Origin of the sequence: Exiguobacterium sp. SH4S7 (assembly GCF_004336795.1) — a bacterium.
Classification (GTDB): domain Bacteria; phylum Bacillota; class Bacilli; order Exiguobacteriales; family Exiguobacteriaceae; genus Exiguobacterium; species Exiguobacterium aurantiacum_A.
This window is the reverse complement of sequence record NZ_SJUT01000005.1, coordinates 1-57,237: the sequence shown is the minus strand read 5'-3', so window position 1 is coordinate 57,237 and position 57,237 is coordinate 1. Positions and strand designations below refer to the sequence as shown.

The following is a 57,237-nucleotide window of genomic DNA, read 5'->3' as shown; positions in this document are numbered from 1 at the left end:
CTATACGTGTATCTCCATCAATGAAGTGGCTGCCCACGGAATTCCAGGTAAAGAAGTCATTAAAGACGGGGACATCGTCAATGTCGATGTGTCTGCCGTGAAAGATGGCTATTATGCAGACACGGGACGGACGGTGATTGCCGGCACACCGAAATCGCCAGAGCATGTCCGCTTAGTCGAGGTCTCGCTCACGTCGCTCGAAGCAGGTCTCAGCAAAGTGAAGGCCGGTACGAAAGTGAACCAGATCGGAAAAGCGATTTACGCGGATGTCCGCAAAAACGGCTTCACCGTCATTCGAAACTTGGCAGGTCATGGACTCGGCCGCACGCTCCACGGCGAACCGGAGACAATCTCGAACTACTATAGCCGGGAAGAGAATGACATCTTGAAAGTCGGTCAAGTCATTGCGGTCGAGACGTTCGTCTCGACGAAAGACGAGATCGTCTACCAGTCAGAAGAGGATGGCTGGGCGTTGTTCACACCGAACGACAGCCCCGTCTCGCAGTTTGAGCACACGGTCATCGTGACCGAGGACGGCTATGAAGTGTTGACTGGCACGTTCCGAGAAGAATGACGCAATCAAACAAGGATACAGACCGCGGTCTGTATCCTTGTTTACGTTAACTGGATGATTTGTTCGCTTAACTGATGAATTTTTTTCCAATCCGGAGTGACGACGTCAGGGATCGAGAGCTGACCGTTTTCGACGTCGAGCGGCGTATCGAGCAAGTCAGTCTCAAAATAGGCGCTCGTTCCGGCCATGTCGGCCGGATAGGCGGCACCCGTCAACGAGGCGAATAAGAGCGTATGATAACGGCCGATCGATGATTCGTACATACCGCCGACCCAATAAGGGGTACCGCTGTCACGGATCGCGAGCGCCTCGGTCAATCCCCCGACGCGGGCGGGTTTGATATTGACGATGCGTCCGGCCCGAAGCCGATTCATCGTCTCGACGTCTTGCCGTGAGGTGATGGACTCGTCAAGACAAATGGGCGTCTTGAGTTTTGTTTGCAGGTCGGCCGAGTCGACCCAGCAGTCGCTCGGATAAGGCTGCTCGATCATCAAGAGGCGATGGGCATCGAGTTGTTCGAACCAGTCGAGCGGCTGCTCGTGCGCACTGCCGTTCAAGTCGATCATGAGCGGAGCGTCCGGGAAAAAAGTCCGCACTTCCGCGAGCGCCGTCAATAGCTCATGAGGCGAAGCTTTCAACTTGATCCGTTCGAACCCGGAATCGAGCGCCTGTTCGATCGCGTTCAACGTTTCGGTGAGCAAGCCGATCCCAATCGTCCGCCCGCAAGCGACGTGATGTCCGGCTTGCAAAAGTTGTTTTAGCGTCACGCCAGCACGGGCGGCCTCGATTTCCCAGAGTGCACTCTCCCACATCGCTTTTGCCATCGGGTGCCCGATAATCGAACGGACATGGTCTGGAAATGTGGTCGCGCTGACCGTCTGCCCGTTCAACAATCGATAGATCAGTTCAGACGTGTCGACGGTCGAGCGGACCGTCTCCGACGTGTACCACGGCGTCTCAAAGGCGACACCTTCCCCGTATCCGACTGCTCCGTCGGTCGTTTCGAGACGGAGGATGACCGTCCGTCGCGTCGTCAAGACGGAATGGGCTGTCACAAGCGGGTGTTTGAACGTGAGCGGGACGATGTAAAGGTCAGCTCGTTGAATCATAATCGGTCTCCTTTAAGTGGTATCGCATCAATTTTCCGTTGGCGTTTCGTGGGAGCTGAGTGACCGCGATCAATGCCTTCGGGTGCTTATACTTAGCGAGGTGATCGTTTAAAATTTGCGTAAGTTCGTGAGGGTCGTACGTCCCGACGATATAGGCGATCGGGACGGCGCCCCATGTCGGGTCAGGCTTCCCGGTGACACCTGCGTCCTCGATACCGGGGCATCGCAACAGGACGCTCTCGATCTCCGCGGGATAGATGTTTTCTCCGCCCGAGATGATCAAGTCGCTCCGGCGATCCAAAACATATAAATAGCCGTCTTGGATCGTTCCGAGGTCGCCGGTTCGCCAGTACCTGTCCTCGGTCCAAGCGTTCGCTTCCGATTCGTTATAATAGCCGGGCGTGACGGTCGGGCCATTGACTTCGATCTCACCATCGCGACTGATACGGATGTGGGTCGGTGCGATCGCTTGACCGCTTGAACCGATATGGTCCAGTGCTTCGGACGGCAACAACGTCGCGACTTGAGAGCAAGTTTCCGTCATCCCGTACGTCTGCGCGATCGGCAAGTGGCGGCGGTCTGCTTCTTCGAGCAACGGCCGTGGCACCGGTCCGCCTCCGACGAGAATGACGCGGAGATGGTGACTTGTCAATCCTGCGTCGAGCAGTCGCCCGAGCATGATGGCGACGAGGGAAAGATGGGTGATCCGTTCGGACGCGATCAATTGGATCGTACGCAAGACGTCGAACTTCGGTTCAACGTATAATGCTGAGCCGAACAGGGCGCAGCGGTACACTTGAGCGAGTCCGCTCATGTGGAACAGCGGTGTGACGACGAGCATGCGGTCGGTCGGCTCGTATCCGAGATGTTTTTTTGCGGCCTCGGTGCTCGCGCGATGATTTCCGTACGTCTGTTGCACCGCTTTGGCGTGTCCGGTCGTGCCGGACGTAAACATGAGCGACATCACCTCGTCACGCCCCCAGCGATGATGTCGGCGCAATGGCTCTTGATCGCGTACGCTCACGTCGATTTGAGGGACGTTGAGGTCGATTTCCTGATCGACGAGTAAGATGTCGATGTGGGCCTTGTCGAGTTGCATTGCGAGTTCGCTTGTGGTCAGTCGTGTATTCAACGGGACGAGTACTTTTCCGAGCAAATGGACGGCGTGGACTGCGACGACATAGTCTTTACTATTTGACGCATACAGTCCGATGTGACGAGCGTCCGGAACGGTCCGGCCTAAAAAGTGTGCCAAGCGCGAGCTCTCATCGATCAATTCGCCCCACGTCAGACGTTCCGTTGCGGTGACGAGGGCGATCGTGTCGACAGGATGTTGCTTCAAATCATAATCCATCACAATTACCTCCAAAAAAAGAGTAGCGAATTCGCTACTCTCTTACGATTTACGGGAAACGCGGGAATTGACCGAAGTCAGGGTCACGTTTTTCTTTGAAGGCGTCACGGCCTTCTTTTGCTTCATCTGTCGTGTAGTAAAGGAGCGTCGCATCACCGGCGAGCTGTTGGATCCCGGCCAAGCCGTCCGTATCAGCGTTCATCGCAGCTTTCAAGAAGCGGAGTGCTGTCGGCGAGTGTTGCAAGATCTCTTGGCACCATTGGACCGTCTCGGCTTCAAGCTGTTCGAGCGGGACGACCGTGTTGATGAGCCCCATGTCGAGCGCTTGTTGTGCGTCGTATTGACGGCACAAGTACCAAATCTCACGAGCCTTCTTATGTCCGACGATGCGGGCCAAGTAGCCTGAACCGTAACCGGCGTCGAACGATCCGACTTTCGGTCCAGTTTGACCGAAACGAGCGTTGTCGGCCGCAATCGTCAAGTCACAGACGAGGTGCAAGACGTGTCCGCCACCGATGGCGTATCCAGCGACCATGGCGATGACCGGTTTCGGGATGACTCGGATCAAGCGCTGAAGATCAAGGACGTTCAAGCGCGGGATATCATCGTCACCGACGTAGCCGCCGTGACCGCGAACTTTTTGGTCGCCACCTGAGCAGAAGGCTTGATCGCCTTCACCTGTCAAGATGATGACGCCGACTTCTTTATCGTCACGGGCGCGCGCGAACGCGTCAATCAATTCGTTGACCGTGAGCGGACGGAATGCGTTCCGAACTTCCGGGCGGTTGATCGTGATTTTTGCGATCCCGTTCCACTTCTCATATTTAATGTCTTCATACGTCCGGACCGATGTCCAGTTTGCTACTGATTCCATTTAAATTCCCCCTAAAATCAATTTCTCTATCATTGTACCAAATTGTTGGGCGTTCTCGATATGGGGAGCATGGCCCGCACCCGAAATTTCGTGTATCCGAATGTCTGGACGACGTTCACGCATAGCGCGAGCAATCGTTTGAAACTTCACATCGTGCGCACCGACGATCAAATCGGTTCGAGGCAGGCGGTCAAGATGCGTCCATAGCGACGGCATACTGCCGGTCCCGATGGCGCGCAAACTGTTCGCGAGCGCCGACGGATCTTGAGCGAGCCGCTCATGTCGAAGCGAGGCCCGCATCTCGTCCGTTTGACGCCAAAGCGGGAGCATCTCCCATGCGGCGACGAACGCTTCGATTCCGTCCGTCTCGATTCGTCGCGCGAGCCGTTCATCGGCGTCGCGTCGCGCTCGTCGTTCTGAAGCGGTGAGACCGGGCGTCGTACTAATCCCGATGAAGTGGTCTACGCGCTCGTCACAGGCTGCGAGTGTCATCCCGATGCGGCCGCCGAGCGAATAGCCGATGACCGTCCACGGCCTTTCGTCCGTGTCGAGCAGCGTCGACAAATCCTTCACTTGTTGGCTCATCTTCGCGCGGGCGACCGAGCAACTGCCGGTCTGTCCATGTTGAAGCAGGGACGGGGCGACGAGGCGCACCGGCAAGTCAGGGAAATACGAGAGCCATCCGGCGTTGCTCGTGAAGCCGTGCAACAAGAGGACCGGTCTTCCGGACCCGTGCTCGAGTACTTCATACGACACGTCACGGACAGTACGTCTCACGTCCCGTTCTCCAACGTGAGACGCGTGCAGATCGATTCCGTCCAGTTCCGGTGGGATAAGACGTTGTCGGCACGGTCGGACGGGAATTCGATCAACTGAATCCCGGCCTCGATCGCTGCTGTCACGTCTTCTGGACGTTCGAGCAATTGATAGCTAAGCCCGTATGTGTCGGCGAAGCCACGGATGTTCAAGTCGAGCGGTGTACCGAACAAGTCTTCGAACATCTGTGGCTCGATTGATGCTTGCGGTAAGAAGGAGAAGATGCCGCCGCCGTTGTTGTTGGCGACGATGATCGAGAACGAGCCAGGATGCGTTTTTAGTAACTGCAGGGCGTTGCTGTCGTGATAGAACGCCAAGTCACCGATCAGTAACGCGGCTCGTTCTGTGTCGTGGCAAGCACCGAGCGCGCTCGAGATGATTCCGTCGATCCCGTTCGCGCCTCGGTTGGCGAAGACGGATACGGCTTGTCCGGCGCCGAGCGTCGTGTCGACGTCACGGATCGGCATGCTGTTGCTGACGAACAACCGGTCGATCTGAGCGTTCAAGACGTGGCGGGTCAAGGCGCTCTCACCGCTCAGACTTGGTTTGGCCGATTCGGCGACTTGTTCGAATAAGGAAAAACGAGCGCGGTAGACGTCGTCAAACGGGACGTCGATGACCTCCAAATAATCATTCGCGTCGCCGTAGACGACAGTCGCACGACTCGATGGGTCGCGAAACGAGCCAGGCTGTTCAATCAAGATTTGGTGGGTCTGTTTGAGCCATTCATTCAACCGTTTCGATACAGGAGCCGCACCGAAGCGAACGACCGCATTCGGCGTCCATTCTGGGCTATGCTCACTTGCGAGCCACGTGTCATAATTCGTCAAAACGCCGTCAAAGCAACGCATGCCACTGAGCGGATCGGCGAACACCGGAATTCGGTGAGTGTTTGCTACGTTGGAGATGGTTTCGAGCCAAGACGTCGGCGTGCCAGGTCCGACGACGAAAGCGAGCCGTTCGACGGCCGTCTCTTGTTTGAAGCGAACCAAGTCGTCGGTGACGGGACGAATGTACGAGGTCTCGCTCCGTCTCGAAGTGGCGGTCAATTGTGACTTCAGACGTTCGATATCGGGCAGTAACGGTTCTCGGAACGGAATGTTAATATGGACCGGTCCGAGCGGGGCCTGCGCACTCAAGCGTACGAGACGTCCGACGGCTTGTTCCATATAGCGCAGACTCTCTGGCTCGGGCACCGGTAGATCGAGGCTCGTCTTCACATGTTCACCGTAGAGACGGACTTGATCGATTGCTTGCGGGGCCCCGACGTTACGCAACTCATGCGGCCGATCTGTCGTCAAGACGACGAGCGGGAGCTGGGAAATCGTTGCCTCGGCGATAGCTGAAAAATAGTTGGTAGCGGCTGTGCCGCTCGTACAAATTAATGCGACCGGCCGAACGTCTTCGCCAGCGCGGGTTAGTCCGAGCGCGAAGAAAGCGGCTGAACGCTCATCGACGACGACGTGATGGCGTATATTCGGGTGCAAATACGCGGCCATCGCCAGCGGTGTCGAACGCGAACCGGGACTGATGACGACGTCATAAATCCCAGTTTCGACGAGTCGATTCATCATATGGGATACCCAATTCGTTAACATATCGTTCATTCGTGATTGCCTCCTGAAATGACTTGGTCTAACCCGAGCGCTTGCTTGATCGGGCTCAATTTGACTTCTGTCTCGGCTAGCTCTGATTCGAGTTCAGACTCTTGGACGATTCCACAGCCTGCGTATAATGCCACGAACTGATGCTGGACGAGGGCCGAACGGATGGAGACGACAAATTCACCTTCTCCGTCGGTGTTCAACCAGCCGAACGGTGAGCCGTACCAGCCGCGATCGAACCGTTCGATGTCGCGCAGCAAGCGGACGGCCGTCCGCTTCGGAGAACCGCCGAGTGCGGGTGTCGGGTGCAACGACTCAATGATGGAGAGGAGAGACGCGTTCGTGTCCAAAGTCGCTTTGATCGGTGTGTGTAAATGAAATACCGAGCGGTTCTCTAAAATCGTCGGGGACGGTGCGACATGAATGGTCGCTGCATAAGGCGTGAGAGCGTTTTGAATGTCTTTGACGACGATTTGGTGCTCCTCTAAATTTTTACGGTCATGCAACAACTGCTGTTTCGCCGTCTCGGTTTCCGCGTCCGTATCCGGGCGTTTGATCGTGCCGGCGATGGCCGCGGTCTCGATATGCGGTCCTTGTTTACGGACGAGCCGCTCCGGTGTGGCCCCGAAAAATCCGATTTCCCGTTTCGGTTGATATAAGAACACGTAACTACCTTCTTGATGTTCAGACAAGTGCCGTAGCGTCTTCGCGAACGGGAACGCTTCATCTGACGTCTGGTAAATCTCTTCCCGGGCGATGACGAGTTTCTCGACTTTTTCTTCGGCGATATATCCTTTCGCCTGTTGAAAACTTGATTTAAAGTGATCGACGCCGTCTTTTACTTTCGAATACGTCGGTGTCGACTCATCGGGCGCGTGCAGGGCGTTGAACTGGGCCAATTGGTCGGCTAGTTGAATTAAATATTGTTCAACGGTCTGGTTTGAAGAAACAAGGGTCGACACCGTCAACGTGTGCTTGTCACCGGAACGACGGTATAAAAATTTAGGGACGACTAAAGCCGCCTCGCCGAATGAGTCCCACATGTTTTTTTGAGGTCGGACGAACGTATCGAACGAAAATCCTGAGAACGCATAGATGACGGCATCGACATCTCGGCGATGCAGGCTCCAGTCGTATTGCAGACGTTGGAACCGTTCGGGTCCGGACGCCGTCAAGACGAGCGCGTCGGCACAACCGAGCATTTCAAGTGAGCGATCGGGTGTCGAAAAATAATAGTGTGATGTTTCTGTATTTTGAATGATATGAAACGCGTCGAACGAAGGGATCTCCCACGTGTATGAGGCAAGGACAGGTCGTTGCCATGCGCGTGCGCGTTTATGCGCTTGTTCGATTCGTTGTTTAATGTGTGTTTGAGTATCTGGCATATAAGAAAAGCCTCCTCAATCCGATAGAATATTCATCTTTTAGTGTATCATGACTTAACGGCTGTACTGCCCGTCAAATGCTCGAGAAACATGACTTCAGACGATTGAGGGGCGGGCATTGACAGATTTTTTTGTGGAGACGTAAACTAACGAAGGGAGGGAAGTAGATGAAGAAGAGAGAGAAAGGTGCTTATTGGCGCATGATTCGTCCGCACACACTGACGGCGAGCTTTATTCCGGTGCTGTTAGGAACGTTTATCGTCGTCGGTCAAACCGATTTGAAATGGGGTCTGTTCTTGGCGATGCTCATCGCCTCGGTCTTGATTCAAATCGCGACGAATTTATTTAATGAATACTATGACTACAAACGCGGGCTCGACCACGAGGGCTCGATTGGAATTGGCGGCTCGATCGTGCGAGACGGGTTCACGCCGGGTCAAGTGCTCGGCATCGCGCTCGGGATGTATGGCGTCGCGGGAGTTCTCGGTCTATACATTGCCGCTTCGACGAGCTGGCATTTGCTTTGGATCGGAGCGTTGTCGATGGTCGTCGGCTATCTGTATACGGGTGGCCCGCTTCCGATCGCGTATACGCCGTTCGGTGAACTCGTCGCCGGATTGTTCATGGGCTACGTCATCATCGGGATTTCAGGGTATATCCAAATCGGCACGGTGACGACTGAGTTGTTGCTCGTGTCATTCCCGATGGCGCTCTTGATCGGAGCGATTTTACTAGCCAACAATATACGGGACTTGGATAACGACAAGGTGAACGGACGACGCACGATTGCGTGTCTCGTCGGACATCGCCGGGCCGTGCTCGTTTTGGCCGGATTCTTTATCGTTGCGCTGATTGGTATCCTCGTCGCCGTATTCGTTTACGGGGTCACGCCTTGGGTATTGCTTTCGTTAATGACCGTTCCGATCATGATTCGTGCGGTGAAGCGGTTCTGGGTGAAACGTGAGCCGGCCGACTTGATGCCGGCGATGGCGATGACGGCGAAGGTCAACACGTTATTCGGGGCCTGGATGGTCATCGGATTAATCGTCGCACGCGTTATCGCATAAACATAGAGGAGGGGAACGATATGTCAGTCGTCAAAGACATGCTTGCGTTCAATGAACGGTTCGTGACAGAGAAGCAGTATGAGCAGTACGTGTCAGATAAATTTCCTGATAAGAAAATTGTCATTTTAACTTGTATGGACACACGGTTGACGTCGTTATTGCCACATGCGCTCGGTTTGAAGAACGGCGACGCGAAAATCATCAAAAACGCGGGCGCGGTATTGTCGCATCCGTTCGGATCGGTCATGCGTTCGATTCTCGTCGCCTTATACGCTCTCGGTGCGGAAGAGGTGATCGTTGTTGGACATTACGATTGCGGCATGGCCGCTATCGACCCGAACGCGGTCATCGGCGAGATGGAGCGGCGCGGAATTGATCCGCAGACGTTACAGACGCTCAAAGCCTCAGGCATGAACTTGGAGAAGTGGTTGCATGGCTTTGACTCGGTCGAGGCGAACGTCGTCAACTCGGTCAGTCTGATCAAAAACCATCCGCTCCTGCCGCCGGGTACGGACGTCCACGGATTTGTCATCGATCCAGGAACGGGGCGACTCGATGTCGTAGAGGCATAATCATCCATGCAAAAAGGCGAGCTCCGTTTTGAGAGAGCTCGCCTTTTGTCATCCGTACGTGTTGACCGGAATATCTTTGTAGTCATCTTCGTCCGAGTCTTTCGACTTGGATTTTTTGTTTTTCTTATAGTTCTTCTCATACTCTTGCTCGCTCGGTGTTTTGAAGAAGCGTTGCCACGTGGCGTTGATCTCAGAGCCGATCAAGATGATCATGCCGGTCAACTGCAGCCAAAGCAACGTGACGATGATGCCTCCGAGTGATCCGTACGTCGAATCGTAGTTACCGAAGTTCGAGACGTATAGGCTAAAACCGAGTGAGACGAGCTGCCAAGCGATGACGCCGAAGATGGCGCCGGGGACGGTGCTTTTCCAAAACACGTGTTGTTGCGGTGCAATCTTATAAAAGATCGACAGCGTCAAGATCAAGATGACCGTCGTCAGCACGTAACGGAACACGTTGATCAAGACGACTTCGGCACCGGAAATCGGGAGGTAGTCTGAAATGAATTCGATGATTTGTGAACCGAACACGTTCGAGATGATGAGTAGCAAGACGCCGACGCCGAGGAGGAACGTCAAGCCGAGGGCGATGCCTTTACTGACGAAGAAGTTGCGTTCGTTGTCCTCACCGTACGCGTGGATTGCCATATTGATCAATCGTTCGACTCCTTTAGAGGCCGACCAAATCGCTAAAATCGCACCAATCGAGAGCAGTCCGCCTCGTGGCTCGCCGATTGCCTCAAAGATCCCTGATAAAAACTCGGTCGCCGCCGAACCTGGTGCCAGGTTATTTAACTGTTCTTGAAACGACGCTTGCGTGATGTCGAAGAACGAGAGCAACGCTAAAATAAAAATGATTCCCGGAAAAATGGATAAGAACCAAAAAAAAGCGAGCGTTGCCCCGTAATCTTGAACGTCATGCTCTTTAAAACGACGAAACAACTCTTTCCCGAAGGAAAGCCAATTCTTTTTTTCTTTCACTTCTGTAGTGTCCATGCGCATATCCTCCTGAACGTTATCGTTAGAAACTATCTTTCCCGATTTGTCAGCAGGTTACACATTGATTCAGTCTTCGGCTAACGTTTTGTCAAAGAATCGTTCTGGATTGGTGGTGAGCAGCTCGGCTAAAGAAGGGGGTCTGACCGGCAGGCGGCTCAATGCGCTCCGCTTCACCCAAATCGGTGTGTACGAGCCGTTCGTCTGTTCAGCTTGGAACTCTTCGCCCGTACCGGTGCCGAATTCGCCACTTGTGACGCGGGCCCAAAAATAAGGATTCAATTCACCGTTGAAGGCGACGTAGGCGGCGACTCCTTCAAGCTCGACGTGGACACCGAGTTCTTCATAAGCTTCACGGACAGCAGTTTCTTCAGCCGTATGGCCAAATTCGACACCGCCGCCAGGGAAGACGTAATAGAGTGCGTTTTCTTTTTCGCGTCGAATGAGCGCGACCTCGTCGTGTTCGTTCGTGAGGATGATGGCGCTGCGTAATTTTGTTCTGACCAATGGGATCGTTCCTTTCGGTAGCTTATAGTGAACAAAACGCATCGACTCACCGTCGATGCGCTTTGTTAATCTGTCGTCTTTTGTTCTAACGATTCGTACATATCAGAAGTCAAACCGTTCTCATGAGAACCGATAACTTTTGCGGCGACACGCATGCCGAGGCGAAGCGCGTCTTCGATCGAATGATGTTTCATCAATTCGGAGATGACGGCCGAGAAGAAAGAATCACCGGCGCCTGTTGAATCAGCGACTTTGACTTTCGTCGTCGGGACGTGTCCTTGCTCGTTCGTCCGGAGATCGACGTAGACGGCACCGAGCTCGCTCATCGTGACGATTGTGAGCGGCGCACCTTTCATCGCGAGCACTTCGGCGACGCGCAATGCGTCATCGACGGTGACGATTGACATATCAGACAGGATTTCGGCTTCTTCACGGCTACAGATGAAGCCGGTGAAGCCTTGAAGCAAGTGGCGATTTCGTTCGATGACGGACAAATGACCGCACACCCCGTAAAGCGGAAGCTTCATCTCGCGACAAAGTTCGATCGTCTCATTCAAGACGTTGACCGACAAATCGAGGTCGATGGCGACGGCTTCGCTTTCGGCGAACACCGTATCGATTCGGCGGAGGATACATTGTTCCATCATCGCTTCATCTGGTTGTTTCGAGATCGAGGTCTGGAGATCGCCGTTATTGTCCATGACGGCGAGCCACATGCCCATACCGTTATCTTCAAGCAGGTCGACATGGTCGACGTTGACGTTTAAGTCGCGAAGCTCTTGAAGGACACCCATCCCGATTTGGTCGTTTGTGACGGTTGACACGAACCGGACGTCGTTACCGAGGACACCTAGGTTTTGCGCGACGTTACGGCCGGTTCCGCCGTTCGAGAACGCGATGTCCCCGACGTTTTTCGCATCTTTATGAAGCGGGGCGAACGATGTTCCTTTAATATCGACAAACACTTTGCCGATCACTGCAATCGTATTCATATGCTGTACCACCTTTAGCCAATCATCTATCTGTTATCGGTCTGTTAGACACATTGTTTCCATTATAGCGAAATCGTCATTCGCTTTCAATGACGGTTTCAAACGCTGTCGAAATTTGTCAGTCCCATGAAGAACTGAGCAAACGCAGTCCGTTCAAAATGACGAGAATCGTTGACCCTTCATGACCGACGACGGCGAACGGCATGACGAGCAACTCGAAGATGTTCGTCGCGATCAAAACGAGGATGACGCCGAGGGCGAACACGACGTTCTGCAAGACGATCCGGTTCAATTTACGAGATTGCTCGATCGCTGAACTCAAGCGGACGAGGTCGTTTTTCATGAGGACGACGTCAGCCGTCTCGAGTGCGGCGTCGGTTCCTTCGCCCATGGCGATCCCGACATCTGCTGTCGCGAGGGCTGGGGCGTCGTTGATGCCGTCGCCAATCATCCCGATCGTGCCGTACTCTTGTTTTAACAGCTTGATTTGTTCGACTTTCTCTTCCGGGAGGCATTCGGCGATGTAGCGGGTCAAACCCGCCTCCGTCGCGATGGCGCGTGCGGTCGCTTCATTGTCGCCTGTGATCATGATCGTCGCGATTCCGAGATGGTTCAAGCGCTCGATTGCTTGTTTGGCTTCCGGGCGTAACGTGTCACGCAGTGCGAATGCACCGATCGTCTGCTTATCGTCACTGACGAAGACGAGTGTGTGTCCGGCGGCTTTTAACCGCTCGACATCTTCGCGGTAGAAGTCACCGCTCCGGTCGGCGAACTTTTGTTTACCGACCCGGTAGGAAGTGCCGTCAATCGTCGCCTCGATGCCTGAACCGGTGATGTCTTTAAAGTGGTCCATGTCTCCCGTATGTTTGCCCGTGAACTTGACGAGAGCCTCGGCGAGCGGGTGCATCGAATGTTCTTCGATCAAACTGACGACGCGATAAACGTCTTCTGCTGCCATGTCAGGATGAACCAACGCCGTTTGGACGACCGGCTTACCGATTGTGAGTGTTCCGGTCTTATCGAATGCGATCGCTTTGAGGTGTCCCATGTTTTCGATGTGGACACCGCCTTTGAACAAAATCCCGTGTTTAGCGGACGAGGCGATGGCGGCAAGCGCGGCCGGTGTGATCGCCGCGACGAGGGCGCACGGTGAGGCGACGACGAGCAGGATCATCCCGCGGTATATGCTCGTTTCGAGCGACCACGAAGTGAGAACGGGACCGAGCAAGATGATGGCCGTGACCGAGATGAGCACGATCTGGACGTATCGTCCCTCATAGCGGTCGATGAACTGGGCCGACGGTGATTTTTCTTCTTGGGCTTGCTGCACCATCTGAATGATTTTTTGGAACAACGTCTCGGTGGCGAGTTTCGTCACGGATAACGTGAGCACCCCGTTCAAGTTAACACTTGAACCGAACACTTCGTCGCCGACGGTCCGATCGACCGGAATCGATTCCCCGGTGATGGCTGCTTCTTCGACGGAGGCGGTCCCGCTCAAAATGCGCCCATCGACCGGGATGCGTTCACCCGGCCGGACGTAAATCCGGTCGCCGACTTTTAAGTCATCGATGTGGACGACTTCGAGACCGCCGGCTGCATCGAAACGGGTCGCTTGTTCCGGTTGGAGTTCCATTAACGATTCGAGCGCACGCTCGTTTTTGTTCAGCGTGTAAGTCTCGAGCGCGCCGGACAAGGCGAAGATGAAGATGAGGATCGCGCCCTCCATCCAATAGCCGATCGAGGCGGCGCCGATCGCCGCGATGATCATGAGTAGCTCGACGTTCAATGAACGGGTTTCCCACGTATCGGTCAGTCCTTCTTTGGCTTTGGCATAACCGCCGATCAAGAAGGCGCTCAAGTAGAGCGTGACGTATATCCAAGGGGTTCCGCCTTGTCTTTCTGTGAAATATGCGAGTACAATCAATACACCGCTGATGAGCGCCATGATGAGCTCGATATGTTCGAACCAGTTTGCCCGTTTGAAGACGTGGCTTTTTTCTTGTGCAGTAGTTGCGTGTACGTTCATAGTAGGCACCTCTTTCTAATTGAGAATATATATCAGTTAAATGATAATGACTGAGGATGATTATCATTATCTTTTGTTGTTTTAAAGGGTTTTACATCCGTTTTCTTCATGTCTCTTATTTATAATGATTATCATGTGAGTCTATTTTATCATCATTTATAACAACTCACAAACTAAAAGATTAAGGAGATTTCGTGTCATGCAAAATATATTTCAACGCTCTTGGAGCGTCACGCTGTTGGCGTTGTTCAACACGTTTTTATGGGGGAGTGCTTTCCCGTTCATTAAATTAAGTTATGAGGCGTTAGACATCGGAGCAGGCGAGTACGGCCAACAACTGTTCTTTGCCGGCGAACGGTTTTTACTGGCCGGTATTCTGTTGCTTGTGATCAGCCGGCTCGTCTTCAAGCGGCCGATTCGATTAAATCGGGAAAAGTTGAAGGCATACGCACATTTAGGGGCGTTCTTGACGTTTTTGCAATATCTGTTCTTCTATATCGGATTGTCCATCTCGACCGGGGTGCAAGGGTCGATCATCGCCGGCTCGACATCGTTCTTTCAAATGGCACTCGCACATTTCCGCTATGAAGATGATCGGTTGAACCGGTTGAAAGGCATCGCGCTCACTCTCGGCTTCTCAGGGATCGTCATCGCGAACTGGCCGACAGCAAGCTCGGAAATCGGTTTTGGAATCGGTGAAATCCTCCTCATCTTGGCGATGGTGTCTGGCGCGTTCGGGAACCTGGTCGCGAAAGATTACTCGCGACATCATGACGTCGCCCCGATGACCGCTTGGGCGATGGTGATCGGTTCGCTCGGCCTGTTGATCGTCGGATTTATCCTTGACCCAGGAGGCGTGTTCTTGCCTTACACGGTGAAGACGCTATTGTTCCTGTTATACCTCGCATTGTTATCAGCGATTGGTTTCACGTTGTGGAACACGCTCATGAAGCACAACCCGGTGAGCCGGGTGTCGCTCTATATGTTCTTTGTTCCCTTGTTCGGCGTCCTGTTATCGAGTTTACTGCTCGGTGAGACGATTCCTTGGAACGCGCTCGTCGGGTTACTATTCGTCATCGCCGGCATCTACTTGTCAACGTATTTTCAAGGTCGTCGTCGGCCGGGCGGCTCTGCCGCGAAATGAGTTCGAGGTACAGTTGACGGAAGTTTATTCTCATGGCAAAATATATTAAAAATTCTGATAATTTTTCAGTTATGAATCGGTCTTCGTTGTAAAGACTTGCGTACGACAAGTTAACAGAAGGGAGGGTTTGTGCCATGACGAGAAATTTGATTGTCCGAAACATCCTCGTGTCGCGCCAACCGCGAGACGAGTACGTCAAGTACGTGATGAAGTGCGTGAGTCGCGGATTGAAAGAACATCACGACCAAGTCGATGTGCGCGCCGTCAGGCAAGGCGACGACATCCAGACGAAGTGGCAAATCAATGACCGCGTCATCGAGGTGACGCTCAAGTCCGACGTATTGGCATCGCTCGATACGGAGCCGTTCGCTCTCGATGAGGTGTTCATCCGGGCGTTCGAACGAAATGATGTGAGAGTCGGGCCACCAAACGAATGACAAATGAAAAGGATGAATCTCCGAGGAGACTCATCCTTTACTTATGCTTCGATCGGTTTGGCTTTTGACGTGAACAGGCTGATCGACAGGATGCCGAGTATTAAGGCGTACATGAGGAAATATACTTCTTTAGGCAACGCGACCCAAAAGGCACCGATCATCGGACCGCTGATCGATCCGACACTGAACGAGATGCTGTACAGCATGTTGCCGGTCGGTAAGAGTGAGCGGGGCAACACTTCCGTCATATGGGCGAGGCCGAGCGAATAAGTAGAACCGAGTCCGGCACCGGCCAAGGCGAACAAAACGAGCAACCACAAATAGTTGTCGACGGCGAGGTTCGCGAGGGCGAACAAGAGCGTACCGAGCGTCAAGACGATTTGCAGGACGCGTTTCTTCCCGAAGTGATCGGCGAGCCGTCCGAGCGGCAACTGGACGATGATGGACGCGACGATGAACGTCGTGATGAGCGTGCTCGTCTGCGCGAGCCCGATGTCGTTACGGACGGTGAAGATCGGCAAGTTCGCATTCAGGCTCGCTTCAAGAAAGCCGTATGTAAAAGCCGGAAGCAGCGTGTACCCGGCACCGATCAAGACGAGGCGGATGCGTCCGGTCGAATCCGTCTTCACTTTCTCCGCTTCGGGGTACTCGTTGTCGACCTTGAAGATAAGGAAGAGTGATCCGAGACAGAAGAAGATCAAGACGAGGAACGGGAGCCAAAAGTGAATATCGACGAGCGGGGCGATCAACGGACCGACTGCAAACCCGAGACTGAACGACATCCCGTAATACGCCATCGCCCGGCCGAGACTCCGCTTCTCGCTCACCGACGTGACCCACACTTGCGAGCCGTAGTGAAGCGCTGAGTCCCCGAATCCGATGACGAAGCGCATGACGGCCCACATGAGCAGTGACGGCCAAAGCGGTAAAAAGAACGTGGCGAGCGCCGTCAACACGATGCCGAGCACGATTGTCGGGCGGAATCCGTATTTGCGGACGAACCGTTCGAGTAGCGGTGCCGAGACGATGATGCCCAAATAGAGCATCGTCGCGTTCAGTCCGTTCAGCCAGGCCGGGTTGCCGTCACGTTCGATTAATGTGGATAGTAAAGGGATGAGCGCCCCTTGAATCAAGCCCGAAATAAAAACGACGAGCAATAAGATCGAAAAACGAAACCGTTCCATAGGTCACCTCACATACAAAAATAAAAAGCTGAGAGGACTCAGCTTTTTGGTTCATCAATCGGTTGAGGAGTATGATTTATTTGTAACAACTCATCGTCCCAACTGCCTTGACTGAACACTTCATCATGGTCTACTTTGTCCGAAACGAATGCGGCTGTCAATAAGATGCTGAGCACGCCTCCGAAAATGATGATTCCCATGACGGTAACGATGAACACATAGATCGCTGTCATCATCGAACACCTCGATTCGTTTTATATACTAAATATTTCCCGAATCGAAATAATTAAAACGAGTGGGCGACACGTTGTCTAAAGTCGACTGTCGGATAGTACGCTTGTTTGACGAGTGCGTTCGGTCCGAGGCATTTGACGGCGGGACAATGGCACGACAGTGTGGCGTTCAACGCGCTGTTCGTCCATTGATCGTACGCGTCTTGGAACGACGTATCGTACAACGTGCCGAGTGTGCCGAGTTCGTCGCCGAAGTCGGTGACGATGATCTGACCGTCAAAAATGTTCGTGTTCAACCGGGAGCGTCCGTCCGGGTCGTTGCGGACCGTCACGTTTTTCGCAGTCGAGAGTCGCCGCAGTAAGGCGCGGTCGGCTTCTGAGTCCGAGCAGGCGTAAAACGGCAACGTTCCAAACAGCATCCAGACGTTCTCGTCCCGAATGTCGAGTACGTCATGGATAGCTTGACGGATCTCGTCGAGAGAGGCTGACTCGAGCGCGCTAGCGAAGTCTGCGGGGTACATTGGGTGCAATTCGTGGCGTTGACAACCGAGCGAGACGATTTCCTCGTGAATCTCTTTTAAATGGGGGATCGTCCGCTTGTTGATCATCGTCTCGGCCGATACGATGACCCCTTCGGCCGTGAGGGCTCGGGCATTGTCCTTCATCGTCTGAAGCATCTTGAGCCGAGCGGATTCGCTCGGCTTGCGGTCCATCATCGCGAAACCGCCCTCTAAGAAATCAGCGTCCGTTCCCCAATTATGAGAAATGTGCAAAACGTCGAGGTAAGGGGTAATAAGATGATAGCGAGATAACGGCAACGTCAAGTTCGAGTTGATCTGTGTGCGGGCACCGCGCTCCTTAGCGTAGCGTAGAAGCGGGACGACATAGTTTCGAACTGACTTCATCGACAGCATCGGCTCACCGCCCGTGATCGAGAAGGCGCGCAAGTGCTCGATCTCGTCGAGGCGCGAAATCAACAGTTCGAGCGGGACCTCGGGTTCTTCCGTTTGATCGAGCATATAGCCGACCGCACAATGCTCGCAGCGCATATTGCATAGTTTCGTCGTCGTCACTTCGACGTTCGAGAGAACGAGTCGACCGAACTCGGTTTGATCGAGATACGCTTCCCACGGATCGAACGTCGTCGAGATGTTTTGCATGTGGATTCCACCTTTTTATCAAGTTACACGAAATAGTATGCTATAATAACAACTCTTTGTCACTAAGCGAAGGAGCGATCATGAGATGGGTAAATCACGAACAGATACGGCAGGAAAAATGAACGTGTTAAAATCGAGAACGGAGTTACTGTGCTTATCAGTCAACACGTTAGACGAATTCACGACGCCAGAGGATTTGCATCGATTGTTAGCTGATATTGATTCCTTACGTGCGAAAGTCGTACGTTACGCCAAAGATTTAGAACAAGTATCTCGAAAGGATGAAACACATTGAAATTGATCGTAGGAGAACGTGCAAGCACGAAAGCAGAACGGTTAGGCATTAACGGGGAGGGCATCGCGATGATCAATCGGATGGTCATCTTTATCCCGAACCTGTTACCAGGGGAACGAGCCGATATCGAAATCACGCGCATCGAACGAAACTATGCCGAGGCGCGGGTCACGAAGCGACACAACGACTCGCCGGACCGGGTTAAACCGCCGTGTCCAATTTATGACGAATGTGGCGGTTGCCAGATTCAACATATGAGTTCACGTCTGCAAATGGACTATAAAGAAGACATCGTCCGCAACGCGTTCCGTCAGAAGACGAAGTTGAACGTCGATAAGTCCGATATCCGTCCGACGAAAGGGATGGAAAACCCTTGGTACTATCGTAATAAGTCCCAATTCCCGTTGTCAGTCCAACGCGGCGAAATCGTCTCAGGCCTCTACAAGCCGAACTCGAACGACCTCGTGCCGATCGAGCACTGCATGGTGCAACAACGTGATACGACGAACGTCAACAACGCCATCGTCCGTATTTTGAACGAGCTCGACATCCCGGTCTATGACGCGAGACGTGACGTCGGTTTTGCCCGGACGATCGTCGTCCGTTCAGGTTACAAGACGAACGACGTTCAAGTCGTTCTCGTCGTCGGGAGTGAGGACGTACCGAACTTGGATACGCTCAGCGACCGCATCATGGAATTGCCGAACGTCGTCTCGTTCCATATCAACATCAACTCGAACCGGTCGGGCGTCATCTTCGGTTACCGAACGGTCCACATCGCCGGTCAAGATAAGATGGACGAGCAGCTAGACGACGTGCATTACCACTTGTCGCCACGTGCTTTCTTCCAACTCAATCCTGCCCAAACCGAAGTCATGTACCGTGAAGTCGTCGAGGCGGCCGGTCTGACTGGTGAAGAACGCGTCATCGATGCGTACGCCGGTGTCGGTTCAATCGGACTTTGGCTCGCACCGCACGCGAAAGAGATTCGCGGGATGGAAGTCGTACCTGAAGCGGTTGAAGACGCAAATGCTCACATGCGTGAGAACGGCTACAATCATGCGACATACGTCGAGGGGCGCGCTGAACATTGGATTCCGCGCTGGGTGAAAGACGGGTGGATTCCTGACGTCATCGTCGTCGACCCGCCGCGAACAGGTGTGGACCATCAGCTCCTAAACGCGATGATTTCTTCGAAAGCGAAACGGATCGTCTACGTGTCATGTAACCCGCAGACGCTCGTGCGCGACGCGGATCAACTCATGAAAGCCGATTATAAGGTCAACTACGTCCAACCGTACGATATGTTTCCGCAAACGGCTCACGTCGAATCGATTGTCGTCTTCGAGAAAAAGAAGAAGAAAAAATATTGACGGGACCGTGAAAACGCTTGTAAAGAAAACGTTTTCACGTTATAGTTCAGATGTCAGACTTCTTTTTTAAATTCAAGAAGCGGAGGAACATTCAATGATTCCACATGAAAAAGTTCAAGAGCTCGTTCATAAGGCGATTGACGCGCGGTCGCGCGCATATACACCTTACTCGAAGTTCAACGTCGGTGCCGTCGTCATCGATGAGACGGGTAAGGAAATCTTAGGTTGTAACGTCGAGAACGCGTCGTACGGTTTGTCGATGTGTGCGGAACGGACTGCCATCTTCAAGGCGGTGTCGGAAGGCAGCAAGTCAATCGACACGGTCGTCGTCGTCGGAGACACGGACGGCCCGATCTCGCCATGTGGCGCTTGTCGTCAAGTCATCGCCGAGTTTGCGAGTGATGACTTCACGTTGATCTTGGCCAACATGGCCGGTGAGACGAAAGTGATGACAAAAGAAGAGATGCTGCCATACGGCTTCTCGCCAAAAGACTTAACATGAAAATAAGGATGCGGACAACTTTGTCCGCATCCTTATTTGTTGCCGTCATATTTTTTCTCGCTGACTGAGTCGTCTTTTGAGTGGCGCTTTCGTTTCTCGTCTTTCACTTTTTGATTCAGCTCTTCGACCGGGATCGGGTCGACCGTCTCCATGCCTTCTTGGTCAAAGATGCTCTCTTTGTCCGTATCGACGGCGTCCGGATTATCGAACGGTCGTTTTGACGGTTGTTCCTGCTTCTTCATCTCCATCGCCTCCTTCTTTGAGTGTTATTCCACTTCCGTATTTTGTGTAAACGCTTTAGAAAAGTGTTTCAAGTTTCGGGAACAGTGGAATTATCTGTGCATAGTGACTAAGGAGGGGTATTGGATGGATAAGAAAGTATTGATGGGGATCGTGCTCGGTGTGGCTGGTGCTGCACTCGTCGCGCCGAAAGTCGCAGCGCTGTTGACGCAAGACCAAGAGGATAACACGTGGAGCAAGATGGACAAGATGGAAAGTGTCGATTCCGATAAAGACGAGGCGGAAGCAGGGTTGACGCAACTCGACTCGAATCATCGGGCCGAGTGGCAAGCGAACGGGTTCCCGCAGACACACGCCGAACGCGAGCGGCTCATGAACGAATCAGATGATGCCTATAAAGGCAAAGATATTTAAAAAGAGGCAGCCGCGGCTGCCTCTTTTATATGTCTTCATCGTCTGGCAAGAGCGGCAAAGCAAGCGACACGGTCGTGCCGCTGCCGACTTCGGACGTGAAATGCATCGAGCCGCCATGGCGTTCCATAATGTGCTTGGCGATGGCGAGCCCGAGTCCGGTACCGCCGTCTTCACGCGTCCGCGATTTGTTGACGCGGTAGAAACGTTTCGTCAATTGATCGAGATCCTCTTTCGGGATGCCCCGGCCTTCATCGCGAATCTCGGTGATGGCATAGTTCTCTTCCGCGAACGTCCTCACATGGATCGACCTGCCGGCATCCGTGTAACGAAGAGCGTTATCGAGTAAGTTTCCGACGACTTGTTCGAGGCGATCGTGATCCCCGAGGATGATGAGGTCGAAGTCGAGATCCGCTTCGATGGTGACACCTTTCGCGCGCGCGATCGGTTCAAACCGGTATAACACGTCTTCGAGCACTTGTGAGTACACGACCGGTTCTTTCGTCATCGGATACGAATCGCGTTCGAGCTGGGCGAGGTCGAGCAGATCGTTGACGAGTCGTTGCAACCGTTCCGTCTCGTTCTCGATGATGTCGTAATACTGGGCTTGCGTCTTCTCGTCGAGCGTCGGGTCTTGCAGCATCTCGGTATACCCGCGAATGTAAGACAGCGGGGTCCGGAGCTCATGGCTGACGTTAGCCAAAAATTCTTTGCGCTGCTCCTCGACGAGTCCGAGAGACTCGGCCATCCGGTTGAGCGTCTCGGCCAAGTCACCGATCTCGTCATCGGAATCGATCGGGATGCGGTGCGAGAAGTCACCTTTGGCATACACTTGGGAAGCGCGTTTCATTTGGATGAGCGGTTGAATGATCGTGTCGATGATTTGCGTCCCGAAAATGAGCAAGTTGACAATCATCAAGATGAGCAAGAACGTGATCATCAGCCGGATCGGTTGGAACGGCTCACTGATTTTGCTCAGCTCCATATAGAGGATGAGGGCATTATCGAGTTCGCCGTCACGGATGAGCGGGAACGCGGACATGAGAATATCGACATCCTCGGTCGGGTGCTTGCGCGTGACCGAGATGGCGTAGCCGTCTTGCAAACGAGCGAGATCTTGTTCGCGTAAAAACGTCTTCCCGGAGCCGAGACTATCTTCCCGTACGGACGAGAGGAATACTTTCGTTTCGGTCAGTTCATTCGTGTACGTCATGCTGTCAGCGAACGCGTCGGAGAAGCCGTCCGCCTTATAGATGGTGACGAGTTTCTCCCCGCGGTTGATCAGTAGTTCTTCTTGCGTCTGAATGTAAAACTTGTCGTACAAGTAAAACGTCATGATGATGAACACGAACGCAGAGAAGAGGCTGGCCGTCCAGATGGTGATCCAAATCCGCTTCCGGATCGTGTATTGCTTCATACGTTCGCCTCGAACTTGTAGCCGATCCCCCAGACGGTCTGGATGTAGCCACCGGCTTCGCCGAGCTTGAGACGGAGCGTTTTAATGTGCGTGTCGACCGTCCGGAGGTTGCCGTGGTATTCGGTACCCCAAATTTGGTCGAGGAGCTGTTCTCGAGAGAACACTTTGTCTTCGTTTGTGATGAACAAGTAGAGGAGGTCGAACTCCTTACGCGTCAAGTTGACAGTTTTGCCTTTCACGCTGACGGCGCGGCCTTCGATATCGATTGATAAGACACCGGCGTCGAACGTGGCTTCTTGTTCTTTTGAGAAGTTGTGCGTGCGCCGAAGTGTCGCTTCGATTCGGGCGAGCAGTTCGCGCGGGCTGAACGGTTTTGTGATGTAGTCGTCCGCGCCGATCTTCAATCCGTGAATCCGGTCGAGTTCTTCAGACCGGGCCGTCAGCATGATGATCGGGACGTTCGAGAACTCACGGATGCGCATGCAGGCGGTCAGACCGTCAAGCTCGGGCATCATGACGTCGAGTAAGACGAGGTGGAACGACTGTTCTTTTAACAAGTCGATCGCCTCAAGGCCGTTTGTTGCGGTGACCGTCTCATAGCCTTCTTTTTCTAAATTGGAAACGAGCAAATCGCGCATCTGCTCCTCATCGTCGGTTACTAAGATTCGAAATACTGGTTCTATCATCTGGCATTCTCCTTTACAAACCGGTTAACGAAGGATGTGATAATTCCCTCATACTTCTATCATACCTATCTCTTCGAATTAGAACAGAATTATTCATTGTCGTAAAGTTGTCCTCAACAAATCCACACAAAAACGCCACAAAAAAGCCAATTCTTTGTCAGAATTGGCTTATGCTTCGAGTTGGGCTTCGTACGAATGATCGAACTCAGGCGCATGAAGTGAATGCAAGTACAGCTGGAAGCTCGACTTCGACACTTCATACAAGACGTATTCGACGTCACCGCTATTAATTTCTGCTAACAAATCGGGCCGGATCTCGTCGGCGCAAAACGCATAAGGAAGTTTTGCCGCCGCCGCGATCGAACGCTCATTTGCTTTGCGAATCTTTAAAAATACACTCTCAATATCAAGGTCGAAGAACAGCTCTGAGAAGAACGTTTCTTTCGCGACTTGATTGTAACCTTTCCCATGGTACGGTTTGCCAAGCCACGTACCGAGGAAGCCGTAACCGGTTTCCACATCGAACAAGCTGATCGTCCCGATCGGGGTACCGAACTCGTTCGTAATTGTACGTGAGATGATGTTTCCTTGCTCTTCTAGCTCGATGATTTGCTTCGTGCTAAATAAAAACTCGTCAAAGTGGACCGTCTTTTGACGGACATATGGAAAGACATCTGGGTGTTGCATCAGTTCGAACAACTCCGCGCAGTCGGTAAGCTCACGAAATTTGAGCACCAAACATTCCTCCTCCTAGTTCAGACCGCTGAAGAATAGTTGTAACGAAAGCATACTTCTGGCTACGTTGTTCGAACTTGCCTTGGCTGCTCTCTTTTATGAGTTACAAGATTATTTTATAGACTTTTTTTGAAAAAGCAAGCAAATAAAATGTAACTTCACAAAAAAAATAAAAGAGCGCTTTCACGTCTGGGGTTACTCACATTTCATGATGGGTTTTCGAGCGATCCGTCGAGTAGACGATACGGCCGTCGACGATGGTCATGATCGGCTTCGACATGTAGTCGAGCGGGAAGTGACTCCACAAGACGAGGTCGGCGTCTTTGCCGACTTCGAGTGACCCGACGCGGTCATCAACCCCGAGTGACTGGGCCGGATGGATCGTGATGGCGCGCAGGGCGACGTCGACCGGAAGGCCTTCACGGGCGGCAAGACCGGCGCAAAGATTCAAATATTGGACCGGGGTATATGGATGGTCGGTCGTGATCGAGACGATCATATCGTGTTCATGCAAGATGCGGTACGTCTCCCACGTTTTGTTTTGAAGTTCGATTTTAGACTTACGGGTGAACGTCGGTCCGACGGTGACATGTTTGACGCCGAGTTCACGCAACTTCTCGGCGACGAGATGACCTTCCGTACAGTGCTCAATCCGGTAATCGAGATCGAACTCTTGAGCGAAGCGGACGACCGAAAGAATATCGTCGGCACGGTGGGCGTGGACTCGGACCGGCATCTTCCGGTCGAGCGCGAGTTGGATCATCTGACTCCCGAACGTGCCGATCGTCTTCGTCGAATCGACGGTCCGGAACGCCTCGCGCAGTAGTCCCATGATGCCCATGCGGGTCAACTCACCGGATTTCCCCATACTGTGGACGCGCTTCGGGTTTTCGCCGAGAGCAAGTTTCAAGCCGGCGTAACGGCGCAATACCATATCCTCGATAAAGCGACCGTGCGTTTTAATGACGCTCGTCACTCCGCCGATGACGTTCATGCTGCCCGGCATGACTTGGACCGCCGTGACACCGGCCATGAGCGCTTCACGGAAGCCTTCATCGAGCGGATAAACCCCGTCGATGGCCCGTGCGTGCGGTGTCATCGCTTCGACCGTCTCATTGGCGTCATTCCCGACGGAACCCGTCCCTTCGTCATACAGTCCGAGATGGGTATGGGCATCGATGAAACCGGGGAACAAGAAGTTGCCTTCCGCCTCGATGACGGTCTCGCCGTCCGTTGGGTCTAACAAGTCCGCCATTTCGATAATTTTTCCATCTTTTATGCGAATGTCCCCGTAAAAGTTTGGCGCGGTGATCGGATAAATATGGGCGTTACGAATTAATAGATTACTCACGAGCTGTCTCCTCTCAAGTCAAATGCAGTAGTTGTTTTAGTGCGGGTTCTAACGTCTCATAGCGAAAACGAAAGCCGTGATTGAGCGCTTTTGTCGGGACGACTTTGGCACCTTCGAGTACGATCACGCTCTTTTCGCCGAGTACGAGTTTGAGGATCGGGGCCGGAGCCGGAGCCCAGTGTGGACGATGCATCACTTGTCCGAGCGTCTTCCCGAATTGGTCCATTGTCACCGGTGTCGGCGCCGTCCCGTTGACCGGTCCATGCATCGAATCGGTCTCGATGATGTAGACGAATAAGCGGACGAGATCGTCTATGTGGATCCAAGGGACCCACTGTTTTCCGGAACCGAGCCGTCCGCCGGCACCGAGCGTGTAGGGCAGCTTCATGAGCGGGAACGCGCCCCCGTCGTTTGACAAGACGACACCAGTTCGCATCGTGGCGAGACGAATGTCCATATCGGCGACGGGCGCGATTTCTTTCTCCCACAAGACGCAGACGTTTCCTAAGAAGTTGGTCCGGTCCGGGAGCGGTGTCGATTCCGAGTAAGTGATCGACCGGTCTTCGCCGTAAATGCCGATTGCTGATCCGCTGATGACAACGTCCGGTTTCTGCTTCATGTTTTTGATGATGCGAACGACTTCTTTCGTCCCATCGATACGGCTTTGGAGGATGGCTTGTTTTTGTTTGTGCGTCCAGCGTCCGTCGTTAATGGAGGCTCCTGCCAAGTGGATAAAGGCGTCGACATCTTGGAGTTCGGTCTCGGGATGGCTGTCTGGCGTCAACCATTCGACGAACGAGATGCCTCCTTGACGTGGGCGCGGCTGGCGCGTCAAGACGACGACTTGATGACCGGCCTCGGCTAGCGCCCGAACGAGCGGCCGGCCGATCAATCCGGTACCACCGGTGATTGCAATTTTCATGTGAATCCCTCCATTATTCTTGAAGCGTTTTCAAATCGGGTATGATAACGGTAAATACAATAGCTAATTAAATAAATACCCTTTCTTTTAACTTATCAAAAATCCTTCTGAAAAGGGGAACGTGATATGTTAGAAGCAGGAAAAGGAGGGGGTTTCATGAAAATCAGCAAGTTTACGGCTCAAAAGAAAAATAAGGACCGCTTGAACGTCTTCATCGAGAAAGATGGGCAAGAAGAGTTCGCGTTCGCCATCGATTTAGACGTCTTCATTAAATATGGATTGACGAAAGGGATGGAACTTGAAGACGATTTTGTCCGTGACGTCCTCCAAGCCGAAGAGGAACAGAAAGCATACAAAGCAGCCGTCAATTATTTATCGTACCGAATGCGTGCCGTTTCAGAGGTCCGCGACTATCTCGTGAAGAAAGAGATAGATGAGGCAGCCATCAAGCGCGTGATTGACAGATTGATTGAACAACGCTACTTGAACGATGCTGAATTCGCCAAAGCCTACGCCCAGACGAAGTTTAACACGAGTCCGAGCGGGCCGGGCAAAATCAAGCGGGAATTGGTCCAGCTTCGAATCACACCTGAAATCATTGAAGAGGTCATCGCTGCGATCTCGCACGAAGACCAGCTTGAGAAAGCAGGAAAGTTCGTAAATAGGAAACAATTGGAAACAAATCGCCGTTCCGCCACAGAAGTGCAACAAAGAATTCAACAAACCCTGGTGCAAAGAGGATTTTCGTTTGATATCATTTCAGAGGCGATCCTTACGTTTTGGGAAAACGAGGATGAGGACGTCGAGCTTGCAGCTTGCTTGAAGCAGGCTGAAAAACTGAGTCGGAAGTACAACGGGTATGCCCCATATGAGCGGAAACAGCGCATGAAGATGCAGCTTCGGAGCAAAGGATTTCCGTATGAGGTGATTGACCGGACTTTAGAACGACTCGCTGAACAAGAGACATAACGGGAAATTCATTTACGGCAGGGGAAAAAATCTGAAAAGGTGGGTCTACATTGACGATTTTTGAATGGATTACAGCACTTGTGCCAATTTTGGCTGTGCTTGTATTATTGGTTATTATGCGTTTACCAGCATCGGTTGCGATGCCACTCTCGCTCCTGTTGACGGCGCTACTTGCGTTCTTCGTCTGGGAACTTGATGCAAACCGCATTACAGCGGCGGTGTTACAAGGAATCGTCATCGCGATCACGGCAGCATGGATCGTGTATGGCGCGATCGGGATGATGAATACGATGAAAGAGGGCGGCGGCATGAACGCCATCCGTTCCGGTTTTGTCACCATCACACCGGATCCGCGGATTCAAGTCCTCATCGTCGGCTGGTTGTTCGTTTCGTTCATTGAAGGTGCTTCAGGCTTTGGGACACCGGCGACGGTGGCGGCCCCGCTATTGATCGCACTAGGTTTCCCGCCGATTGCGGCTGTTGTCATCGCCTTGTCGGCCGACGTATCAGCCGTCACGTTCGGTGCAGTCGGGACACCGGCTTTGATCGGGATTGGTAACGGACTCTCGCTCGATGTGAGCAAACCGGAATCAATCGAATTTTTAACAAGTGTCGTCTTACAGACGGTATTGATCGATATGCTCGTTGGTCTTTTTATCCCGTTCATTTTGATTTTGATGCTGACTCGATTCTTTAGTAAAGCGAAGTCGGTCAAACCTGCATTCGAAGTACTGCCGATTGCCCTCGTGGCGGCTCTCGTCTACAGCGTTCCGGCTTACATTTGGACGCTCATCCTCGGATTTGAATTTGGGGGCATGCTCGGTGGCTTGACCGGTCTTGTGATTCTCGTCGCGATGGCACGAAAAGGTATTCTCATGCCAAAACGGATTTGGACGTTTGACGGTTACGCCGACGAGCTCGACCAACCGGTTGAACAGCCGACAGTCGGGAAAGGGAAACGTGAACTTCCGCAGTGGAAAGCATGGGCCCCTTACTTGATTTTGACGATCTTCCTCATCTTGACACGGACGGTCCCGTTCTTGAACGAGTTGACGCGCAGTGTCCGGATCGACCTCCCGAACATTTTAGGAGTAGAAGGAATCTCGACGTCGTGGGAGCCGTTCTATTCACCAGGGTTCATGTTCATCTTGACGATGATTGCGACGTTCTTCTTACACAATATGAGTTGGTCGCAAGTGACGTCGGTCTTTAAAGCGACGACACTCGGCATCGGCGGAACGTTAATTACGCTTGCGGCGTCAGTTCCAATGGTTCGAATCTTTATCCATTCAGAGAATGGCGGAGCAGGACTCGCATCGATGCCAGTCGAACTCGCGACGGCTGCAGCGGACACGTTTGGTGGCGTTTGGCCGCTTGTCGCGCCGTGGATCGGGGCGCTCGGAGCGTTCGTATCGGGATCGGCCACGTTCTCGAACATGATGTTCTCGAGCTTGACGACGAATGTCGCCGATTCGGTCGGGATGAGTGAGACGCTCGCCTTGTCGATGCAGATGGCCGGCGCGAACGCTGGTAACATGATCTGTGTGCTGAACGTCGTCGCGGTCGCTTCGGTAGCAGGTCTGCTCGGTAAAGAAGGAACGATTATTCGCTACACGCTCATGCCGATGATCTACTATGTGACAGCAACAGGGATCGTCGGGATGATTCTCGCGACGTTCTTCTTAAACTGAAACAAGTTACAATATTTTTACAAAAAAATATTGACAATTTTCTGAACAGTCTGCTAAGGTTTTAGTAGATTTTCAAACTATGAAGAGAGAGGAGCCAGCATGATGAAGTACTTGACTACACTACAACGCACACACACAACATCATATGGCTACTCGTATTTGACTGCGTAACACGGCAGCTGGATAGGGGTAGTGTCCTTTCCCTGACCATGCAAATGACTGAAGACTTTCAAGCGTACTTCATCCGATTGGTTGCACAATCAGGTGGAGTGCGCTTTTTTGCGTGCTCGGAAAGGACGGAAGGGGGAATCAGTCGTGAAACTGATTAAACAATTGGATTGGTTTATTAAGAGGCAGAAACGAACGTATGTCATTGCGATCATTTTGCTCATCATTACCGGGGTCATCGATATGCTCCCGCCATGGATTATCGGGCAAGCAATCGATGCGATCCGTGAAGGAAGTTTGACGACGGAACGGCTCATCACAATCGTCGGCTCACTGCTAGGCATCATGGTGTTATCGTACGTTTTATCGTACTTGTGGATCGCGCGTCTATTCGGGACGGCGTTCCTGCTCGAGAAAAAACTGCGGGCCCGATTCTTCGGGTATTTGCTCAAACAGACGCCGCGGTTTTATCAACAGCACCGCACCGGGGACTTGATGGCGCTCGCGACGAATGATTTGAAAGCGGTTGAACGGACGGCCGGTTTCGGTGTCATGACGCTCGTCGATTCGTTCAACATGACACTGATCGCATTGACGATCATGGGGGTGTTCATCGATTGGAAATTGACGCTCGCGGCACTGTTGCCGATGCCGTTACTTGCCTGGTCGATGAATAAGCTCGGCCGTCAAATTCACGCTCGCTTCACCGCGGCGCAAGATTCGTTCGGTGTCATGAACGACCAAGTCGTCGAATCGATTTCAGGACTTCGCGTCATCCGTTCGTTCGTGCAAGAAGAAGCGGATACGAAGAAGTTCGATACGATCACCGACGACGTCATGGCGAAAAACATGCACGTCGCCCAAATCGACGTATTGTTCGAACCGGTCATCAAACTGCTCGTCGGTTTGAGTTACTTGATCGGCTTGTCGTTCGGGACGTACCTCGTCTTTACGAATGACATCACGCTCGGTCAACTCGTCTCGTTCAACATTTATCTCGGGATGCTCATTTGGCCGATGTACGCGTTCGGTGAGTTGATCAACGTCGTCCAACGCGGGACGGCGAGCTTAGAGCGGATTGAAGCGACGATGAACGAAGCGCCGGACGTCGTCTCGAACGGCACGGTGCAAGTCGACGTGCCAGAGAAGATCACCTTCAAATCGTTATCGTTCCGCTATCCGGGTGCGAGCCGCCCGTCGCTCGAAGACATCGTACTCCACGTATCACGCGGAGAAACGATCGGAATCGTCGGACCGACCGGGGCCGGCAAAACGACGCTCCTGCGTCAGCTGATCCGCGAATATCCAATCGATGACTCTTTGCTCGTCAACGGGATCCCGGTTCACAAAATTAAACTCGACACGGTACGAGGTTGGAGCGGTTACGTGTCACAAGAACATCTATTGTTCTCGAAGACGGTCCGCGACAACATCTTGTTCGGGGCCGATGACGCGACCGAAGCCGACCTCGAGACGGCGATTCGGCTTGCGGCGTTTGATACCGATATCGAGCATTTAGAGAACGGGCTCGATACGGTCGTCGGCGAGCAAGGGGTCATGCTGTCAGGCGGACAGAAACAACGTCTGTCGATTGCGCGTGCGCTCTTGAAAGACCCAGAGATTTTATTGCTCGACGATTCGCTCTCGGCGGTCGATGCGAAAACGGAAGCCCGAATCATCGATTCGGTCCGGACGAGCCGTGCCGAACAGACGACGTTCATCGTCGCGCACCGCTTGTCTGCCGTTTCCCACGCTGATCAAATCCTTGTCTTGCAAGACGGTCGCGTCACTGAACGCGGCACACATGACCAACTGATGAAACAGCACGGTTGGTATTTCGAACAGTTCAATCGACAAGGAGAGACGGAGTAATCCGTACGAAAGGGGGAATCTCTTATGATCGATCAACACGAATTAGATCCGGTCCGCAGGAAAAAGACGATTCGCTCACTCGTTGGCTATGCCAAACAAGTGAAGCGCTCGATTTTCCTCGGGTTGATCCTACTCTTTTTAGCGGTCGGCGCAGAACTTGCGGGACCGTATATCGCAAAAATTATCATCGATGACCATATCGTCGCTATCGAGCGCGACTGGGTTCAAGTCGAGGCCGGGGGCAGTGTCTCGTTTGACGGCAATAACTATGAGAAAGAGACGCGGTTGGACGGGCAAGACGTCGTCCGTCCCGTCTCGATCGTTCAGACGACCGAAGGCTACTATCTCGTACCGGACGCCGTCATGAGCGGTGGGGTCAGAGAAGTCGATAACGGTGTCTTGACCATCACGCGGAGTGAGGAGACAGCGACGTACGACAACATCGTGCCGTTGTCTTCGACCGACGTCTTCCAGTTTTATGAGACGGATCTTCGGGCCGTCCTCGTCTTATCTGCCATCTACGTCGTCCTGTTGCTCATCGCAGCAGGTCTCAACTGGGGGCAACAGATGCTCCTGCAACGTTCGGCGCATACAATCGTCAAGACGATGCGCCTTGACGTCATGCGGCATTTGCAGACGATTCCAGTCCATTACTTTGACCAGACGCCGATCGGGAAAATCGTCAGCCGGGTCACGAACGATACGGAGACGATTCGTGATTTGTATTTGGGCGTTCTCGCCCGCGTCTTCCAAAGCGTCGTCATGATGATCGGTGTTTTGATCGCCATGTTCTTCCTAGACGTTCGCCTCGGACTCGTCTCGCTCATCATCATCCCGGTCGTCATCGTCTGGGTGAAGTTGTTCCAGCGTCTCTCGACCCGGAACAACTTTAAAGTCCGGGCGCTCGTCGCCGATATGAACGCACAATTGAACGAGAGCATCCAAACGATGCCGATCATTCAATCGTATGTGCGTGAAGACCTCGTCTATGATGAGTTCGATGTCAAGAACAGCGACAACTTCCAGACACGCCGGAAACTGTTGAAGCTCGACGCCCTTATGTCGCACAACTTGGTCAACTTCTTCCGCAACATGGCACTCGCGCTCCTCATTTGGGTCGTCGGTGCGCAAACGCTCGGAACGGGCAGTGTGCTCACGCTCGGGATACTTTACGCCTACATCGATTACGTGTCCCGTATTTTTGAGCCGGTGACGCAAATTATGAACCAGTTGTCACCGCTCCAACAAGCGCTCGTTTCGGCGGACCGAATGTTCCAACTGCTCGACGAGAAAGGCGAAAACGTCTCGTCTGAACGCATTCCGCGCTTTAATGGCGAAGTCGTGTTCGACAACGTGACGTTCAGCTATGAGGCTGGAAAGCCCGTGTTACAACAGATCGACATTCAAGCTGCACCTGGTGAAACGGTCGCACTCGTCGGCCACACCGGCAGCGGTAAGAGTTCGATCATGAACTTGCTCATGCGCTTTTATGATCCGTCGTCAGGAAAACTTTGCATCGACGGGGTGGACGTGACGACACTTCCGACGCAAGCCGTTCGGGACCATCTCGGCATCGTGTTGCAAGACCCGTTCTTGTTCACGGGCTCGATTCGGACGAACGTGACGCTCGGTGATGAGACCATTCCTGATGAACGGATTTGGCAAGCGTTGACGGCGGTCGGTGCCGATCGGTTCGTCAAGCAGTTGCCGCAAGGACTCGACGAGCCGGTCATTGAGCGCGGCGCTTCACTTTCGAGTGGAGAGCGACAATTGATCAGTTTCGCCCGGGCGCTCGTGTTTGACCCGGCGATCCTCGTCCTTGACGAGGCGACTGCTAGTGTCGACTCAGAGACAGAGGCGCTCATCCAAGACGCGCTGAAGACGCTCACATACGGACGCACGACGTTCGTCATCGCGCACCGATTGTCGACGATTCGTGAGGCCGATCAAATCCTCGTCCTCGACCACGGTCAAATCATCGAGCGCGGGAATCACCAGTCACTCATCGCTGACGGCGGCGTCTACGCCCGGATGCATGAGTTGCAAAGTAAACAGCAAGTGATCAGCTGAGAAAGGAGACGTTATGGAGATCATCGGCAAATATAATCAAGCTACAGTCTTCAATGAACGGATTGACGATATGACGCGCGCACAGATTCAAACGCTCGTCGACCAACCGTTCACGGAAGGGGCAGCGATTCGAATCATGCCGGATATGCATGCCGGCAAAGGCTCGGTCGTCGGGACGACGATGACGATTCACGACAAAATCGTACCGAACCTCGTCGGTGTCGATCTCGGGTGTGGCATGCTTTGCACCGAGATCAATGTGAAGCGGATCGACTTTCAAAAACTTGACGATATGATTCGTCAACTTGTTCCGAGTGGGATGAACATCCGGGAGTCGGCGCATTCATACGCGTCAAAGATTCCGCTAGAAGACGTTCGCGCCCCGTATAAGCTAGACCGGGCGTTACGCTCGGTCGGAACACTTGGCTCGGGCAATCATTTCATTGAGGTGAACCGTGATGATCATGGACGGACGTTTCTCGTCATCCATTCGGGTTCACGCCACCTCGGTGTCCAAATTGCAGAACACTATCAGCAGCGAGCGATCCGTCATATGATGGATACGACAGAAGTACAGAATGAGATCGAGCGTTTGAAAGAAACTGGACGCGAAAGTGATATTCAAGCTTATCTCGAGTACGCGAAGGCGGCGAAACAAGGATTGCGAGACCTCGCTTATATCGAAGGTACAGATATGGACGACTACATGCATGACGTTCGGATTGCCCAACAATACGCGGCAAGTAACCGACTGGCGATGACCGATGTCATCGTCGAAGCGATGAACTGGAACGTCGTCGATCAGTTCGATACGGTGCATAACTATATCGATCACGACGACATGATCCTCAGAAAAGGGGCGATTTCCGCAAAAGCCGGAGAGCGCGTCATCATCCCGATGAACATGCGTGACGGGTCGCTCATCTGTACCGGAAAAGGCAACCCGGACTGGAACTTCTCAGGTCCGCATGGCGCCGGGCGCATCATGTCGCGCTCAGCGGCACGAAAACGCGTCGATTTCAACGAATTTAAAAAATCGATGGAAGGCGTCTGGTCGAGCTCGGTTCGGAAGTCGACAATTGATGAATCACCGTTCGTCTATAAATCGATGAAAGAGATTGTGCGCTATATTGAACCGGCCGTCACGATTGATCAACTGATTAAACCGCTTTATAACTTCAAGGCGAACTGAACATTATTCAGTTTCGCCTTTTTCTTTTACTCGGAAAATCTGATACGCTACAAGTGAGGTGAACGAAATGGAAAAACGGTTGAGTGCGTTATCAAAGTATGAGCTCGAGCAAGAAATTCGTGACTTGCATGAGCGGAAACGAAAAGCCGAACAGATGGGTATGGTGAGTGAAATTGAGGTCGTGCTTCGCCGCATCGCCATCGCGGAGAGTTATTTGATTGATCCGGCATCGTTCAAACCAGGTACGACGTATATCGTCACCTACAATAATCGTCCGTTCCGATTGAAGTTTGTCAACGGCGTCATGGGTTGGGGAACGTTTGAAGGAGAAGCGATGGAACATGCGATCCCGCTCTCTGAGCTATCGGAGGTGCGCGTATGAACCGGTCAGACCAATACAAGCGGTTGGCAGAAATCTTAAGAGACAAGAACGATTTGTTGAATGAAGACGAGGCGTTAACGTGGGTTGAGGTGTTGTGGGAAGATTTTGAGACGACACTCGCCCGCGCTGGTGAACCGTACCCAGGGGAGGCAAAGTCGTTCCAATACGTCGTTCAACAAATCGATGCGTACGGGGCGCAATTGCACTTATTTCAAACGAAAAATGAAAAATTCAAACACCTGATTTCGAAACGGGATCTCCACTAAAAAATCACGCGATTGTTGCGTGATTTTTTGCTTGCAAACGTGGTACAGTTGGTTATAATAAAAGTCGCTATTTGTTTGCTTTAGAGTTGAGTATTTATAAACTTTCTTTAGTAAGTATCATGTATCACTAAACTTTCCTTAGAAAGGGAAGGAGGAATACAGTTTGGAAGTCGGTCAAAACATTAAACGACTCCGCGTCAAAAAAGGGTTGACCCAAGAAGAGTTGGCGGAACGTACCGATTTAAGTAAAGGTTATATTTCTCAAATCGAGCGTGATTTGAGTTCTCCTTCGCTTGAGACGCTGTTTGATTTGTTAGAAGTGCTTGGATGTTCGCCTAAAGAGTTTTTCGATGAGGAAATCAATCAAAAAGTCGTCTATACGGAAGACGACCGCACGGTATATGTCGACGAGAATCGGCTGTATCGGACGGAGTGGCTCATCCCAGAATCCAATGAGAAAGAGATGGAACCGATTCTCCTCACGTTCTCAAAACAAGGGGAGTTCAAACGGTACGAGCCGTCACGCGCGGAGACGTTCGTTTACGTACTGTCCGGCCGCGTCGCCCTCAAGCTAGGGAACCACACGTACTTCGCCAAACCGGGCGAGACGTTGTACTACGTCGCTTCAGACGCGCATCAGCTCGTCAACGATTTTGATGGCGCAAGCGAGTGTCTCGTCGTCGCCACACATTCGTATTTATAACAAGGGAGGAAACCAAATGAACCCAGAAACGATCATTCGTTTTGACAACGTGTCGAAGCGGTACGACGATACTGTCGTCTTAGAGAATATTAACTTTGAAATCGAGCGTGGGAAATTCTATACGCTGCTCGGTCCTTCGGGATGCGGAAAGACAACGATTCTGCGGATCATCGCCGGATTCACCGATGCGACAGAAGGTGACATCGAGTTCAACGGGAAGCGGATCAACGACGTGCCGGCGAACAAACGTCAAGTCAACACGGTCTTCCAAGATTACGCCTTGTTCCCGCACTTGAACGTATACGAGAACGTTGCTTTCGGTTTGCGCATCAAGAAGATGAAAGAAGCGGACGTCAAGACGAAAGTCGAACAAGCGCTCAAGTTCGTCAACTTGATAGGCTACGAATCACGTGAAATCGACGAGATGTCAGGCGGACAACGCCAACGCGTCGCCATCGCCCGCGCCATCGTCAACGAACCGGAAGTCATCTTGCTCGATGAGCCGCTTTCAGCGCTCGACCTCAAACTTCGGACTGAGATGCAGTACGAGTTGCGCGAACTTCAGCAGCGTCTCGGCATCACGTTCATCTTCGTTACCCATGATCAAGAAGAAGCGCTCGCCATGTCCGACGAGATTTTCGTCATGAACAACGGGGAGATCGTTCAAAGCGGGACACCGACAGATATTTATGACGAGCCGATCAACCGCTTCGTCGCTGACTTTATCGGGGAGTCGAACATTGTTCCTGGTGTTATGCCGGAAGATCACCTTGTCACGTTTGCCGGGAAAACGTTCGATTGTGTCGACCAAGGGTTTGACCGCAATGAAAAAGTCGAAGTCATCATTCGTCCAGAAGACTTGGAGATGACGTCGGTCGACGCGGCGAAACTCGTCGTCGATGTCGACTCACAACTGTTCCGTGGCGTCCATTACGAGATTTGCTGTTACGACCAAGAAGGCAACGAGTGGCTCGTCCATTCGACGAAGAAATCAGTCGTCGGGTCGAAAATCGGGCTCACGTTCGATGACGAGGCGGTTCACGTCATGCGTCTAGGCGAGACCGAAGAAGAGTTTGACCGTCGTCTCGAATCGTATGAGGAGGTCGCCCATGAATCAAACTAGTCAAACCGCCAAGACGGTCTATTTGACGACGTACTGGATATGGATTGCGCTGTTCGTCATCGCGCCGCTACTCCTGGTCGTCTACTACTCATTTTTTGATATCGAAGGGAACTTGAGTTTAGAGAACTATCAGATGTTCTTCACATCGACTTACTTGACGATGACACTGTCTTCGTTCTGGTATGCGTTTCTCATCACGTCCTTCTCGCTTCTCATCGGGTATCCGACCGCTTATTTATTGACGAGAACGAAACATAAGCAGCTCTGGCTGTTGCTCATCATTTTGCCATCATGGATCAACTTATTACTGAAAGCGTACGCGTTCCTTGGTATCTTTGGAACGTACGGCATCACGAACCAATTTTTAGAGGCGATCGGCATCGGGACGAAACAAATCTTATTCACGGACTTCAGTTTCGTATTCGTTTCAGTTTATATCTTCATCCCGTTCATGATTTTGCCGATCTACAACGCCATCGAGAAGCTGCCGCCGTCGCTCGTCTACGCGTCGCGTGACCTCGGTGCCTCGAACTGGACGACGTTCCGTCGCGTCATCTTCCCATTGACGCTCGACGGGGTGAAGTCAGGGATTCAAATCGTCTTCATTCCGGCGTTGTCGCTCTTCATGATCACGCGCCTCATTGCCGGAAACCGTGTCATCACGCTCGGGACGGCGATCGAACAACAATTTCTCGTCACGCAAAACTGGGGCATGGGGTCAACAATCGCTGTATTCTTGATTTTGGCGATGGTACTCGTCATGGTCATCACACGTGACTGGGGCGCGAAAGGAGCGGTGCGTCGATGAAGAAGAAAAAATTCAAGTTAGCGAATTTGTATTTGATTGCGGTGTTCTTTATTCTGTACGCACCAATCCTCTATCTAGTGTTTTACTCGTTTAACAGTGGGGGAACGATGAGTAACTTTGAAGGGTTTACCCTCGAGTGGTATAAATCGTTGTTCACAGATACCCGTTTGCTCGTCATCGTCTTGAACACGATCGTCATTGCGCTCTTGTCGGCGACCATCTCGACCGTGCTCGGTGTCATCGGGGCGCTTGCCATTTATACGGCACGGCAACGGTTCACGAAGACGTCGCTCTTATCGCTCAACAACGTCTTGATCGTCAGCCCGGACGTCATCATCGGAGCGTCGTTCCTCATTTTGTTCACGATGCTCGGCATTCAACTCGGGTTCTATTCGGTGCTCTTGGCGCACATCGCGTTCTCGGTTCCGATCGTGGTCATTTTAGTGTTACCGAAACTTCAAGAGATGAGCCCGACACTGATCGATGCGTCGCGTGACCTTGGAGCGAGCTCGTGGGACGTGCTCACGAAAGTCATCTTGCCGTATATCACGCCAGGTATCTTCGCAGGGTTCTTCACGGCGCTGACGTATTCACTCGATGACTTTGCGGTGACGTTCTTCGTCACGGGTAACGGCTTCACGACACTTGCCGTCGAGGTCTACTCACGGGCACGCCAAGGGATCTCACTTGAGATCAACGCGTTGTCGACGCTCTTGTTCGTGTTCACGCTCATACTCGTCCTCGGTTATTACGTACTCGCACAACGGAGTGCGAAGGAGGTAAGACGATGAAAAAACTAGTCATCATGTTGACAGTGCCGCTTCTCGTCAGTTTTGGTTTGTTGGTTTGGGTGTATCAAATCAACATGGCCCAAGGGTTTGGCGGCGATAACACACTCGTCGTCTACAACTGGGGTGATTATATCGATGAAGATTTGATCGGCGAATTCGAAGAAGAGACCGGACTCAAAGTCATCTACCAAACGTTCGACTCGAACGAGGCGATGCTGACGAAGATCCAGCAAGGCGGTACCGCGTTTGATATCGCCGTCCCGTCCGATTATGCGATCAGTAAGATGATCGAAGACGATCTGCTCTTGCCGATCGATTACGACAAACTCGAAAATTTCGATAACATCGACCCACGCTTCCTCGACAAGTCGTTCGACCCTGACAACACGTACTCGGTCCCTTACTTCTGGGGTACGGTCGGGATCGTCTACAATCCTGAACTCGTCGACGGTGAGATCACATCATGGAACGACTTGTGGGACATGCCGCTCGAGAATGATATTTTGCTAGCGGACGGTACACGAGAAGTGATGGGCTTCGGTCTTAACTCGCTCGGATATTCGCTCAACACGACGGACCGTGATGAACTGCTCGAGGCAGAAGCGAAGCTCGAAACGCTTTGGCCGAACATTAAAGCGATTGTCGGTGATGAGATCAAAATGCTCATGGCCAATCGTGAAGCAGCCGCAGCCGTCGTCTGGTCGGGTGACGCTTCTGAGATCATGTACGAGAACGACGAGTTGACGTACGTCATCCCGGAAGAGGGGACGAATCTTTGGTTCGATAACCTCGTCATCCCGAGCACGTCGAAAAACATTGAAGGGGCACATCAATTTATCGACTTCATGCTCGATGCTGAAATCGCGGCACGAAATACCGATTACGTCGGGTATTCGACACCGAACGAAGCAGCACTTGAATTTTTAGATGAAGAAGTCACATCGGACGAACGGTTCTATCCGTCTAAAGACGTGACAGATGAGCTTGAAGTGTACGAAAACCTAGGCAAACGCATGAACGCGTATTACAACGAGTTGTACTTGCGCTTCAAAATGCAGAGTAAATAAAGTAAGTCCCGCTCAAACGTTGAGCGGGACTTTTTAGGCTGATTCTTATATTAACCGATTGGAGATTTTGTCTGCCTGATGGCGTCGATGTGCGCTTCCTTGACCTCGATGCTCGCGTTCATATAAGGAAGGAGTCGTTCATACACTTCAATCCGTTCAGCTGCCGTCAATCGAGGTTCACGAGAGGCCATCATTTGCTTCGCCCATATTTTTCGATTCAACACAGGAACGCTAGACGACTCAACCCGCTTCAACGTAGAGCGATCACTGAAGACAATCCAGGAGTGTAAATAGCTTCGATCGAGATGTAGTAGCTGTTCGATTGCCCGCATATGGAGCTCGTTTTGCTTAATCGGATTGTAGAATTTAAACTTCTTTCGATTGGATAAAGCCTGTGTCCACTGTCGATCTTGTTCCCGTCCGAAGATCCAACCGCTATAATTTTTGGACTCGATGACGTGAACACCGCTCTCGTCGATGAACACCACATCGACTTCTGTCGTCCGGTCACGTTTTGTTGGATGAGGCAAATACAGGTTCGTCAAGATGAGCGGGGCGAGCCGGCGCGCCTCAAGTTCAGCAACACAGCGGTACTCTCCATATAATCCGATATCTTGCACGACTTTGATGTAGCGATGACCGGTCTGAGCAAAATATTGACTTTGTTTATACCGTTTTACTTTTGTGTACACGATTGTCCCACAAATTAAAAAAAGCGGGACAGCAAAACTGAGTAAGGAGATTAATACACTTCCAAGTACTTCGTTTAATAATTGGCTCATCATCATTCTCCCTTCTTATCTACGTTCACTATACAAGATGACGAGAAACGATTGAGTGATTTTTGGGGATTATTGGAAATAAGAAATTGAAAAGTACACGGTGAATCACAAAAAAGACCAACCATCTGTTAAGATGACTGGTCAAAAAAACAATCAAGACTGTTGCAACTCGGCACGCTCCTCGTCTGTGAATACGCGGGAACGGCTCAAAAACCGTTTCCCTTCGACGCCTTCGACCGAGAACATGCCGCCCCGGCCGTCGACGACGTCGATGATGAGCTGGGTGTGCTTCCAATACTCGTACTGCTTCTCGTGGATATAGAACGGACAGCCGCCGATCTCTCCGAGCAGGACGTCGTGATCGCCAATCATGAACTCATCTTGCGGGAAGCACATCGGTGAGCTCCCGTCACAGCAACCGCCCGACTGGTGAAACAGGAGCGGACCGTGTTTCGCAAGCAACTGCTCGAGGAGCGCGAGCGTGGCGGGGGTGGCCTCGACGCGACGCACCATCTTAAAAGAACCCGAGTTTTTGTTCGCTGTAGCTGACGAGCATATTTTTCGTACGTTGGTAATGGTTGAGCATCATCTTATGATTTTCACGTCCGATCCCAGACATTTTGTAACCGCCGAACGCGGCATGGGCCGGATACTGATGGTAACAGTTGATCCAAACACGACCCGCTTGAATCTCACGGCCGAACCGATAAGCCCGGTTCATATCGCGTGTCCAGACGCCGGCGCCGAGACCATAGAGCGTATCGTTCGCGATGGCGAGCGCGTCCGCGTCGTCCTTGAACGTCGTCACCGACAAGACTGGACCAAAGATTTCTTCTTGGAAGATGCGCATCTTGTTGTGACCTTTAAAGATGGTCGGTTGAACGTAATAGCCGTCGGCGAGGTCACCGTCCATCATGTTGCGCTCACCGCCGATCAAACATTCGGCTCCTTCGGCTTTTCCGATCTCAAGATACGATAAAACCTTCTCCAGCTGTTCATTTGATGCTTGAGCACCCATCATAACGTCAGGGTCGAGCGGGTTGCCGAGCTTGATCGCTTTGACGCGCTCGAGGACGCGTGCCATAAACGGCTCATAAATCGACTCGTGGATGAGGGCGCGCGATGGACACGTGCACACTTCGCCTTGGTTTAACGCGAACATGACGAGCCCTTCGATCGCTTTGTCAAAGAAATCATCGTCCGCATCCATAATGTCGGCGAAGAAGATATTCGGTGACTTGCCCCCGAGTTCGAGCGTCACCGGGATGATGTTTTGCGACGCGTATTGCATGATCAATCGGCCCGTCGTCGTTTCGCCAGTGAACGCGACTTTGTCGACACGGTTACTTGAGGCGAGCGGCTTCCCGGCCTCGAGTCCGAAGCCATTGACGATGTTGAGCACGCCTGGCGGCAGCAAGTCTTCAATCAGCTCCATCAGTACCATAATCGAGGCCGGTGTCTGTTCGGCCGGTTTTAAGACGATGCAGTTGCCGGCGGCGAGTGCCGGTGCGACTTTCCAGATTGCCATCAAAATCGGGAAGTTCCATGGGATGATTTGAGCGACGACGCCGAGCGGTTCCGCGAAGTGATAGGCGACCGTGTCGTTGTCGAGCTCGCTGATGCCGCCTTCTTGCGAGCGAATGACACCGGCGAAATAGCGGAAGTGATCGATCGCGAGCGGCAGGTCGGCGTTCAACGTCTCGCGGACGGCTTTTCCATTCTCCCACGTCTCCGCGTAAGCGAGCATCTCAAGGTTTTCTTCCATTCGGTCGGCAATCTTGTTTAAAATGACCGAGCGTTCGGTGACCGATGTTTTGCCCCAGGCGCCTTTGGCGGCATGGGCCGCGTCCAGTGCCAGCTCGATATCTTCTTTCGTCGACCGAGCGACCTCGCATAACACTTTACCATTTACCGGAGAGGTGTTCTCAAAATAGTCTCCCCCTGAAGGTGCTGTCCACTTTCCGTTGATGTAGTTCTCATAGCGGTCCTTGAACTGGACTTTCGTGCCTGCAGAGTTCGGTACTTCATAAATCATGATCGTTCCTCCCTTTTCCGTAAAGTATAGGGGCTCTATGTATGCGCTTACATTTTGTAGTAAGCCAATAGCTCCCTTTTTCATCCTAACGGGTTGCAGTGATAAAAGTCAAAATTTTTTGACAATAATTTGACACAATTATTTCGAGATGTTTTGAAGTCAAGATTTGTGGTAAAAACAGTATTGTGGAATCAATTTCAAATCGAAGGAGTGGACGTATTCATGGCAAAAACTTATCAAGTCGACCCAGCACACAGCTCAATCACTTTTACGGTGAAGCATATGATGATCTCGAAAGTGAAAGGCGAACTTAAAGAGTTTGCGGTTGATGCGAACGGACAGCCTGACGATTTAGCGAATGCACGGGTAAGCGTGACGATTAAAGCGGCCTCGATTGACACGAACAACGGTGACCGTGACGCACACTTACGGTCGGGCGACTTTTTCGACGCCGATCAACATCCGGACATCGTCTTCGAGTCGACATCATTCCAAGCGAAAGGCGGTAACGAGTTCGCTTTGACCGGTAATTTGACGATTCGTGGAACGACGCGCGAGGAGACGTTTGAAGTCGAGTATGAAGGCAGTGCGAAAGACCCGTGGGGCAATATGAAGCACGCCTTTACCGGAGACGGGACGATCAACCGGGAAGATTACGGGTTGACGTGGAACCAGGCGCTTGAAGCCGGCGGTGTCCTCGTCGATAAAAAAGTGAAATTTGAATTTGAGCTCCAATTCACGGAGTCTGAGGCATAAGAAAAAGTCGCTCGTGAGAGCGACTTTTTACTGTTCATAGACAAGTTTCTTTTGTAAGCTTTCTTCGCTGAACACCCAACCGGTGAACGAAGACAAGACTTCGTTCGACTCTTCGTCGACGATGACGACAGCAACGAACGGGTAGATGTCTTTCGAGAAGTAGCGCAAATTCGTGAACCGATACTCGATCATGCCGTTGTGACGTGTGACCGTGTACGTGTGAATTTTTGAAAATGCTAAGAACGACTGCAAGTCTGCATTTTTACGAGCTTCGACGAAGTGCAGGTCGTCTTCGCCAGGCATCGCCTTGTCACGGAAGCGGCCACATTCGATGACTTCACCTTTTTTCACTTTGACCGCACCGAGTCCGTTGCGGAAACGAACGGCGACGTGCCAGTCGTCCCAACCAATACCTGGTGAGATAAAGAGCTCATGGGCACCGGCGAAGTGACGGGCGACCGTTGCGAGCGCACGGTTACGTAGTTTGAACTGAATCGCATAGTAACTGATGACGAGCGCAATGAGCAGTGCAAAAATCGGGACAGTTGCCCCTGTGATAAGCCATAATACATATGCTCCGTAATAAGCAGAGAACAAGTAGGGGTCAAACGTTCCGATGACGCCCCAGCCAATCCATTTCTTCGAGAAAGGTTGCAGGGCTTGCGTCCCGTAAGCGTTGAACAAGTCGACGGTGACGTGTAACAATACCGCGATTTGTGCCATGACCCATAATGAAGCAGGGTTGACGCCAAGTACCATACCGATGATGGCGCTGACGATGATCGGCCAAGCAAGAAGTGCGGTGATTCCGTGTGAAAGACCGCGGTGCTGGCGTAAATACGTGCTGTTTCCTTTAAGTTTGAAGACGGTGTCAAAGTCTGGCGCATGCGAACCGACAAGAGCGGTAGCCGTCATAGCCAAGAACATTTGCGAGTCGCCTGCTACTTCCGGGCTAAGTGTCGCAAGGGCGCTTAAACCAAGGCCCATTCCAATGTGTGTCGCAGTATCCAATGTGCTTCAGCACCTCCGTTAATAAAGAAACGACGTTCAATGATCGCTACCATCATACAATATTTTTAAAACGAGGGGAAACAAAATGCTCGATATTGATAAATTGTTCACAAATTATACTATTCGTCAGTTCAATGAAAATTTACTCACCTGGTTCAATCGTGAAAAACGCGATTTGCCGTGGCGACACGGGAAAAATCCGTACCGGGTGTGGGTGAGCGAAGTCATGCTCCAACAGACGCGCGTCGATACCGTCATCCCTTATTACAACCGATTCATGGACCGCTTCCCGACGATCGAGGACTTAGCAGAGGCTCATCCCGACGAGGTCGTCAAATATTGGGAAGGGCTTGGATATTACTCACGCGTCCGTAACCTCCATCAAGCGGTAAAAGAAGTCGTCTCTGCGTATGACGGCGTCGTACCGGAGGAAAAAGAACTGTTTGAAAAATTGAAAGGGGTCGGTCCGTATACGACCGGAGCCGTGCTCTCGATCGCCTACAATCAGCCCGAGCCTGCCGTCGACGGGAACGTCATGCGCGTCATGGCCCGCCAGTTTGGCATCTATGAAGATATCGCCGTACCAAAGACGCGGAAAATTTTTGATCAAGTCATTCGGCGCCTGATGGACCCGGAGCATGCCTCCGATTTTAATGAAGCTGTCATGGAGCTCGGTGCGACCGTCTGTACCCCGAAAAATCCGATGTGTTCGCTCTGTCCAGTCCAAGACGAATGTTACGCCTATGCGCATCACGTCCAGGATGAACTTCCGGTCAAGACGAAAAAAGGCGCGGCCCGGATCGAGATGTTCGATGCCCTCTACTGTAAACGTGACGGTCGCATCGCCTACGTTCAGCGGCCCGATACAGGTCTGCTCGCGGGAATGTGGCAATACCCGCTTACAGATCGTGGAACGGGGGAACAGTTAAACGGAACCTATATTGGACAAGTGAAACACGTGTTTTCACACATCATCTGGTACGTCGACTTATATGAGGTCGAAACGTTGCCGGACGAGGAGTGGATTTGGCTCGCCGGGGACGAGCGGGATGTGTTGACCGTGTCGGTTGCCCAACAAAAACTAGAACGATTGGTAGGGGATAGAAATGAGACAGTTTGACGTCGAAACGCCGTTCGACACTTCCGTCGAGGCGTTGTGGGAATTGTTGCAAGACGCGTCGCTTTTATCTGAACTGACGACGTTTCCAGAAGTGACGCTCGTCGGAGATGGCGCGTCCGTAGAAGGTAATCGAATCCATCTCCGTGTTGGTGTCGGACCGGTCACGCTGCCGTGGATCAGTGCGATCACGTTAGCGGGGCGGCACGCATTTTGTGACCAAGGTGTGACTTTGCCGTTCCCGTTCAAACGCTTTTGTCACGTTCACAGTGTGAAAGAAGTCGATGGGAAGGCCGTCATGGTCGATGAAGTGACGTTCGATAGTTACTTACCCGAAGCGATTGTCGAGCAGTTTATTCTTCGCCCGATGTTCGCAGGACGAGCCGTCGCCTTCCAAAAAGCACTAAATTCGTGAAAATAAGAGATTTCCTTTTTCATTGGTTCTGAAAGTCGCTATAATTAAAAATGAGAATGTACAGCATCATAGCGGAAAGGAGGAGCTTATGAGCTTATTTCCCAAAGCAGGTAGCAAGATCGAGATACAGAGCTACAAGCACAACGGGACTTTGCATCGCGTTTGGGAAGAAACGCTCGTCCTTCAATCGTCAAAAACGGATATGATTGGGTTCAACGACCGCATCATGGTCAGTGAATCAGACGGCCGGCAATGGAGAACAAGAGAGCCGGCAATTTGCTACTTTTCATCTGAGTTTTGGTTTAATGTCATCTGTATGATTCGCGAAGACGGGATTTACTACTACTGTAATCTAGGTTCGCCGACAACGTTCGATGGGGCAGAACGAGCCATCAAGTACATTGACTACGATTTAGATATTAAAGTGTTCCCGGATATGTCGTACACGATTTTAGATGAGGATGAATATGAGCGGCATCGTCGCGAAATGAATTATCCGAAAGCGATTGATCGAATCTTGAAACAGAACGTTCAAGAACTTATCAACTGGATTCGAGGACGGAAAGGGCCGTTCAACCCAACATTCGTCGATGAATGGTATCGCGAATACGAAGCACGTTACCGGAGATGAGTACTCATCTCCGCTTTTTTTCTTGAAGGAGGGCTCTATGGGAAGTGTTAGACGCTATTTACAGTTTGTAAAACCATATAAAAAACAAATTGCTTTGACGATTTTCGTCGGGATTTTGAAATTCTCGATTCCGCTCGGGCTACCGTTGCTCTACAAATACGTCATCGATAAATATTTGACGGAGCCGGACCCGGCGACGGATTACACTGAGCTCGTTTGGTTGTTCAGCATCGTCTTCTTCATCTTCCTCGTCTTGAAGCCGCCGATCGAGTATTTGCGGCAGTATTTAGCGCAATGGGCCGCAACACGAATTTTGTTCGACGTTCGGAACCGATTGTTCGACCACGTGCAAAAGCTATCGCTTCGCTACTATTCGAACAATAAGACCGGGCAGATCATCTCGCGTATCATCAACGATGTCGAGCAGACGAAAGACTTTGTCATCACGGGACTCATGAACATTTGGCTCGATATGGTCACGATTTTGATCGCGATCGCCATCATGTATACGATCGACCCGCAACTGACGCTCATCGCTATCTTGCCGCTCCCGTTTTATGCGATCGCCGTCCGCTACTTCTATGGACGCTTGCGCCGCCTCACCCGGGAACGCTCGGCCGCACTCGCTGATCTTCAAGGCCATTTGACCGAACGTGTCAACGGCATGGCTGTCATCCGCAGTTTCGCGCTCGAGCCGTATGAGAACAAGGCGTTTGAAGAACAGAACGGTGGCTTCTTGAAAGCCGCACTTCGCCATACAGGTTGGAATGCGAAGACGTACGTCGTCGTTTCGACAATCACGGACATCGCGCCGATCTTAATCTTTACGTCGGCTTCTTGGCTCGTGTTACAAGAACAGGTCTCGCTCGGGACACTCGTCGCTTTCATCGCCTATATCGATCGCCTCTACGCACCGCTCGGCCGTCTCGTCAACTCAGCGACGACGCTCACGCAGTCGGTCGCGTCGATGGACCGGGTCTTTGAATTTCTCGATGAGCCGTATGATATCGAACAGAAACGCGATGCGTTCGTGCCGGTGCAGACAGCCGGGGATATCGAACTCGACGGTGTCGGCTTTGCCTATGAGAAAGAAGGGACGCGTGCTTTGCATGACGTGAGCCTGCACATCCGGTCCGGGGAACGAGTCGCTTTCGTCGGCATGTCCGGCGGTGGAAAGTCGACGCTCGTCAGTCTGATTCCGCGTTTTTACGACGTGACGGACGGCAGTATTAAAATCGACGGCGTCGATGTCCGTGACTTTAAACTCCGGGCCCTTCGCGACCAAATCGGCATGGTCATGCAAGATTCGGTTCTCTTCAGTGAGTCGGTCGCCATGAACATCCGGATGGGGAATCCGGAAGCGACGGACGATGCCGTCATCGCCGCTGCGAAAGCGGCCAACGCCCACGAGTTCATCATGAACTTGCAGGACGGTTACAACACGCCGGTCGGCGAAAAAGGCGTGAAGCTGTCGGGTGGACAGAAGCAACGTCTTGCCATCGCCCGCGTCTTCCTCAAACATCCGCCGATCATCATTCTCGATGAGGCGACGAGTGCGCTCGACCTCGAGAGTGAGTCGATGATCCAAGATTCGCTCGCAAGATTGACGAAAGGACGGACGACGCTCATCGTCGCCCACCGCCTATCAACGATCACCGACGCCGATAAAATTGTCGTCGTCGACAACGGTCGAATCATGGAAGCGGGAACGCATGAAGAATTGATGCGTCGCCGTGGCGCTTACTATGATCTGTATATGATCCAAGACTTAGCTGTCGTGGAGTGAGGCTTCGAGTTCAACTCGAAGTCTTTTTTTGTTTTCCGTATCTAGTAGACGGGAATGAAGAAACGACATGCCAAAAGGGGGATGACACGATGATGAATGGGGAAGGATTGATCAATGTCCGTCCGCTCAACGACGGGTTAGAGTTAACGTGGTCGTTTGATGGGAAAGTGCGCGTCACACGCAACGGGAAGTACGTGTATGAGGGGACGGATCAGCATTATGTCGACCGGGAGACGAGCGTTGGGGAGCAAGTCGCTTACCGCATCTCGGACGAGTTTGGCGAAGTGGCAAAACTGTATACTGCGGCCGTTAATCCAAACGACGACTTGTATTGGAATCGTCATCTGACGTCGGCGGTCGTGGCGCCGAGCGGAACGTATTTACAGTGGGACCCGATCGCGGACGTCGACACGTATGCGGTATATCGTGAGGGACGCCGTATCGCGGAAATCGTCGGGAGCGGATACATCGACGAGACACCGCTCGAACAACCGACGCTCTATGAGGTTCGGGCTTTGCGTCCGGTCAAGCGAGATGATAAACCGGGGACCCGTATCGTGCATATGGTCGGAAAAGTGATGTCGATCGCGAAAGAGATGAAGTCGGATACGAGACGTGACAAGGAGCTCTACACGATGTATTTCCTCGTCAGTCCGACACGTCCGGACGTGGCCACGGTCGACGGCATTAACCTGCGTGTCCAGACGTTCATTCGTCCGCCGATGATTAAAAACCCGAACCTGATGTCACCGCACCCGTATTTTGAAGGGGACGGACGTCCTTATAACGTCCATGCGACCGAATACCGGACCCGGACGGAAGTGAAAGTCGAGGGGTTGACCGATATTCCGATTATCTCGTTAAAAAAAGATGCGAACGTTACACGCGGGTATACGAAGCATCATCGATTGACGGGCGAAGACGTCGCTTCGGTCGACCGCGTGTATGTAGAAGATGTCGACATCGAGCGAGGGAAAGCTGCATTTCGTTTGCAACATTCGGTAGGCAATCCGCTCGTCGTTGCGCCTGATATTAAATACACCATCGTCACGGCACTTAAAAACAGTGCGACGTTCAAACTGTCCGGAAGTCACACCCAGTCGCCGCATCATGAAGTCTACGTTCAAGTCGGCGATGCGCCGTGGATGACGATCCACCGGGCGGACGACCTTGGGGTCAGCTTTATGGGCAATCCGATGCCGGAGTGCCACTGGACGTACTTGACATGCATGGACTAAAAAACCAGCCGGCTCATTGATGAGTCGGCTGGTTTGGTGTTTGGTCGATAAAGCGACTCCGTTCTTCTGGGGTCGGTAGTTTGCACGTCTCTTTTTGACCGAACCAGCGATAGCGGTTGTTCGCGATGATGTCGTAACCAAAATCACGAAGCGGTTTAGGGACGAGTCGGATGAAGCGAAGCATCCGCCAGTTCCCGTCCAACCCCTCGGCGATTCGGGTCGCCGCGTCCGATTTCAAATAAGGGACGCCGCCTTTGATCAAAACGATGCTATCGACCGTATCCGGGATACGATGACGTTTTCGGATTGCTTGTCCGGCCTCACCTTGAAGTGAGGCGAAATGGAAGTTTCCTGTTGAATCACGATTTAAGATGAACTGCACACTGGCGTCACAAAAGTTGCAGTCTCCGTCAAATAACACAATGGCTGGCATAGGGAGCGCCTCCTTCTCTCCTGACTTTATCCGTTCGAACGAATGCTCAAACGTCAAGCGGCGAGCTGACGGGCAGGCTCCATCTTGTAGAGCGAGACGTAATAAAGGTAACCTCCAAGGGCGCCAAATAAGAACATGTAGCCGCTCATGAATACCGGCCCGATGAACGCGCCGACGACGATGCCGGCTGCGGCGACAAGTTTCGCCCCGTGGAACGTCAAGCCTCCGAAGGCGAGGTATGAGGCCCGTCGAGTCGGGTCGATCAAGTCGATTTGTTTCACTTGTCGAATCGGCGAATAGAGCAACTCACCAATGGTGAAGACGATGGCGAGAACGGCAAGCGTGATGAACGAGTTCATTGACGTAATCGCGGCATAGGCCGTCACGTATAAGGATAAGCCGATGAAGAAGATATACTTTTCCCGGTAGCGTTTCACGAAAGCGGTGACCGCGAACGTGATGGCGACGACGAGCAACGTGTTTTCAAGCTGCATGAACGCCATCATGCGGACGCCATCGAACGGGACGCCGACGATCGACCGTTCTGTGAACGATTCGGCCAAATGGACACCGATATAGTTTGCCATATGGAACTCGGTCGAGAAGACGAGCATGCTACCGAGGACGAACAGCATCCAACGACGGTCACTGAGTGCGATTCGATAGTTTTGATACACGCCGACGAGCGGGTTAGCAGACGTCGAACGGTTTCCTTTATAGCTATCAACGAGAAAACGTTGCAAGACGAGCGTCGTGATCGTCAACACGAGCGTCATTCCGACGAATAGTCCGAAACGATAGTCTCGATAAAAAGCACCTCCGAGCATGACGCCTCCAGCAATCGCCAAATTGACGAGCCAGTAGTCATATACGTAAATCGCTTTACGGTTCGACTCTTCCATCGAATCGATGACGATGGCTTCGAGAGCCGGGTAGTTCAAACCGTTCGCGACGGCGTGACCGAAGTAAAGCACGGCGACGGCAAACGCCCAGTTATTTGACGGATGAATGGCGACCGTCATCCCTAGAAAACAAAGGATTTGGACGATCTGACCGATTTGAAGCACGTGCTTGCGGTTGAAGCGGTCTGAAAAGTACCCGCCAAACAAGCCGGTGACGTAGCCGACGACAACAAACGACGTCATAATGATTCCGGCAGCGATTTTGCCGAGTTCTTCTGAAAAATATAAAGCCATAAATGGAAAGATGGCCGAGCCGACGATGCGGATGAAAAAGCCGCAGACGAGCCGGAGTCGAACGTTTAAAGGGAAATCTTTGAATTTCATGCGAGCACCTCCTTGTTACTAGTCTAATCGTGGACTACACTTGGTAAAAAGAGACAAATGATTTTTGGATGTCCACTTTTAGGGGGAACGACATGAATGCGAAGCTGGTGGCGATTTATCGTCGTGCGTTGGAACAGAACAAAGTGGAACTGACACTACGGGAAGCGGTCGATACGGTCGGCTATAGCGAGAAACAAGTGAAACGGGATATGAAGATGTGGGAAACGTTCGGGTGGGTGGAGTATCGGCCGGGGAAAGGACGAGGCCATGAATCGGTGCTCCGCTTTCAGCCGGAGTTTGACCGGACCCTGAGAGCTTGGATTGATGAGTCTTTCGTTCAAGCCTCGATGGCCGATGCGGCCAAGTGGTTGGAATGGGACTGGCCACCCGCCTTGCGAGAAGTGATTCAAGCACTTATTTGGAGCCGTTTTGGCTTTGAGCAGACTGAAGAAGACCGGTTCATTTTTCCGCGGACGAGGGCGCTCGAATCGCTCGATCCGCTCGATATCCACATCGCGATGGAGGCGTCTTTGTCACGGCACGTCTTCGACCGCCTGTTCGAATGGGACGGGACGACTGTCCAGTCCTCGCTCGCACATTATATAGAGGAAACACCGTTCGGATTTCGTTGCTATATCCGCAAAGGGGTAACGTTTCATAACGGGGTGACGCTTTCGGCCAAAGACGTCGTCTATTCGTTGAATCGGTTATTGGATCATGGCAAACAAGTATGGTTGTTCGCACCGATCGAACGAGTCGAGTCCCCGGCGCCGTACGTCATTGATTTACATACGAAAGCACACCTGGCCTATATTGAACGACTTCTCGCCCAAACCCCGGCCTCGATCACGTATCAAGGGGCCGAAGGGGTCGTGGGGACGGGACCGTTCAAGCTGGAGCAGACGTCGGAGGAAGTCGTACGTTTAAGAGCGTTCGAGCGCGGGCTCCGGCCGAGACCGTCTTTGGATGTGGTTGAATTCGTCACGTTTTCCGAAACGGATTATGCGAAATGGAGCACCCGTGACGACCATAGCCTCGTGAAGTGGATTGCCGAGGCGGGAGCACGCTATCTCGTGTTCAACATGAAGCAGTCCTGGTTGAAGGACGATGCGCCGGCGCGCCATGCGATTCAACGAGCGATTCAAAAAGAGGCGTTCGTGAAGATGGGAGGAGAGCGCCACCAAGTAGCACACGGATTTTTTCCGGAGATGAGTCGTCCCGTTCACGTGCAGGGGGAGGGAACGGTTTGTCAGCGTCCGCTCCGGCTGTTGCACTTGCCGTTTGAAGTGGCGGTGCAAGACGCGGCGCTCGTGGCTACACAGTTACGGACGGCCGGGTTTACCGTCGAGACTGAGACGTATACGATTGGGTCTTTGTTACAAGATGAGACGCTTTGCCGTGCCGATTTGATTTTATGCGGAGAGATGATGAGTGAAGATCTTGATTTGGCGTTCCTAGCCTTTTTGACGAGTGAACTGTCGCTTGTCGGCAAATTGCTCGCGAATGAAGTGGAACTCCGGGCGATGATGGACCGCTATCAACAAACCGACATGAGCGCTTGGTCGATGCTGCATCGCGAAGTCGAACGCTATTTGACTGAGGAGGCCCTCGTCATCCCGCTGTATCATGTCGCTCGTGAGCGCCGCTTTCCGAGTTTCTTTGGAGATGTGCCGCTCGATGTGTTCGGTCACCCGCGATATGATCAATTGTGGATTCGTCCGTCCGTATGAACATAAAAGGAGATGCCGCGGCATCTCCTTGTTTTATAGCTGTGCGAACGCGCGATTTACTGCGACAATCGTCTCATCGATATCTTGTTCCGTATGTTCCGTCGTCAAGAACCACGCCTCATATTTAGAAGGGGCCAAGTTGACACCGTTCTCAAGCATCAATTTGAAGAAGCGGCCGAATACTTCGCCGTCCGACTTCTCGGCTCCTTCGTAGTCCGTGACGATCTCGTCCGTGAAGTAGACGGTGAGCGCGCCTTTTAGGCGGTTAAGCGTGATCGTGACGCCGTGAGTTTTCGCGGCTTCACGGATCCCTGCTTCGAGACGTGCGCCTAACGAATCTAATGTTTCATAGACGCCCGGTTGCTCGAGCACTTCGAGGCAAGCGAGTCCGGTCGCCATCGAGGCGGGGTTTCCGGCCATCGTCCCGGCTTGGTAAGCGGGTCCGAGCGGTGCGACCGTCTCCATGATTTCTGTTTTCCCGCCGTATGCTCCGATTGGAAGTCCACCACCGATGATTTTACCGAGCGCCGTCATGTCTGGCTCGATGTTGTACACTTGTTGGGCGCTTCCGTACGTGAACCGGAACGCTGTGATGACTTCGTCGTAAATGACGAGCGCGCCGTGTTCATGGGTGATCTCGTTGATGGCTTGCAAGAAGCCGGGTTTTGGCTCAACGATCCCGAAGTTTCCGACGATCGGTTCGACGAGAACGCAGGCGACTTGATCGCCCCATTCGTTCATCATCGCCCGGTACGACTCGACGTCGTTGAACGGGACGGTGATAACTTCTTTCGCCGTGGCGCGGGTCACACCGGCTGAGTCGGGTGAGCCGAGCGTCGCCGGTCCGCTTCCCGCCGCAATCAGCATCAAGTCGGAATGGCCATGGTAGCAACCGCTGAACTTGACGACGAGTTCGCGTCCGGTATAGGCACGGGCGACACGGATTGTCGTCATGACGGCCTCGGTCCCGGAATTGGTGAAGCGGACTTTGTCCATCGATGGGATCGCCGCTTTTAGTTTCTTGGCGAAGTCGACCTCAAGCGCGTGAGGCGTCCCGTAAAGAAGCCCTTTTGAGGACGCTTCGATGAGGGCGTTATGGATATGGGGATGGGCATGGCCGGTAACGATTGGTCCATATGCGGCCAAGTAATCGATATAGCGGTTGCCGTCCACATCATAAAAATAAGCACCTTCGCCGCGCTCCATATAAACCGGGGCACCGCCGCCGACCGCTTTGAACGAACGTGAGGGACTGTTGACACCCCCGACGATATGCGTCAATGCGTCTTCATATAGTACGTCTGAAATTTTACGATTTGATGATGTTGTCATATGTATTGCCTCCTTTTACAAATTCGCAATTATTGTATCACAGCCGTCAACCGCATAAGCTCAACGTTTGACGAAGGGTTTAGAAATCAGTACACTATTTATAAAGATTACTATGTAAGAAATAGGTTAATTCTAAACAGACACTTCGCATAAATTCTAATAGAAGAAATGAGGGATTGACGTGGGAAGCGAAATGCTTGACCATGCTGTTCAGTCGCTCCGAGAACATGGAGTCAGAATGACGCCTCAGCGACAGGCGATTTTGGAGTACCTCGTCACGGAGCACAGTCACCCGACAGCGGATGACATTTATAAGGCACTTTCGGGTAGATTCCCGAACATGAGTGTCGCCACCGTCTATAACAACTTACGTGTCTTTAAAGATATCGGACTTGTTCAAGAGATGAATTATGGTGACGCTTCGAGCCGTTTCGATTTTGTGACATCACGTCACTATCACATTATCTGTGATGCGTGCGGGAAAGTCGTCGACTTTAACTATCCTGTCCTTGACGAGATTGAAGCCGTCGCTTCTCAATTGACAGGTTTCAAAGTGGATCGCCACCGCCTCGAAGTATATGGAACGTGCCCGGCTTGCCAAACTGAACAAGCGCATAAACATTAAAAACATCCTCAGGCTGAGGATGTTTTTTTAGTCGTTCTGGTGTGATTGACGTTTGTTATACTTCTCATCGAAGTCTTTGCCTTCGAGCGATTGATCGATCGTCAACGGTTCATCGCAATGCATACATAGATCGACACGTCCGAGCATCTTTGTCTCTTTCTCACAGTTCGGACAAGTGACGATGATTGCTTTCGTCGACGCCATGCCGACGATGAAGTAAAGCGCCGAGCTCGACAGTACCATCACGAAACCGAGCAACATGAAAATAATCATCAGCCACGCGATGCTTTTGGCAAGTAGTCCGAGATACATGACCCCAATCCCAGCGAACACGAGCAGCAAAGCCAGGTTTCTGGCGCGGTTGATTTTATTCCCCCGTTTTTTCATACATAATCCCTCCATGTCTGTCTTTACTATAGCTCATCTGCTCGAAGCTGAGAAGTTCGTACAATCGGTGGCAGGAGAATTTTAAAAGAAGGCGAATCATTTTTGTATCAGATTAGATAATCGTGTGAACCGATTGACGTTTACTAATTAGAAAGAAGGTATCAAGGTGACGATGGAATATGCGACTCGAACAATTTATTCAGAATATGCAGCCTTGAAAACAACGCTTGGCATCATTGAAGTGAAGAAGAAACGGCCGCGCGATCCATTAACAGATCAATCGGATCGATTGTTGATTGTGATTGAAGCGAAGGAAGAACCATTTTGGACAGTGAAACACTATCAAGTCGGACAAGAAAAAATCGTTCTTCATATAGTCAGTGATTCGATGATGGATCGTTGGATTCTAATGAACGAGAACCGGCGTGCCATCCATTGGATCGAAGACGGCATGGTGCTGTTCGAACGAAATGAGTTTTTGCTCGAGCTCAGGCAACGGTTGCGCAATTTCTCGAACGAGGAACAACGACTGCAACTCTCGCTCGCGTTCGCCAAGCTGCTTAGACGTTTCGAAGATGGGCGCGGACTGTTCTTACAGGAAGAGCATCAAGATGCGTTCACCCAAATCCACCATGCGCTCACGCATTTGGCGCGGCTCTCCATCCTGGAGGCAGGAATCCACCCAGAGATTGTATTATGGAAGCAAGTCCGTAAACTCGACCTAGAAGTGTATAAGCTTCACGACGAACTCGTGAACGGGCACGAATCACTCGAACAACGTATTCACCTGGTCATCATCGGCATGGAGCATTTAATTCAATCTAAAGTCTTGCCGGGTACGTTGTTACTTTTGCAGGCGATGCAACAACGTGACGAACCATGGTCGTTCTCGGAGTTGATGGAGCACCCGAACTTACAAGAGTTAAAAGTCGACCTCGGCAGCATCGTCGGCTTCTTAGTCCGGAAAGGTTACGTCCGGGCAGTGACACGTCCGACAAAAGGAGTAGGCGTCGAAGCGGTCGCTTATGAAATTGCTTAACTATATAGAAGAGAATGGGGAAACTGAATCGAATGAAGGTTACTAAATTTCTGCTCGGCAGTGTGTTTATTATATTTGCGGCTGGATTCTTATCAATTGTGACAGGATTGTTTGCGATGGGCGATCCTCTCGGAAGTGAGCGGCCGATCATTTGGACGATTTGGTACGTGGTCGTTCTCTTGATTGTTATTATGGCGCTATATGACTTTTCATCGTTATCGAAAGGACAACTCAAACGTATCGCTTTAATTGGAACGGTTGTCGGGATTGTTTTCTTTAGTTCCGTGAAAGGATATTACGTGTATACGGCGGGATTACGGATTGAAGAACGTGGCGTCTCGTTGCGTGACTATCAACCGTTCAAGCCTAAGTCTGATTTGGCTGAACTCGATAAGCCTTCAACATTTGAGATTGGAACAAAGATTCCCCGACTAGACGGCGCGACGGCGCTGTATCCGATGTATGCTGCATTCGTCGAGGCGGTTTATCCTGAAGCGGATTATAACCCCGATAGCCCTGAAGTCAGCTCGGTCGTCTCGACGACGACAGGTACAGCGTATGAGCGATTGGTTGAAGGGGAAACGGATATCATCTTTGTAGCCGGACCGTCCGATCAACAGTTGGCAGTAGCTGAGCGACAAGGAGTAGAGTTTCAGATGACACCGATCGGCCGTGAGGCGTTCGTCTTTTTTGTACATGAAGACAATCCGGTCGACTCGCTCGAATTGGAACAAATTCAAAACATCTATGCAGGAGACATTACGAGTTGGGATGAAGTCGGTGGTAAAAAAGATTCGATTCGAGCGTTCCAACGGCCAGAAGACAGCGGGAGCCAAACGGCTTTGCAGCGTTTGATGGGGGACAAAAAGCTTATGGACGCCCCGGTCGAGGATGTCCCGGAAGGAATGGGTGGCATCATCGAACAGACGGCTTCCTATCAAAACCATAAAAATGCCATCGGATTCTCGTTCCGCTTTTATGCAACGGAGATGGTAGATGAACATGCGATTAAATTGTTACGGGTCGATGATGTCGCGCCTACGGTCGAGACAATCGGGGACGGGACGTACCCGATCACATCCGAGTTTTATGCGGTCACGACGACCGACAAATACGAGCAATATAAGCCGTTCATCGAATGGCTGACGTCTGAAGAAGGACAGTCACTTGTTGAAAAGACAGGATACGTGCCACTGGCTACAAATTGATTGGGATTGGGTCTCTAAATACAGAGATCCAATCTTTTTTTATTTTCTTGTTATTTTTTATTGACGCGGTGGTAAATAGGCATTATAGTTATAAACGTTGTCACAGCAAATGATTATTCCAGAAAAACAATTTGTGAAAAAAGTTGTTGACTTTTAATCGGGAAACGTGATAAATTAACTGAGTCGCCAAGCGCGACAGACGAACTTTGAAAACTGAACGATGAGGCAAAAAAAGTTTTACAAGTTTTGATTGAAGCGCAAGCTTCGTCATTTTCAAGAGCTATATCAAATTCTTTGGAGAGTTTGATCCTGGCTCAGGACGAACGCTGGCGGCGTGCCTAATACATGCAAGTCG

General features: G+C 52.0%; 58 protein-coding genes and 1 rRNA gene (1 of these 59 only partly in view). 32 read left to right on the top strand and 27 right to left on the bottom strand.

Going from position 1 to position 57,237, the window contains the following annotated elements:
• Nucleotides 1-574: the 3' portion of a type I methionyl aminopeptidase gene (map, locus tag EVJ29_RS10410; RefSeq protein ID WP_131505086.1), read on the top strand. It extends 182 nt beyond the left edge of the window; the window shows 574 of its 756 coding nt (coding positions 183-756); its start codon lies beyond the left edge, outside the window; it ends in the stop codon at nt 572-574.
• A gap of 41 nt (nt 575-615) precedes the next feature.
• On the opposite strand, the gene menC is transcribed toward map, so the two are convergent.
• From menC to EVJ29_RS10380, 6 genes are read right to left on the bottom strand one after another with little or no spacing between them, the layout of a single operon-like run.
• On the bottom strand, nt 616-1,683 hold the full coding sequence (menC, locus tag EVJ29_RS10405) for an o-succinylbenzoate synthase (protein ID WP_131465677.1): 1,068 nt from the start codon (nt 1,681-1,683) through the stop codon (nt 616-618).
• Nucleotides 1,667-3,037, bottom strand: a complete 1,371-nt coding sequence (gene menE / locus EVJ29_RS10400; RefSeq protein WP_131505085.1) for an o-succinylbenzoate--CoA ligase — start codon at nt 3,035-3,037, stop codon at nt 1,667-1,669. Before menE ends, menC begins: the two co-directional genes overlap by 17 nt.
• A 49-nt stretch (nt 3,038-3,086) precedes the next feature.
• Nucleotides 3,087-3,911 (bottom strand): 1,4-dihydroxy-2-naphthoyl-CoA synthase, encoded by an 825-nt coding sequence (menB, locus tag EVJ29_RS10395; protein ID WP_070328925.1) that lies wholly within the window; start codon nt 3,909-3,911, stop codon nt 3,087-3,089.
• Nucleotides 3,912-4,688, bottom strand: coding sequence for an alpha/beta fold hydrolase (locus EVJ29_RS10390; protein ID WP_236633508.1), 777 nt, complete (start codon nt 4,686-4,688; stop codon nt 3,912-3,914). It abuts the gene before it with no gap.
• On the bottom strand, nt 4,685-6,334 hold the full coding sequence (menD, locus tag EVJ29_RS10385; protein ID WP_131465672.1) for a 2-succinyl-5-enolpyruvyl-6-hydroxy-3-cyclohexene-1-carboxylic-acid synthase: 1,650 nt from the start codon (nt 6,332-6,334) through the stop codon (nt 4,685-4,687). The genes EVJ29_RS10390 and menD overlap by 4 nt, the downstream gene beginning before the upstream one ends.
• Nucleotides 6,331-7,716 (bottom strand): isochorismate synthase, encoded by a 1,386-nt coding sequence (locus EVJ29_RS10380; protein WP_131441103.1) that lies wholly within the window; start codon nt 7,714-7,716, stop codon nt 6,331-6,333. The genes menD and EVJ29_RS10380 overlap by 4 nt, the downstream gene beginning before the upstream one ends.
• Nucleotides 7,717-7,883: 167 nt before the next feature.
• On the opposite strand from EVJ29_RS10380, the gene EVJ29_RS10375 reads away from it, so the two are divergent.
• Both EVJ29_RS10375 and EVJ29_RS10370 read left to right on the top strand, forming a co-directional pair.
• The gene (locus EVJ29_RS10375) at nt 7,884-8,783 is read left to right on the top strand and encodes a 1,4-dihydroxy-2-naphthoate polyprenyltransferase (protein ID WP_131441102.1); all 900 of its coding nucleotides are present in this window, start codon (nt 7,884-7,886) and stop codon (nt 8,781-8,783) included.
• A 20-nt stretch (nt 8,784-8,803) separates the two neighbouring features.
• A complete protein-coding gene (locus EVJ29_RS10370) occupies nt 8,804-9,355 on the top strand; it encodes a beta-class carbonic anhydrase (RefSeq protein WP_070328930.1) in 552 nt (183 codons plus the stop codon).
• A gap of 48 nt (nt 9,356-9,403) precedes the next feature.
• Here EVJ29_RS10370 and EVJ29_RS10365 read toward each other — a convergent pair whose 3' ends face one another.
• From EVJ29_RS10365 to EVJ29_RS10350, 4 genes are all read right to left on the bottom strand, one after another.
• A complete protein-coding gene (locus tag EVJ29_RS10365) occupies nt 9,404-10,351 on the bottom strand; it encodes a YihY/virulence factor BrkB family protein (RefSeq protein ID WP_070328931.1) in 948 nt (315 codons plus the stop codon).
• Between the two features lie 69 nt (nt 10,352-10,420).
• Entirely contained in the window at nt 10,421-10,858 is a 438-nt protein-coding gene (locus tag EVJ29_RS10360; protein WP_167615739.1) for an NUDIX hydrolase, read from the bottom strand.
• Nucleotides 10,859-10,923: 65 nt separating this feature from the next.
• On the bottom strand, nt 10,924-11,850 hold the full coding sequence (locus EVJ29_RS10355) for a carbohydrate kinase family protein (RefSeq protein WP_070328933.1): 927 nt from the start codon (nt 11,848-11,850) through the stop codon (nt 10,924-10,926).
• 118 nt (nt 11,851-11,968) lie between these two features.
• Entirely contained in the window at nt 11,969-13,879 is a 1,911-nt protein-coding gene (locus tag EVJ29_RS10350; RefSeq protein WP_131465664.1) for a heavy metal translocating P-type ATPase, read from the bottom strand.
• A 199-nt stretch (nt 13,880-14,078) separates the two neighbouring features.
• On the opposite strand from EVJ29_RS10350, the gene EVJ29_RS10345 reads away from it, so the two are divergent.
• Together EVJ29_RS10345 and EVJ29_RS10340 are read left to right on the top strand one after the other, a co-directional pair.
• On the top strand, nt 14,079-15,023 hold the full coding sequence (locus EVJ29_RS10345) for a DMT family transporter (protein ID WP_131441097.1): 945 nt from the start codon (nt 14,079-14,081) through the stop codon (nt 15,021-15,023).
• 134 nt (nt 15,024-15,157) lie between these two features.
• Nucleotides 15,158-15,460, top strand: a complete 303-nt coding sequence (locus EVJ29_RS10340) for a hypothetical protein (protein WP_016510464.1) — start codon at nt 15,158-15,160, stop codon at nt 15,458-15,460.
• Nucleotides 15,461-15,501: 41 nt separating this feature from the next.
• Here EVJ29_RS10340 and EVJ29_RS10335 read toward each other — a convergent pair whose 3' ends face one another.
• From EVJ29_RS10335 to yfkAB, 3 genes are read right to left on the bottom strand one after another with little or no spacing between them, the layout of a single operon-like run.
• Nucleotides 15,502-16,644: an MFS transporter gene (locus EVJ29_RS10335; protein WP_016510467.1), complete on the bottom strand. Its 1,143-nt coding sequence runs from the start codon at nt 16,642-16,644 to the stop codon at nt 15,502-15,504.
• Nucleotides 16,645-16,682: 38 nt separating this feature from the next.
• Nucleotides 16,683-16,877 carry a hypothetical protein gene (locus tag EVJ29_RS10330; protein ID WP_233589689.1) on the bottom strand — a complete coding sequence of 65 codons (195 nt, stop codon included), beginning with the start codon at nt 16,875-16,877 and terminating at the stop codon, nt 16,683-16,685.
• Nucleotides 16,878-16,930: 53 nt separating this feature from the next.
• Nucleotides 16,931-18,037, bottom strand: a complete 1,107-nt coding sequence (yfkAB, locus tag EVJ29_RS10325; RefSeq protein WP_071399171.1) for a radical SAM/CxCxxxxC motif protein YfkAB — start codon at nt 18,035-18,037, stop codon at nt 16,931-16,933.
• 85 nt (nt 18,038-18,122) lie between these two features.
• Here yfkAB and EVJ29_RS10320 point away from each other — a divergent pair, with 85 nt between their 5' ends.
• The 3 genes from EVJ29_RS10320 (at nt 18,123) to cdd (ending at nt 20,207) form a co-directional block, all read left to right on the top strand.
• Nucleotides 18,123-18,332 (top strand): hypothetical protein, encoded by a 210-nt coding sequence (locus tag EVJ29_RS10320; RefSeq protein ID WP_016510454.1) that lies wholly within the window; start codon nt 18,123-18,125, stop codon nt 18,330-18,332.
• A complete protein-coding gene (rlmD, locus tag EVJ29_RS10315; protein ID WP_070328938.1) occupies nt 18,329-19,705 on the top strand; it encodes a 23S rRNA (uracil(1939)-C(5))-methyltransferase RlmD in 1,377 nt (458 codons plus the stop codon). Before EVJ29_RS10320 ends, rlmD begins: the two co-directional genes overlap by 4 nt.
• Nucleotides 19,706-19,799: 94 nt before the next feature.
• Nucleotides 19,800-20,207: a cytidine deaminase gene (gene cdd / locus EVJ29_RS10310; protein WP_131443918.1), complete on the top strand. Its 408-nt coding sequence runs from the start codon at nt 19,800-19,802 to the stop codon at nt 20,205-20,207.
• 32 nt (nt 20,208-20,239) lie between these two features.
• Here the strand turns inward: cdd and EVJ29_RS10305 are convergent, their stop codons facing one another.
• Entirely contained in the window at nt 20,240-20,449 is a 210-nt protein-coding gene (locus tag EVJ29_RS10305) for a hypothetical protein (RefSeq protein WP_070328939.1), read from the bottom strand.
• 124 nt (nt 20,450-20,573) lie between these two features.
• On the opposite strand from EVJ29_RS10305, the gene EVJ29_RS10300 reads away from it, so the two are divergent.
• Nucleotides 20,574-20,861: a hypothetical protein gene (locus EVJ29_RS10300; protein WP_070328940.1), complete on the top strand. Its 288-nt coding sequence runs from the start codon at nt 20,574-20,576 to the stop codon at nt 20,859-20,861.
• 25 nt (nt 20,862-20,886) lie between these two features.
• Here EVJ29_RS10300 and EVJ29_RS10295 read toward each other — a convergent pair whose 3' ends face one another.
• The 5 genes from EVJ29_RS10295 to EVJ29_RS10275 form a co-directional block, all read right to left on the bottom strand.
• Nucleotides 20,887-22,275 (bottom strand): sensor histidine kinase, encoded by a 1,389-nt coding sequence (locus EVJ29_RS10295; protein WP_070328941.1) that lies wholly within the window; start codon nt 22,273-22,275, stop codon nt 20,887-20,889.
• A complete protein-coding gene (locus EVJ29_RS10290) occupies nt 22,272-22,961 on the bottom strand; it encodes a response regulator transcription factor (protein ID WP_070328942.1) in 690 nt (229 codons plus the stop codon). Before EVJ29_RS10290 ends, EVJ29_RS10295 begins: the two co-directional genes overlap by 4 nt.
• Before the next feature lie 168 nt (nt 22,962-23,129).
• On the bottom strand, nt 23,130-23,696 hold the full coding sequence (locus EVJ29_RS10285; protein WP_070328980.1) for a GNAT family N-acetyltransferase: 567 nt from the start codon (nt 23,694-23,696) through the stop codon (nt 23,130-23,132).
• A 199-nt stretch (nt 23,697-23,895) separates the two neighbouring features.
• A complete protein-coding gene (locus EVJ29_RS10280) occupies nt 23,896-25,047 on the bottom strand; it encodes an amidohydrolase (protein WP_070328943.1) in 1,152 nt (383 codons plus the stop codon).
• Between the two features lie 13 nt (nt 25,048-25,060).
• Nucleotides 25,061-25,969, bottom strand: coding sequence for a TIGR01777 family oxidoreductase (locus EVJ29_RS10275; protein ID WP_131505084.1), 909 nt, complete (start codon nt 25,967-25,969; stop codon nt 25,061-25,063).
• Between the two features lie 156 nt (nt 25,970-26,125).
• On the opposite strand from EVJ29_RS10275, the gene recX reads away from it, so the two are divergent.
• The 12 genes from recX to EVJ29_RS10215 all read left to right on the top strand — a co-directional run bounded on the left by recX (nt 26,126) and on the right by EVJ29_RS10215 (nt 39,071).
• A complete protein-coding gene (gene recX / locus EVJ29_RS10270) occupies nt 26,126-26,938 on the top strand; it encodes a recombination regulator RecX (protein ID WP_236633507.1) in 813 nt (270 codons plus the stop codon).
• A 50-nt stretch (nt 26,939-26,988) separates the two neighbouring features.
• The gene (locus tag EVJ29_RS10265; protein ID WP_131505082.1) at nt 26,989-28,629 is read left to right on the top strand and encodes an L-lactate permease; all 1,641 of its coding nucleotides are present in this window, start codon (nt 26,989-26,991) and stop codon (nt 28,627-28,629) included.
• A 315-nt stretch (nt 28,630-28,944) separates the two neighbouring features.
• Nucleotides 28,945-30,669, top strand: a complete 1,725-nt coding sequence (locus EVJ29_RS10260; RefSeq protein WP_131505081.1) for an ABC transporter ATP-binding protein — start codon at nt 28,945-28,947, stop codon at nt 30,667-30,669.
• Nucleotides 30,670-30,693: 24 nt separating this feature from the next.
• Complete coding sequence (locus tag EVJ29_RS10255) at nt 30,694-32,739, top strand: ABC transporter ATP-binding protein (RefSeq protein ID WP_131505080.1); 2,046 nt, start codon at nt 30,694-30,696, stop codon at nt 32,737-32,739.
• Between the two features lie 13 nt (nt 32,740-32,752).
• Complete coding sequence (locus EVJ29_RS10250) at nt 32,753-33,931, top strand: RtcB family protein (protein ID WP_131465660.1); 1,179 nt, start codon at nt 32,753-32,755, stop codon at nt 33,929-33,931.
• Nucleotides 33,932-33,998: 67 nt separating this feature from the next.
• Nucleotides 33,999-34,313 (top strand): YfhH family protein, encoded by a 315-nt coding sequence (locus tag EVJ29_RS10245; protein WP_070328949.1) that lies wholly within the window; start codon nt 33,999-34,001, stop codon nt 34,311-34,313.
• Nucleotides 34,310-34,579, top strand: a complete 270-nt coding sequence (locus tag EVJ29_RS10240) for a YfhJ family protein (RefSeq protein WP_070328950.1) — start codon at nt 34,310-34,312, stop codon at nt 34,577-34,579. Before EVJ29_RS10245 ends, EVJ29_RS10240 begins: the two co-directional genes overlap by 4 nt.
• Nucleotides 34,580-34,742: 163 nt before the next feature.
• Nucleotides 34,743-35,282 (top strand): helix-turn-helix domain-containing protein, encoded by a 540-nt coding sequence (locus EVJ29_RS10235; protein WP_070328951.1) that lies wholly within the window; start codon nt 34,743-34,745, stop codon nt 35,280-35,282.
• Between the two features lie 16 nt (nt 35,283-35,298).
• Nucleotides 35,299-36,405 carry an ABC transporter ATP-binding protein gene (locus tag EVJ29_RS10230; RefSeq protein WP_131465658.1) on the top strand — a complete coding sequence of 369 codons (1,107 nt, stop codon included), beginning with the start codon at nt 35,299-35,301 and terminating at the stop codon, nt 36,403-36,405.
• The gene (locus EVJ29_RS10225; protein WP_070328953.1) at nt 36,392-37,213 is read left to right on the top strand and encodes an ABC transporter permease; all 822 of its coding nucleotides are present in this window, start codon (nt 36,392-36,394) and stop codon (nt 37,211-37,213) included. Before EVJ29_RS10230 ends, EVJ29_RS10225 begins: the two co-directional genes overlap by 14 nt.
• Nucleotides 37,210-38,004 carry an ABC transporter permease gene (locus EVJ29_RS10220; RefSeq protein WP_070328954.1) on the top strand — a complete coding sequence of 265 codons (795 nt, stop codon included), beginning with the start codon at nt 37,210-37,212 and terminating at the stop codon, nt 38,002-38,004. Before EVJ29_RS10225 ends, EVJ29_RS10220 begins: the two co-directional genes overlap by 4 nt.
• Complete coding sequence (locus EVJ29_RS10215; protein WP_070328955.1) at nt 38,001-39,071, top strand: ABC transporter substrate-binding protein; 1,071 nt, start codon at nt 38,001-38,003, stop codon at nt 39,069-39,071. Before EVJ29_RS10220 ends, EVJ29_RS10215 begins: the two co-directional genes overlap by 4 nt.
• Nucleotides 39,072-39,121: 50 nt before the next feature.
• On the opposite strand, the gene EVJ29_RS10210 is transcribed toward EVJ29_RS10215, so the two are convergent.
• The 3 genes from EVJ29_RS10210 to exaC all read right to left on the bottom strand — a co-directional run bounded on the left by EVJ29_RS10210 (nt 39,122) and on the right by exaC (nt 41,888).
• A complete protein-coding gene (locus tag EVJ29_RS10210; RefSeq protein WP_070328982.1) occupies nt 39,122-39,853 on the bottom strand; it encodes a nuclease-related domain-containing protein in 732 nt (243 codons plus the stop codon).
• A 153-nt stretch (nt 39,854-40,006) separates the two neighbouring features.
• Nucleotides 40,007-40,366 (bottom strand): DUF779 domain-containing protein, encoded by a 360-nt coding sequence (locus EVJ29_RS10205; protein ID WP_070328956.1) that lies wholly within the window; start codon nt 40,364-40,366, stop codon nt 40,007-40,009.
• Between the two features lies 1 nt (nt 40,367).
• Nucleotides 40,368-41,888, bottom strand: coding sequence for an acetaldehyde dehydrogenase ExaC (gene exaC, locus EVJ29_RS10200; protein ID WP_070328957.1), 1,521 nt, complete (start codon nt 41,886-41,888; stop codon nt 40,368-40,370).
• Between the two features lie 222 nt (nt 41,889-42,110).
• Here exaC and EVJ29_RS10195 point away from each other — a divergent pair, with 222 nt between their 5' ends.
• Nucleotides 42,111-42,644, top strand: coding sequence for a YceI family protein (locus EVJ29_RS10195; RefSeq protein ID WP_071399187.1), 534 nt, complete (start codon nt 42,111-42,113; stop codon nt 42,642-42,644).
• Between the two features lie 27 nt (nt 42,645-42,671).
• On the opposite strand, the gene EVJ29_RS10190 is transcribed toward EVJ29_RS10195, so the two are convergent.
• Nucleotides 42,672-43,655, bottom strand: a complete 984-nt coding sequence (locus EVJ29_RS10190) for a metal-dependent hydrolase (protein ID WP_070328958.1) — start codon at nt 43,653-43,655, stop codon at nt 42,672-42,674.
• Between the two features lie 85 nt (nt 43,656-43,740).
• On the opposite strand from EVJ29_RS10190, the gene mutY reads away from it, so the two are divergent.
• The 5 genes from mutY to EVJ29_RS10165 all read left to right on the top strand — a co-directional run bounded on the left by mutY (nt 43,741) and on the right by EVJ29_RS10165 (nt 48,842).
• Complete coding sequence (gene mutY, locus EVJ29_RS10185; RefSeq protein ID WP_131505079.1) at nt 43,741-44,775, top strand: A/G-specific adenine glycosylase; 1,035 nt, start codon at nt 43,741-43,743, stop codon at nt 44,773-44,775.
• A complete protein-coding gene (locus tag EVJ29_RS10180; protein WP_071399191.1) occupies nt 44,762-45,187 on the top strand; it encodes a hypothetical protein in 426 nt (141 codons plus the stop codon). The genes mutY and EVJ29_RS10180 overlap by 14 nt, the downstream gene beginning before the upstream one ends.
• Nucleotides 45,188-45,275: 88 nt before the next feature.
• Nucleotides 45,276-45,818: a nucleoside tri-diphosphate phosphatase gene (ntdP, locus tag EVJ29_RS10175; RefSeq protein WP_021067741.1), complete on the top strand. Its 543-nt coding sequence runs from the start codon at nt 45,276-45,278 to the stop codon at nt 45,816-45,818.
• Nucleotides 45,819-45,855: 37 nt separating this feature from the next.
• Nucleotides 45,856-47,604, top strand: a complete 1,749-nt coding sequence (locus EVJ29_RS10170; protein WP_131505078.1) for an ABC transporter ATP-binding protein — start codon at nt 45,856-45,858, stop codon at nt 47,602-47,604.
• 89 nt (nt 47,605-47,693) lie between these two features.
• Nucleotides 47,694-48,842, top strand: coding sequence for a DUF3238 domain-containing protein (locus EVJ29_RS10165; protein ID WP_071399193.1), 1,149 nt, complete (start codon nt 47,694-47,696; stop codon nt 48,840-48,842).
• Between the two features lie 13 nt (nt 48,843-48,855).
• Here EVJ29_RS10165 and EVJ29_RS10160 read toward each other — a convergent pair whose 3' ends face one another.
• Nucleotides 48,856-49,275, bottom strand: coding sequence for a thiol-disulfide oxidoreductase DCC family protein (locus EVJ29_RS10160; protein ID WP_131444189.1), 420 nt, complete (start codon nt 49,273-49,275; stop codon nt 48,856-48,858).
• A gap of 53 nt (nt 49,276-49,328) precedes the next feature.
• A complete protein-coding gene (locus EVJ29_RS10155; RefSeq protein ID WP_071399195.1) occupies nt 49,329-50,561 on the bottom strand; it encodes an MFS transporter in 1,233 nt (410 codons plus the stop codon).
• Between the two features lie 92 nt (nt 50,562-50,653).
• Here EVJ29_RS10155 and EVJ29_RS10150 point away from each other — a divergent pair, with 92 nt between their 5' ends.
• On the top strand, nt 50,654-52,291 hold the full coding sequence (locus EVJ29_RS10150) for an ABC transporter substrate-binding protein (RefSeq protein WP_161567353.1): 1,638 nt from the start codon (nt 50,654-50,656) through the stop codon (nt 52,289-52,291).
• A 33-nt stretch (nt 52,292-52,324) separates the two neighbouring features.
• Here EVJ29_RS10150 and EVJ29_RS10145 read toward each other — a convergent pair whose 3' ends face one another.
• Complete coding sequence (locus EVJ29_RS10145) at nt 52,325-53,623, bottom strand: glutamate-1-semialdehyde 2,1-aminomutase (RefSeq protein ID WP_131505076.1); 1,299 nt, start codon at nt 53,621-53,623, stop codon at nt 52,325-52,327.
• Between the two features lie 193 nt (nt 53,624-53,816).
• On the opposite strand from EVJ29_RS10145, the gene perR reads away from it, so the two are divergent.
• On the top strand, nt 53,817-54,248 hold the full coding sequence (gene perR / locus EVJ29_RS10140; protein ID WP_131490673.1) for a peroxide-responsive transcriptional repressor PerR: 432 nt from the start codon (nt 53,817-53,819) through the stop codon (nt 54,246-54,248).
• Between the two features lie 27 nt (nt 54,249-54,275).
• On the opposite strand, the gene EVJ29_RS10135 is transcribed toward perR, so the two are convergent.
• Nucleotides 54,276-54,635 carry a YgzB family protein gene (locus EVJ29_RS10135; protein WP_070328968.1) on the bottom strand — a complete coding sequence of 120 codons (360 nt, stop codon included), beginning with the start codon at nt 54,633-54,635 and terminating at the stop codon, nt 54,276-54,278.
• 172 nt (nt 54,636-54,807) lie between these two features.
• Here EVJ29_RS10135 and EVJ29_RS10130 point away from each other — a divergent pair, with 172 nt between their 5' ends.
• The 3 genes from EVJ29_RS10130 to EVJ29_RS10120 form a co-directional block, all read left to right on the top strand.
• Nucleotides 54,808-55,674 (top strand): nucleotidyltransferase-like protein, encoded by an 867-nt coding sequence (locus EVJ29_RS10130; protein ID WP_070328983.1) that lies wholly within the window; start codon nt 54,808-54,810, stop codon nt 55,672-55,674.
• 32 nt (nt 55,675-55,706) lie between these two features.
• Nucleotides 55,707-56,882, top strand: coding sequence for a PstS family phosphate ABC transporter substrate-binding protein (locus tag EVJ29_RS10125; RefSeq protein ID WP_236633505.1), 1,176 nt, complete (start codon nt 55,707-55,709; stop codon nt 56,880-56,882).
• A gap of 291 nt (nt 56,883-57,173) precedes the next feature.
• Nucleotides 57,174-57,237 (top strand): 16S ribosomal RNA (locus EVJ29_RS10120); the annotation flags it as partial.

Coding starts and splice junctions, on each gene's coding strand:
- menC (WP_131465677.1), bottom strand. CDS start 1,683: ATGATTCAACGAGCTGACCTTTACATCGTCCCGCTCACGTTCAAACAC.
- menE (WP_131505085.1), bottom strand. CDS start 3,037: ATGGATTATGATTTGAAGCAACATCCTGTCGACACGATCGCCCTCGTC.
- menB (WP_070328925.1), bottom strand. CDS start 3,911: ATGGAATCAGTAGCAAACTGGACATCGGTCCGGACGTATGAAGACATT.
- menD (WP_131465672.1), bottom strand. CDS start 6,334: ATGAACGATATGTTAACGAATTGGGTATCCCATATGATGAATCGACTC.
- EVJ29_RS10380 (WP_131441103.1), bottom strand. CDS start 7,716: ATGCCAGATACTCAAACACACATTAAACAACGAATCGAACAAGCGCAT.
- EVJ29_RS10375 (WP_131441102.1), top strand. CDS start 7,884: ATGAAGAAGAGAGAGAAAGGTGCTTATTGGCGCATGATTCGTCCGCAC.
- EVJ29_RS10370 (WP_070328930.1), top strand. CDS start 8,804: ATGTCAGTCGTCAAAGACATGCTTGCGTTCAATGAACGGTTCGTGACA.
- EVJ29_RS10365 (WP_070328931.1), bottom strand. CDS start 10,351: ATGGACACTACAGAAGTGAAAGAAAAAAAGAATTGGCTTTCCTTCGGG.
- EVJ29_RS10355 (WP_070328933.1), bottom strand. CDS start 11,850: ATGAATACGATTGCAGTGATCGGCAAAGTGTTTGTCGATATTAAAGGA.
- EVJ29_RS10350 (WP_131465664.1), bottom strand. CDS start 13,879: ATGAACGTACACGCAACTACTGCACAAGAAAAAAGCCACGTCTTCAAA.
- EVJ29_RS10345 (WP_131441097.1), top strand. CDS start 14,079: ATGCAAAATATATTTCAACGCTCTTGGAGCGTCACGCTGTTGGCGTTG.
- EVJ29_RS10340 (WP_016510464.1), top strand. CDS start 15,158: ATGACGAGAAATTTGATTGTCCGAAACATCCTCGTGTCGCGCCAACCG.
- EVJ29_RS10335 (WP_016510467.1), bottom strand. CDS start 16,644: ATGGAACGGTTTCGTTTTTCGATCTTATTGCTCGTCGTTTTTATTTCG.
- EVJ29_RS10330 (WP_233589689.1), bottom strand. CDS start 16,877: ATGACAGCGATCTATGTGTTCATCGTTACCGTCATGGGAATCATCATT.
- yfkAB (WP_071399171.1), bottom strand. CDS start 18,037: ATGCAAAACATCTCGACGACGTTCGATCCGTGGGAAGCGTATCTCGAT.
- EVJ29_RS10320 (WP_016510454.1), top strand. CDS start 18,123: ATGGGTAAATCACGAACAGATACGGCAGGAAAAATGAACGTGTTAAAA.
- cdd (WP_131443918.1), top strand. CDS start 19,800: ATGATTCCACATGAAAAAGTTCAAGAGCTCGTTCATAAGGCGATTGAC.
- EVJ29_RS10305 (WP_070328939.1), bottom strand. CDS start 20,449: ATGAAGAAGCAGGAACAACCGTCAAAACGACCGTTCGATAATCCGGAC.
- EVJ29_RS10300 (WP_070328940.1), top strand. CDS start 20,574: ATGGATAAGAAAGTATTGATGGGGATCGTGCTCGGTGTGGCTGGTGCT.
- EVJ29_RS10295 (WP_070328941.1), bottom strand. CDS start 22,275: ATGAAGCAATACACGATCCGGAAGCGGATTTGGATCACCATCTGGACG.
- EVJ29_RS10290 (WP_070328942.1), bottom strand. CDS start 22,961: ATGATAGAACCAGTATTTCGAATCTTAGTAACCGACGATGAGGAGCAG.
- EVJ29_RS10275 (WP_131505084.1), bottom strand. CDS start 25,969: ATGAAAATTGCAATCACCGGTGGTACCGGATTGATCGGCCGGCCGCTC.
- recX (WP_236633507.1), top strand. CDS start 26,126: ATGAAAATCAGCAAGTTTACGGCTCAAAAGAAAAATAAGGACCGCTTG.
- EVJ29_RS10255 (WP_131505080.1), top strand. CDS start 30,694: ATGATCGATCAACACGAATTAGATCCGGTCCGCAGGAAAAAGACGATT.
- EVJ29_RS10250 (WP_131465660.1), top strand. CDS start 32,753: ATGGAGATCATCGGCAAATATAATCAAGCTACAGTCTTCAATGAACGG.
- EVJ29_RS10245 (WP_070328949.1), top strand. CDS start 33,999: ATGGAAAAACGGTTGAGTGCGTTATCAAAGTATGAGCTCGAGCAAGAA.
- EVJ29_RS10240 (WP_070328950.1), top strand. CDS start 34,310: ATGAACCGGTCAGACCAATACAAGCGGTTGGCAGAAATCTTAAGAGAC.
- EVJ29_RS10230 (WP_131465658.1), top strand. CDS start 35,299: ATGAACCCAGAAACGATCATTCGTTTTGACAACGTGTCGAAGCGGTAC.
- EVJ29_RS10225 (WP_070328953.1), top strand. CDS start 36,392: ATGAATCAAACTAGTCAAACCGCCAAGACGGTCTATTTGACGACGTAC.
- EVJ29_RS10220 (WP_070328954.1), top strand. CDS start 37,210: ATGAAGAAGAAAAAATTCAAGTTAGCGAATTTGTATTTGATTGCGGTG.
- EVJ29_RS10215 (WP_070328955.1), top strand. CDS start 38,001: ATGAAAAAACTAGTCATCATGTTGACAGTGCCGCTTCTCGTCAGTTTT.
- EVJ29_RS10210 (WP_070328982.1), bottom strand. CDS start 39,853: ATGAGCCAATTATTAAACGAAGTACTTGGAAGTGTATTAATCTCCTTA.
- EVJ29_RS10205 (WP_070328956.1), bottom strand. CDS start 40,366: ATGGTGCGTCGCGTCGAGGCCACCCCCGCCACGCTCGCGCTCCTCGAG.
- exaC (WP_070328957.1), bottom strand. CDS start 41,888: ATGATTTATGAAGTACCGAACTCTGCAGGCACGAAAGTCCAGTTCAAG.
- EVJ29_RS10195 (WP_071399187.1), top strand. CDS start 42,111: ATGGCAAAAACTTATCAAGTCGACCCAGCACACAGCTCAATCACTTTT.
- mutY (WP_131505079.1), top strand. CDS start 43,741: ATGCTCGATATTGATAAATTGTTCACAAATTATACTATTCGTCAGTTC.
- EVJ29_RS10180 (WP_071399191.1), top strand. CDS start 44,762: ATGAGACAGTTTGACGTCGAAACGCCGTTCGACACTTCCGTCGAGGCG.
- ntdP (WP_021067741.1), top strand. CDS start 45,276: ATGAGCTTATTTCCCAAAGCAGGTAGCAAGATCGAGATACAGAGCTAC.
- EVJ29_RS10170 (WP_131505078.1), top strand. CDS start 45,856: ATGGGAAGTGTTAGACGCTATTTACAGTTTGTAAAACCATATAAAAAA.
- EVJ29_RS10165 (WP_071399193.1), top strand. CDS start 47,694: ATGATGAATGGGGAAGGATTGATCAATGTCCGTCCGCTCAACGACGGG.
- EVJ29_RS10160 (WP_131444189.1), bottom strand. CDS start 49,275: ATGCCAGCCATTGTGTTATTTGACGGAGACTGCAACTTTTGTGACGCC.
- EVJ29_RS10155 (WP_071399195.1), bottom strand. CDS start 50,561: ATGAAATTCAAAGATTTCCCTTTAAACGTTCGACTCCGGCTCGTCTGC.
- EVJ29_RS10150 (WP_161567353.1), top strand. CDS start 50,654: ATGAATGCGAAGCTGGTGGCGATTTATCGTCGTGCGTTGGAACAGAAC.
- EVJ29_RS10145 (WP_131505076.1), bottom strand. CDS start 53,623: ATGACAACATCATCAAATCGTAAAATTTCAGACGTACTATATGAAGAC.
- perR (WP_131490673.1), top strand. CDS start 53,817: ATGCTTGACCATGCTGTTCAGTCGCTCCGAGAACATGGAGTCAGAATG.
- EVJ29_RS10135 (WP_070328968.1), bottom strand. CDS start 54,635: ATGAAAAAACGGGGGAATAAAATCAACCGCGCCAGAAACCTGGCTTTG.
- EVJ29_RS10130 (WP_070328983.1), top strand. CDS start 54,808: ATGGAATATGCGACTCGAACAATTTATTCAGAATATGCAGCCTTGAAA.
- EVJ29_RS10125 (WP_236633505.1), top strand. CDS start 55,707: ATGAAGGTTACTAAATTTCTGCTCGGCAGTGTGTTTATTATATTTGCG.